Annotated in this window: 52 protein-coding genes and 4 tRNA genes (2 of these 56 running past the window's edge); 26 read left to right on the top strand and 30 right to left on the bottom strand. The window is 70.8% G+C overall.

Annotated elements, in window-relative coordinates; genetic code table 11:
• From NUG20_RS09280 to NUG20_RS09245, 8 genes are all read left to right on the top strand, one after another.
• Window positions 1-491, top strand: partial view of a PTS fructose transporter subunit IIC gene (locus tag NUG20_RS09280; RefSeq protein WP_263398046.1) — the end only. It extends 1,237 nt beyond the left edge of the window; 491 of the gene's 1,728 nt are visible here — the last part of the coding sequence; its start codon lies off the left edge, out of view; it ends in the stop codon at window positions 489-491.
• A gap of 91 nt (window positions 492-582) precedes the next feature.
• The gene (locus NUG20_RS09275) at window positions 583-1,848 is read left to right on the top strand and encodes a carbohydrate porin (protein ID WP_263398045.1); all 1,266 of its coding nucleotides are present in this window, start codon (window positions 583-585) and stop codon (window positions 1,846-1,848) included.
• A gap of 889 nt (window positions 1,849-2,737) precedes the next feature.
• On the top strand, window positions 2,738-3,445 hold the full coding sequence (locus NUG20_RS09270) for a response regulator (protein ID WP_263398044.1): 708 nt from the start codon (window positions 2,738-2,740) through the stop codon (window positions 3,443-3,445).
• Window positions 3,442-4,866, top strand: coding sequence for a sensor histidine kinase (locus tag NUG20_RS09265; RefSeq protein ID WP_263398043.1), 1,425 nt, complete (start codon window positions 3,442-3,444; stop codon window positions 4,864-4,866). The genes NUG20_RS09270 and NUG20_RS09265 overlap by 4 nt, the downstream gene beginning before the upstream one ends.
• 220 nt (window positions 4,867-5,086) lie before the next feature.
• Window positions 5,087-5,914 (top strand): alpha/beta hydrolase, encoded by an 828-nt coding sequence (locus NUG20_RS09260; protein ID WP_263398042.1) that lies wholly within the window; start codon window positions 5,087-5,089, stop codon window positions 5,912-5,914.
• Window positions 5,914-6,276 (top strand): EamA family transporter, encoded by a 363-nt coding sequence (locus tag NUG20_RS09255; RefSeq protein WP_263398041.1) that lies wholly within the window; start codon window positions 5,914-5,916, stop codon window positions 6,274-6,276. Before NUG20_RS09260 ends, NUG20_RS09255 begins: the two co-directional genes overlap by 1 nt.
• A complete protein-coding gene (locus NUG20_RS09250; protein ID WP_263398040.1) occupies window positions 6,273-6,671 on the top strand; it encodes a DMT family transporter in 399 nt (132 codons plus the stop codon). The genes NUG20_RS09255 and NUG20_RS09250 overlap by 4 nt, the downstream gene beginning before the upstream one ends.
• Window positions 6,661-7,866: a DegT/DnrJ/EryC1/StrS family aminotransferase gene (locus tag NUG20_RS09245; RefSeq protein WP_263398039.1), complete on the top strand. Its 1,206-nt coding sequence runs from the start codon at window positions 6,661-6,663 to the stop codon at window positions 7,864-7,866. The genes NUG20_RS09250 and NUG20_RS09245 overlap by 11 nt, the downstream gene beginning before the upstream one ends.
• Window positions 7,867-8,002: 136 nt before the next feature.
• Here NUG20_RS09245 and NUG20_RS09240 read toward each other — a convergent pair whose 3' ends face one another.
• Both NUG20_RS09240 and NUG20_RS09235 read right to left on the bottom strand, forming a co-directional pair.
• Complete coding sequence (locus NUG20_RS09240; protein WP_263398038.1) at window positions 8,003-8,884, bottom strand: arginase family protein; 882 nt, start codon at window positions 8,882-8,884, stop codon at window positions 8,003-8,005.
• Between the two features lies 1 nt (window position 8,885).
• Window positions 8,886-9,956 carry a peptidogalycan biosysnthesis protein gene (locus NUG20_RS09235; RefSeq protein ID WP_263398037.1) on the bottom strand — a complete coding sequence of 357 codons (1,071 nt, stop codon included), beginning with the start codon at window positions 9,954-9,956 and terminating at the stop codon, window positions 8,886-8,888.
• 113 nt (window positions 9,957-10,069) lie between these two features.
• Here NUG20_RS09235 and NUG20_RS09230 point away from each other — a divergent pair, with 113 nt between their 5' ends.
• Both NUG20_RS09230 and NUG20_RS09225 read left to right on the top strand, forming a co-directional pair.
• Window positions 10,070-10,345 carry an acyl carrier protein gene (locus NUG20_RS09230; RefSeq protein WP_263398036.1) on the top strand — a complete coding sequence of 92 codons (276 nt, stop codon included), beginning with the start codon at window positions 10,070-10,072 and terminating at the stop codon, window positions 10,343-10,345.
• 6 nt (window positions 10,346-10,351) lie between these two features.
• Window positions 10,352-11,587: a beta-ketoacyl-[acyl-carrier-protein] synthase family protein gene (locus tag NUG20_RS09225; RefSeq protein WP_263398035.1), complete on the top strand. Its 1,236-nt coding sequence runs from the start codon at window positions 10,352-10,354 to the stop codon at window positions 11,585-11,587.
• Between the two features lie 61 nt (window positions 11,588-11,648).
• Here NUG20_RS09225 and NUG20_RS09220 read toward each other — a convergent pair whose 3' ends face one another.
• Window positions 11,649-13,166 carry an aspartate aminotransferase family protein gene (locus NUG20_RS09220; RefSeq protein WP_263398034.1) on the bottom strand — a complete coding sequence of 506 codons (1,518 nt, stop codon included), beginning with the start codon at window positions 13,164-13,166 and terminating at the stop codon, window positions 11,649-11,651.
• A gap of 5 nt (window positions 13,167-13,171) precedes the next feature.
• Window positions 13,172-13,864 (bottom strand): MtnX-like HAD-IB family phosphatase, encoded by a 693-nt coding sequence (locus tag NUG20_RS09215; protein WP_317852747.1) that lies wholly within the window; start codon window positions 13,862-13,864, stop codon window positions 13,172-13,174.
• 162 nt (window positions 13,865-14,026) lie between these two features.
• On the opposite strand from NUG20_RS09215, the gene NUG20_RS09210 reads away from it, so the two are divergent.
• Window positions 14,027-14,113, top strand: a tRNA-Leu gene (locus tag NUG20_RS09210).
• A gap of 177 nt (window positions 14,114-14,290) precedes the next feature.
• Here NUG20_RS09210 and hemN read toward each other — a convergent pair.
• Complete coding sequence (hemN, locus tag NUG20_RS09205) at window positions 14,291-15,688, bottom strand: oxygen-independent coproporphyrinogen III oxidase (RefSeq protein ID WP_263398032.1); 1,398 nt, start codon at window positions 15,686-15,688, stop codon at window positions 14,291-14,293.
• 45 nt (window positions 15,689-15,733) lie between these two features.
• Window positions 15,734-16,168: a group III truncated hemoglobin gene (locus NUG20_RS09200; protein WP_263398031.1), complete on the bottom strand. Its 435-nt coding sequence runs from the start codon at window positions 16,166-16,168 to the stop codon at window positions 15,734-15,736.
• A gap of 228 nt (window positions 16,169-16,396) precedes the next feature.
• On the opposite strand from NUG20_RS09200, the gene NUG20_RS09195 reads away from it, so the two are divergent.
• The 5 genes from NUG20_RS09195 to NUG20_RS09175 all read left to right on the top strand — a co-directional run bounded on the left by NUG20_RS09195 (window position 16,397) and on the right by NUG20_RS09175 (window position 20,412).
• Window positions 16,397-16,717 carry a hypothetical protein gene (locus tag NUG20_RS09195; protein WP_263398030.1) on the top strand — a complete coding sequence of 107 codons (321 nt, stop codon included), beginning with the start codon at window positions 16,397-16,399 and terminating at the stop codon, window positions 16,715-16,717.
• Between the two features lie 80 nt (window positions 16,718-16,797).
• Window positions 16,798-17,859, top strand: a complete 1,062-nt coding sequence (locus tag NUG20_RS09190; RefSeq protein WP_263398435.1) for a 4Fe-4S dicluster domain-containing protein — start codon at window positions 16,798-16,800, stop codon at window positions 17,857-17,859.
• Window positions 17,860-18,032: 173 nt separating this feature from the next.
• Window positions 18,033-18,108: transfer RNA gene (locus NUG20_RS09185), tRNA-Gly, on the top strand.
• Between the two features lie 78 nt (window positions 18,109-18,186).
• Window positions 18,187-18,260: transfer RNA gene (locus NUG20_RS09180), tRNA-Cys, on the top strand.
• 622 nt (window positions 18,261-18,882) lie between these two features.
• Window positions 18,883-20,412 carry an FAD-dependent oxidoreductase gene (locus NUG20_RS09175; RefSeq protein ID WP_263398029.1) on the top strand — a complete coding sequence of 510 codons (1,530 nt, stop codon included), beginning with the start codon at window positions 18,883-18,885 and terminating at the stop codon, window positions 20,410-20,412.
• 11 nt (window positions 20,413-20,423) lie between these two features.
• Here the strand turns inward: NUG20_RS09175 and NUG20_RS09170 are convergent, their stop codons facing one another.
• Entirely contained in the window at window positions 20,424-20,843 is a 420-nt protein-coding gene (locus tag NUG20_RS09170) for a hypothetical protein (protein ID WP_263398028.1), read from the bottom strand.
• Between the two features lie 72 nt (window positions 20,844-20,915).
• On the opposite strand from NUG20_RS09170, the gene NUG20_RS09165 reads away from it, so the two are divergent.
• Together NUG20_RS09165 and NUG20_RS09160 are read left to right on the top strand one after the other, a co-directional pair.
• Window positions 20,916-22,205, top strand: coding sequence for an SDR family oxidoreductase (locus NUG20_RS09165; RefSeq protein WP_263398027.1), 1,290 nt, complete (start codon window positions 20,916-20,918; stop codon window positions 22,203-22,205).
• A complete protein-coding gene (locus NUG20_RS09160) occupies window positions 22,186-22,656 on the top strand; it encodes a DUF2269 family protein (protein ID WP_263398026.1) in 471 nt (156 codons plus the stop codon). Before NUG20_RS09165 ends, NUG20_RS09160 begins: the two co-directional genes overlap by 20 nt.
• 226 nt (window positions 22,657-22,882) lie before the next feature.
• On the opposite strand, the gene NUG20_RS09155 is transcribed toward NUG20_RS09160, so the two are convergent.
• The 12 genes from NUG20_RS09155 to NUG20_RS09100 form a co-directional block, all read right to left on the bottom strand.
• Window positions 22,883-23,707 carry a glycoside hydrolase family 18 protein gene (locus tag NUG20_RS09155; RefSeq protein WP_263398025.1) on the bottom strand — a complete coding sequence of 275 codons (825 nt, stop codon included), beginning with the start codon at window positions 23,705-23,707 and terminating at the stop codon, window positions 22,883-22,885.
• A 736-nt stretch (window positions 23,708-24,443) separates the two neighbouring features.
• Window positions 24,444-24,519 (bottom strand) — tRNA-Gly (locus tag NUG20_RS09150).
• Window positions 24,520-24,555: 36 nt separating this feature from the next.
• Entirely contained in the window at window positions 24,556-25,191 is a 636-nt protein-coding gene (gene pgsA / locus NUG20_RS09145; protein WP_003472804.1) for a CDP-diacylglycerol--glycerol-3-phosphate 3-phosphatidyltransferase, read from the bottom strand.
• 9 nt (window positions 25,192-25,200) lie between these two features.
• The gene (uvrC, locus tag NUG20_RS09140) at window positions 25,201-27,057 is read right to left on the bottom strand and encodes an excinuclease ABC subunit UvrC (protein ID WP_263398024.1); all 1,857 of its coding nucleotides are present in this window, start codon (window positions 27,055-27,057) and stop codon (window positions 25,201-25,203) included.
• Window positions 27,054-28,475 (bottom strand): hypothetical protein, encoded by a 1,422-nt coding sequence (locus tag NUG20_RS09135; RefSeq protein ID WP_263398023.1) that lies wholly within the window; start codon window positions 28,473-28,475, stop codon window positions 27,054-27,056. The genes uvrC and NUG20_RS09135 overlap by 4 nt, the downstream gene beginning before the upstream one ends.
• Window positions 28,472-28,960, bottom strand: coding sequence for a low molecular weight protein-tyrosine-phosphatase (locus tag NUG20_RS09130; RefSeq protein ID WP_263398022.1), 489 nt, complete (start codon window positions 28,958-28,960; stop codon window positions 28,472-28,474). Before NUG20_RS09130 ends, NUG20_RS09135 begins: the two co-directional genes overlap by 4 nt.
• Window positions 28,957-29,745, bottom strand: a complete 789-nt coding sequence (kdsB, locus tag NUG20_RS09125; RefSeq protein ID WP_263398021.1) for a 3-deoxy-manno-octulosonate cytidylyltransferase — start codon at window positions 29,743-29,745, stop codon at window positions 28,957-28,959. Before kdsB ends, NUG20_RS09130 begins: the two co-directional genes overlap by 4 nt.
• Window positions 29,746-30,273: 528 nt before the next feature.
• Complete coding sequence (lpxK, locus tag NUG20_RS09120; protein WP_263398020.1) at window positions 30,274-31,308, bottom strand: tetraacyldisaccharide 4'-kinase; 1,035 nt, start codon at window positions 31,306-31,308, stop codon at window positions 30,274-30,276.
• Window positions 31,308-33,044, bottom strand: a complete 1,737-nt coding sequence (gene msbA / locus NUG20_RS09115; protein ID WP_263398434.1) for a lipid A export permease/ATP-binding protein MsbA — start codon at window positions 33,042-33,044, stop codon at window positions 31,308-31,310. The genes lpxK and msbA overlap by 1 nt, the downstream gene beginning before the upstream one ends.
• A gap of 8 nt (window positions 33,045-33,052) precedes the next feature.
• A complete protein-coding gene (locus NUG20_RS09110; RefSeq protein ID WP_263398019.1) occupies window positions 33,053-33,475 on the bottom strand; it encodes an ExbD/TolR family protein in 423 nt (140 codons plus the stop codon).
• Window positions 33,476-33,479: 4 nt separating this feature from the next.
• On the bottom strand, window positions 33,480-34,157 hold the full coding sequence (locus NUG20_RS09105) for a MotA/TolQ/ExbB proton channel family protein (protein WP_263398433.1): 678 nt from the start codon (window positions 34,155-34,157) through the stop codon (window positions 33,480-33,482).
• Complete coding sequence (locus tag NUG20_RS09100) at window positions 34,051-36,603, bottom strand: DNA internalization-related competence protein ComEC/Rec2 (protein ID WP_263398018.1); 2,553 nt, start codon at window positions 36,601-36,603, stop codon at window positions 34,051-34,053. Before NUG20_RS09100 ends, NUG20_RS09105 begins: the two co-directional genes overlap by 107 nt.
• A gap of 39 nt (window positions 36,604-36,642) precedes the next feature.
• On the opposite strand from NUG20_RS09100, the gene NUG20_RS09095 reads away from it, so the two are divergent.
• Both NUG20_RS09095 and NUG20_RS09090 read left to right on the top strand, forming a co-directional pair.
• The gene (locus NUG20_RS09095) at window positions 36,643-36,825 is read left to right on the top strand and encodes a hypothetical protein (protein ID WP_263398017.1); all 183 of its coding nucleotides are present in this window, start codon (window positions 36,643-36,645) and stop codon (window positions 36,823-36,825) included.
• A 108-nt stretch (window positions 36,826-36,933) separates the two neighbouring features.
• A complete protein-coding gene (locus NUG20_RS09090; protein WP_263398016.1) occupies window positions 36,934-37,998 on the top strand; it encodes an SDR family oxidoreductase in 1,065 nt (354 codons plus the stop codon).
• A 1,236-nt stretch (window positions 37,999-39,234) separates the two neighbouring features.
• On the opposite strand, the gene lolD is transcribed toward NUG20_RS09090, so the two are convergent.
• From lolD to NUG20_RS09045, 9 genes are all read right to left on the bottom strand, one after another.
• Window positions 39,235-39,972: a lipoprotein-releasing ABC transporter ATP-binding protein LolD gene (gene lolD / locus NUG20_RS09085; protein ID WP_263398432.1), complete on the bottom strand. Its 738-nt coding sequence runs from the start codon at window positions 39,970-39,972 to the stop codon at window positions 39,235-39,237.
• A gap of 10 nt (window positions 39,973-39,982) precedes the next feature.
• A complete protein-coding gene (locus tag NUG20_RS09080) occupies window positions 39,983-41,227 on the bottom strand; it encodes a lipoprotein-releasing ABC transporter permease subunit (protein WP_263398015.1) in 1,245 nt (414 codons plus the stop codon).
• Window positions 41,228-41,250: 23 nt separating this feature from the next.
• Entirely contained in the window at window positions 41,251-41,706 is a 456-nt protein-coding gene (locus tag NUG20_RS09075) for a hypothetical protein (RefSeq protein WP_263398014.1), read from the bottom strand.
• Window positions 41,657-41,905, bottom strand: coding sequence for an FAD assembly factor SdhE (locus tag NUG20_RS09070; protein ID WP_191824597.1), 249 nt, complete (start codon window positions 41,903-41,905; stop codon window positions 41,657-41,659). The genes NUG20_RS09075 and NUG20_RS09070 overlap by 50 nt, the downstream gene beginning before the upstream one ends.
• A gap of 128 nt (window positions 41,906-42,033) precedes the next feature.
• Window positions 42,034-42,816 carry a succinate dehydrogenase iron-sulfur subunit gene (locus tag NUG20_RS09065; protein ID WP_179564023.1) on the bottom strand — a complete coding sequence of 261 codons (783 nt, stop codon included), beginning with the start codon at window positions 42,814-42,816 and terminating at the stop codon, window positions 42,034-42,036.
• A 105-nt stretch (window positions 42,817-42,921) separates the two neighbouring features.
• Window positions 42,922-44,712, bottom strand: coding sequence for a succinate dehydrogenase flavoprotein subunit (sdhA, locus tag NUG20_RS09060; RefSeq protein ID WP_263398013.1), 1,791 nt, complete (start codon window positions 44,710-44,712; stop codon window positions 42,922-42,924).
• A 34-nt stretch (window positions 44,713-44,746) separates the two neighbouring features.
• Entirely contained in the window at window positions 44,747-45,133 is a 387-nt protein-coding gene (sdhD, locus tag NUG20_RS09055; RefSeq protein WP_184411015.1) for a succinate dehydrogenase, hydrophobic membrane anchor protein, read from the bottom strand.
• Complete coding sequence (sdhC, locus tag NUG20_RS09050; RefSeq protein WP_263398012.1) at window positions 45,130-45,522, bottom strand: succinate dehydrogenase, cytochrome b556 subunit; 393 nt, start codon at window positions 45,520-45,522, stop codon at window positions 45,130-45,132. The genes sdhD and sdhC overlap by 4 nt, the downstream gene beginning before the upstream one ends.
• Before the next feature lie 61 nt (window positions 45,523-45,583).
• Complete coding sequence (locus tag NUG20_RS09045; protein ID WP_263398011.1) at window positions 45,584-45,754, bottom strand: DUF1674 domain-containing protein; 171 nt, start codon at window positions 45,752-45,754, stop codon at window positions 45,584-45,586.
• A 38-nt stretch (window positions 45,755-45,792) separates the two neighbouring features.
• Between NUG20_RS09045 and NUG20_RS09040 the strand changes: the two genes are divergently transcribed.
• Complete coding sequence (locus NUG20_RS09040) at window positions 45,793-46,659, top strand: CAF17-like 4Fe-4S cluster assembly/insertion protein YgfZ (protein ID WP_263398010.1); 867 nt, start codon at window positions 45,793-45,795, stop codon at window positions 46,657-46,659.
• Between the two features lie 32 nt (window positions 46,660-46,691).
• Here the strand turns inward: NUG20_RS09040 and ugpC are convergent, their stop codons facing one another.
• A complete protein-coding gene (gene ugpC / locus NUG20_RS09035) occupies window positions 46,692-47,816 on the bottom strand; it encodes an ABC transporter ATP-binding protein (RefSeq protein ID WP_263398009.1) in 1,125 nt (374 codons plus the stop codon).
• Window positions 47,817-48,250: 434 nt separating this feature from the next.
• Here ugpC and zwf point away from each other — a divergent pair, with 434 nt between their 5' ends.
• The 5 genes from zwf to NUG20_RS09010 all read left to right on the top strand — a co-directional run bounded on the left by zwf (window position 48,251) and on the right by NUG20_RS09010 (window position 54,208).
• Window positions 48,251-49,687 carry a glucose-6-phosphate dehydrogenase gene (gene zwf / locus NUG20_RS09030; protein ID WP_263398008.1) on the top strand — a complete coding sequence of 479 codons (1,437 nt, stop codon included), beginning with the start codon at window positions 48,251-48,253 and terminating at the stop codon, window positions 49,685-49,687.
• Window positions 49,684-50,691 carry a glucokinase gene (gene glk / locus NUG20_RS09025; protein WP_263398007.1) on the top strand — a complete coding sequence of 336 codons (1,008 nt, stop codon included), beginning with the start codon at window positions 49,684-49,686 and terminating at the stop codon, window positions 50,689-50,691. The genes zwf and glk overlap by 4 nt, the downstream gene beginning before the upstream one ends.
• The gene (gene pgl / locus NUG20_RS09020; RefSeq protein WP_263398006.1) at window positions 50,688-51,407 is read left to right on the top strand and encodes a 6-phosphogluconolactonase; all 720 of its coding nucleotides are present in this window, start codon (window positions 50,688-50,690) and stop codon (window positions 51,405-51,407) included. Before glk ends, pgl begins: the two co-directional genes overlap by 4 nt.
• Before the next feature lie 127 nt (window positions 51,408-51,534).
• On the top strand, window positions 51,535-53,451 hold the full coding sequence (gene edd, locus NUG20_RS09015) for a phosphogluconate dehydratase (protein WP_263398005.1): 1,917 nt from the start codon (window positions 51,535-51,537) through the stop codon (window positions 53,449-53,451).
• Between the two features lie 97 nt (window positions 53,452-53,548).
• Window positions 53,549-54,208, top strand: a complete 660-nt coding sequence (locus NUG20_RS09010) for a bifunctional 4-hydroxy-2-oxoglutarate aldolase/2-dehydro-3-deoxy-phosphogluconate aldolase (RefSeq protein WP_263398004.1) — start codon at window positions 53,549-53,551, stop codon at window positions 54,206-54,208.
• Between the two features lie 235 nt (window positions 54,209-54,443).
• Here the strand turns inward: NUG20_RS09010 and NUG20_RS09005 are convergent, their stop codons facing one another.
• On the bottom strand, window positions 54,444-55,288 hold the end of the coding sequence (locus tag NUG20_RS09005; protein ID WP_263398003.1) for a discoidin domain-containing protein. The gene runs 2,299 nt beyond the window's last position; only the last 845 of its 3,144 coding nucleotides appear in the window; the start codon falls outside the window, past its right edge; its stop codon occupies window positions 54,444-54,446.

Genomic DNA, 55,288 nt, shown 5'->3' with positions numbered 1-55,288 from the left:
GCCTGCTGCTGGGCGCGATGATGGCCTTCGACATGGGCGGACCGGTCAACAAGGCCGCCTACGCGTTCTCCACCGGCCTGATCGCCAGCCAGGTGTACACGCCGATGGCCGCGGCGATGGTCGCCGGCATGACCCCGCCGCTGGGCATCGCGCTGGCGACCTGGGTGTTCCGCAACCGCTTCACCCGCGAGGAACGCGGCACCAGCGCCGCCACCGGCGTGCTCGGCCTGGCCTTCGTCACCGAAGGTGCGATCCCGTATGCGGCGCGCGACCCGCTGCGCACCATCCCGGCGCTGATGCTGGGTTCGGCGCTGGCCGGCGCGATCTCGATGGCCGCCGGCGCCGAACTGAAGGTGCCGCACGGCGGCGTGTTCGTGCTGCCGATCCCCAACGCGGCGACCCATCTGGGCATGTACCTGATCGCCCTGCTCGCCGGCACCGTACTGACCGCGCTGGCGCTGCGCGTGCTGAAGAAGCCGGTCGCCGAATAAGCCCCGCGCCGGCGCGCCGCCGGGGGCGACTCCCCTCCCCCGTCGCCCACGGCGACGCGCCGGCCTCCCCATGCCCCCAGGAGTCTCCCCCATGTCCCTCTCCCTCACCCGGCGCCTGGCGCTCACCGCCCTGGCGCTCGCCGTCGCGCCGCTGGCCCATGCCCAGGACGGCAGCGACGCGTTCAAGCTCAAGCTCGCCTACACCGGCGAGGCCGCGGTCTCGCTGGACGGCGGCAAGGAACAGGGCAGCGCCTACGCCGGCCAGCTGATGTTCGGCACCGACGTCGACCTGCAGCGCTTGCTGGGCTGGAACGGCGCCACGCTGAAGGTCTACGCGATCAACCGCCACGGCACCAACCTGGCCAACAGCGACATCGGCAACAGCACCTCGGTGCAGGAAATCTACGGCGGCCAGGGCACGCGCCTGGCCAACTTCACCCTGCAGCAGAAACTGTTCGACGACCGCCTGGAACTGGAGGCCGGACGCAGCGTGGCCAACATCCACTTCCTCGGCTCGGAGCTGTGCGGCTATTTCCAGGGCAACTCGGCCTGCGGCAATCCGACCTACGTGTTCCGCACCAGCAACTTCACCTGGTGGCCGGTGTCCAGCTGGGCCGCGCACGCCAAGGCCTGGGTGACCCCGCAGGTGTACGTGCACGTCGGCGCCTACGAGGTCAACCCGACCCAGGCCGAGGACGGCGAGCACGGGCTGAACTGGAGCAGCCGCGACCGCACCGGGGTGATCGTGCCGTACGCGGTCGGCTACAAGACCGAGGCGGCCAGCGTGCGCTTGCCGGCCATGTACGAACTGGGCGGCTGGCAGGACAACTCCGACTACAGCGATCCGCTCAACGACCGCAACGGCAACCCGGCGCGGCTCAGCGGCCTGGACCATGCCACCGGCAACGGCCGCTCCGGCGCGTTCTTCCGCTTCGAGCAGCAGGTCACCCGCCCCGACCCGGACAGCGCGCGCGGGCTGGTGCTGTTCGGCTCGGTGCTCAAGGGCACCTCCGGGCAGCTGATCGAGGACCACTTCCTGGAGCTGGGCCTGGTCCAGCGCGGCACATTCGCCAGCCGCCCGCAGGACAACATCGCTTTCGTCGTCACGCAGCAGCACTACAGCGACGACGCGCTGGAAGACCTGCGCCTGGCGCGCGCCGCGGCCGGCGGCAGCGGCACCCCGCACAGCGCGCAGACCATGATGGAACTGAGCTACGGCATCCAGGTCACCCCGCAGTTGCGCATCGCGCCGAACCTGCACTACATCGTGCACCCGGACCAGTTCAACGAACCGGCACGCACCCGCGAACTGCCGAATGCGTTGGTGGCGGGGATGCGGGTGGATTGGGCGTTGTGAGTATTGTTCGGGACTGGGGACTCGGGACTCGGTGCAGGCGGCGGCTGTGTGAGCGCTGGCGGTAACCTCGTCGGCGTTTTTATCGATAGAGATGCAGCGGCCTGCAGTAGATGACGGGCCGCGCGGCCGAAGTCGGGAGTCAATCTCACCGCTGCCAATTCCGGTCCGAGCGCGCAGCAGCGGTACCGGCAATCCAGTTGATCCCTATCGACGGGTCGGAAGGTGGCGAGGCGAGGCGCGCCATGGCGACTGGAGCGGGCACGCGTTGACCCTTCGCCATGGTCCCGACCGTTGCTGGCCGACGACCCGTCCGCCGATTCCCACGTCGGCGGGATCGGCGATCCGCAGCACGGCAGCACGGTTGCAGGCGCGCAACCAGAACCCAACCTAAAACGCACGACGCCCCGGCATGCCGGGGCGTCGTGCGTTCCGTCCGTGTCACTCCGTTCGCATGCGCGCGCGCCGGTCCGTCGGCGCATGCGGGAACGAAATCAGGTGGCCGGCGAATCGAGATCCGTTCGATTCCGTGCAAGTGCGCATCCCTGGCGCGGGAGCGATGACGTTGCCGACACGCACAGGATGCCCGCCGTCGCGCGCCGGCGCGATCGGCCGACACCGCGCCGTGCTGTCAGAATTTCCCGACATGCGCCGACCGCCGATGAGGGCCTAGCGCTACGCGCTGCAAGTTGCCGCGCATAGCGCCATTGCAGCGGTCAGGCGCCGCAGGCAGGCGCGCGCCGCGGCGCGCTCCTTCCCGCCTCGTCCGGCGCCGGCCGCGCCGCACTGCCGCGCAACGGTCACCGGCACTAGATAAACGGAACCCATCGCGATCGCCTGGCCAGCGCCGATTACGACGGTTTTCCAACATCGCCGTTGCAAGCATCGCGGCATGCGCATTCTGGTTGCCGAAGACGACACGTCCATTGCCATCGCCCTGCGCGACTCGCTGGCCGAGTGCGGGCACGTGGTGGACCACGTCAACGATGGCGCCGCCGCCGAGCGCGCGCTCAGCGCCGAGTCCTACCACCTGTTGGTGCTGGACCTGGGCCTGCCGCGGCGCGACGGCCTGCAGGTGCTGCAGCGCGTGCGCGAACGCCGCGACGAGGTCGCGGTGCTGGTGGTGACCGCGCGCGACGGCGTGGAGGACAGGATCCGCGCCCTCGACCAGGGCGCCGACGACTACCTGATCAAGCCGTTCGAACTGTCCGAGTTTTTGGCCCGCACCCGCGCCCTGCTGCGTCGGCGCAGCAGCGGCGGCATCCCGGAAATGGCCCTGGGCCAACTGCGGATCAACCTGGCCGGGCGCCGGGTGTGGCTGCAGGACCAGCCGCTGGAGCTGACCGCGCGCGAGTTCGCGCTGCTGGAGACGCTGCTGCTGCGCAGCGGGCGCGTGGTCAGCCGCGGCCAGCTCACCGATGCGCTGTGCGACTGGCAGCACGAGATCACCGACAACGGCCTGGACATCTCCATGCACCGCCTGCGCCGCAAGCTGCACGGCTCCGGGGTCGGCATCCGCACCATCCGCGGCCTGGGCTACCTGCTGGAAGAATCCCGCGACGCCGACGCCGACGCCGCCCACGCCCCGCACGCGTCGTGAGCGCGGCCGCGGCAGCCGCGGCGGCGGGCGCGGTTCCCGCCCATCCCAGCCTGCGCCGGCGCCTGCTGGCGTTCCTGCTGATCCCGACCCTGCTGCTGATGCTGGTGGTCTCGGCGCTGTTCTACCTGCTGATGCTCACCTACTCCAACCACGTCCACGACATGGACCTGAAGGAGGACACGCTGGGCCTGGCCAAGGCGGTCAACGACGCCGGCGCCAGCCTGCCGCTGCCGCTGCAGGCGCGGCGCCTGCTCGAATACAGCAGCGACGGCCGGGTGTTCTTCGAGGTGCGCAGCCGCGACCACGGCGTGATCAGCAACAGCGCGCAGCCGATCCCGGCGCATGCCGCCCCCGCCACGCTCGGCCGGGTCGCACTGCGCGACGAACGCATGGCCGACGGCACCCCCGTGCGCGTGGCCAGCCTGATCGTGCCGTCGGCGTGGGAGACCCGCGACCGGCTGACGATCTCGGTGGCCGAGACCCTGGACGACCGCCACCGCCGCGCGCGCGAGATCCTGATGCTGATGCTGCCGATCGAACTGCTGCTGACCTGCTCGTTGCTGGCGCTGGTCTGGCATGGCGTGCGCGTGGGCCTGCGCCTGCTGCAGCCGGCGGTGCGCCGGCTCGACGACAGCCAGCGCGATCTCAGCCCGGTGTCCGGCCCGGACATCCCGATCGAGGTGCTGCCGCTGACCCAGGCCATCGACGGCCTGCTCGGCCGGCTCAAGCAGTTGATGGCCTTGCAGGAGCGCTTCGTCGCCGACGCCGCGCACCAGCTGCGCACGCCGCTGGCCGGACTCAGCATGCACGTGCAGCGCGCCCAGGCCAGCACCCGCGCGCAGGACACCGCGCAGGCGCTGCAGCACATCCGCCAACTGACCGACCGCGCGATCCGCAGTTCCACCCAGCTGCTGGCGCTGACCCGCGCGCAGGCGCCGCGCGAGAGCATCCGCCCGCTGCTGCCGCTGGACCTGGCCGTGTGGCTGCCGCAGGCGCTGGCCGAACGCATTCCCGACGCGCTGCTGGCCGGGGTCGACCTCGGCTACGACGACGCCGGCAGCGAACCGGCCTGGGTCGAGGCGGATGCCTGGTCGCTGCGCGAACTGCTCGACAACCTGCTCGACAACGCCTTCAAGCACGCCGCCGGCAGCATGGTCACGGTGAGCCTGCGGCGCATGCCGCGGCAGCTGCGACTGGCGATCGACGATGCCGGCCCGGGGCTGGACGACGCGCTGCTGCCGCGCCTGGGCGAACGCTTCTTCCGCGCCCCGGACGCGCCCGAAGGCGGCACCGGCCTGGGCCTGGCGATCGTCGCCAACATCGCCGCGCGCCACCACGCCACCCTGCGCTACCAGCGCTCGGCGCTGGGCGGCCTGCGCGTGGAACTGGACCTGCCGGGCAGTGCGGCGCCGCCGGCATGAGCCGGCGCAGTTGCACGACGCCGCCGACGGCAACGGCAACGGCAACGACCGAGCGTGGCCTGCGTGCTGGCGTTCCGGCAGCCGTCGGCGCTGCGCCTGGGCCAGCGCGTGCTGGGTGCGCTTCCGCAACCCGGCCGCGGCGCCACGCTGACCGGAAAGGCTGCTGAAACGCATCCGCGCCACGCTGCGCGCGATCCCCAGTCCCCCGCACCGTGACGCCATGATCCGATCCGCCGAATTCCACTTCCAGGGCGGCCGCCACGGCGTGCTGCTGATCCACGGCCTGACCGGCACTCCCAGCGAGATGCGCCTGCTCGGCAAGTGCCTGCACCGCGAGGGCTTCAGCGTGCACGGCGTGCAACTGGCCGGGCATTGCGGCGACGAGGACGACCTGCTCGCGACCGGCTGGCGCGACTGGTCCGCCAGCGTCGAACAGGCCGCGGCGCGGATGCGTCCGCAGGTGGACAAACTGTTCGTGGCCGGGCTGTCGATGGGTGCGCTGCTGGCGCTGCAACTGGCCGAAGAGCGGCCGGAGTGGATCGACGGCGTCGGCGTACTCGGCGCCACCTTCCGCTACGACGGCTGGAACATCCCGCGGCGCGCGCGGCTGGCGTTCCTGCTGCCGTGGTTCAAGCGGCTGGGCATCGGCCGCCGCCGCATGTTCCTGGAAGAACCGCCGTACGGCCTGCGCGACGAGCGCATCCGCGCGCAGATCAGCGGCGCGATGCTCGGCGGCGACAGCAGCGCCGCCGGCCTGCCCGGCAATCCGTGGCACGCGCTGGCCGAGATGCACCTGCTGTCGCGGCGGGTACGGCGCAACCTGGCCAAGGTGACCGCGCCGTGCCTGGTCGCGCACGCGGCCGAGGACGACATCGCGCATCTGCGCAACGCGCAGCTGGTGGTGGCCGGCGTGTCCGGGCCGGTGGAACTGCTGCTGCTGCACGACAGCTACCACATGATCACACTGGACCGCGAACGCCGCCTGCTCGGCGCGCGCCTGGCGCAGTTCTTCGCCGCGCAGGCCGCGGCGCCGCGCCAGGCCGCCTGATGGCGCTGCAGGCGCCGGCGGTCGGCGTGTGGCTGGCGACGGTGGCGCTGGACACGGTAGGCCAACTGGCCTTCAAGCACGTCGCCAGCGACCCGCTGGCGAGCGGCGCGGCGCGCTGGCGGCGCATGGCGCGGCAGCCGTGGCTGTGGCTGGGCATGGGCTGCTACGCGTTCGAATTCCTGGCCTGGACCGCGTTCCTGTCGCTGGTGCCGCTGGGTCGCGGCGTGCTGCTGGGCTCGATCAACATCGTGGCGATCATGCTCGCCGGGCGCTGGCTGTTCGGCGAACGGCTGGGACGCATGCAGGTGGCCGGGATCTGCCTGGTCAGCGCCGGCGTGGCCGTGGTCGGGCTCGGCACATGAGCCGGCCGCCGCTGCAGCGCTACGCCATCGGTTTCGCCCTGTTGCTGGGTTTCGACACCCTGGCCCAGATCGGCTTCAAGCTCGGCGGCGCGCACGCGTTGCCGCCGCAGGCCGAGTGGGCCTGGCTGCTGCGTCTGCTCGCCAGCCCCTGGCTGTACGCCGCGCTGCTGGGCTATGTCGGCGCGTTCTTCACCTGGATGAAACTGCTCGAGCACGCGCCGATCGGGCCGGCGTTCGCCGCCTCGCACCTGGAAGTGGTCAGCGTACTGCTGCTGTCGGCGTGGTGGTTCGGCGAACCGATCGGCATGGTGCAGGTGCTCGGCGCGGTGCTGATCGTGGCCGGCATCGCCTGCCTCGCGCTCGGCGAGCGCACCGCCCCGGCCGATGCGCACTGAGGTTCCGCCCACCGCCGGCCTGCCGCTGCGCTGGCGCGACCTGTGGCCGGCGCGCGCACCGCAACGGCTGGCCGCGCAACTCGGCCTGCCCGACGCGCTGCTGACCTGCTCCGGCACCGCCGCGCTGGTCGTCGCGCTGCGCACCCTGGCCGCGAGCAGCCGCCGCCGGCAGGTGCTGGTGGCCGCCTACACCTGTCCGCTGGTGGCGCTGGCGGTGGCCCACTGCGGCCTGCAGCTGGTGCTGTGCGATCTATTGCCCGATGCGATCGAACCGGACCCGGCGCAGCTGGCGCAGCGGTGCGGCAACGACACCCTGGCGATCGTCGCCACCCACCTGGGCGGCCGCCTGACCGACCTGGCCCCGCTGCGCGCCGCCGCCGCGGCCTGCGGCGCGATGCTGATCGAGGACGCCGCGCAGGCGCTGGGCGGCGTGCATGCCGATGGCACCCCGGCCGGCCTGGGCGGCGACATCGGCTTCTGCAGCCTGGCGGTGGGCAAGGGCCCGACCCTGTACGAAGGCGGCCTGCTGCTGTCGCGCCATGCACCGTTGCGGCGCAGCCTGGCCGCCACCGCAGCACGCCTGGGCCAGCCGGACTGGCGCCGGGAACTGCAGCGCAGCCTGCAGTTGCTGGGCTATGCCGCGCTGTACCGGCCGCGCGCCTTGCGCTGGGCCTACGGCATGCCGCTGCGCCGCGCGCTGCGCCGCGGCGACCGTGTGGCCGCGGCCGGCGACCAGTTCGATGCGGCGATCCCGCAACACGCGGTCGGCGCCTGGCGCGAAGCCGTCGGTGCGCGGGCCAGTGCGCGCTGGCCGGCGTTCCTGGCGCAGGCGCGCGCGCAGGGCCTGCGCCGCGCCGCGCGCCTGGCCGCGATCGCCGGGCTGCGCGTCGTCGCCGACAGCCCCGGTGCGCAGGGCAGCTGGCCGGCGCTGCTGGTGCTGCTGCCGGACGCGGCCGCACGCGAACGCGCGCTGGCGCGGCTGTGGCCGCGTGGGCTCGGCGTCGGCCTGCTGTTCGTGCACGCCCTGCCCGACTACGCCTACCTGCGCGACATCGTCGATGCCGCGCCGATGCCCAACGCGCGCGACTTCGCCGCGCGCTGCCTGAGCATCAGCAACAGCCCGTGGCTGGACGAAGATGGGTTCGAGGCGATCGTCGCTGTGCTGCGGCTGGTGTGTGCGGAGCGGATGGGCTGATGCAGCAAGAATGTCGCACCCTGCGCGATTCTGTAGGAGCGGCTTCAGCCGCGACAGGATCTATCGGTAAAGCCCGTCGCGGCTGAAGCCGCTCCTACAGGGCTCCGCTTTTGCGTAGACCAGCGTCGAGCATGCGCTACCGCGGCAACCCCGCCTCCGCCAGCGCCTCCAGCAGCCGCAGATTCACTTCGTGCTGCTGCGCCTGCCACGCCGGCAGCGCCTGCGGCGAAGGCGGCGGTTGCGCATCCAGCGCCGCCAGCCGCCGCTTCCACCATTGCGGATAGCGCGCTTCGGACACCTCGCCGGTGATGTCGCTGCCGAGCAGTTGCCCGTGCAGGTAAGCGATCGCGGTGAGCAGGTGCGGCACCCGCAGCTCGCCCTGGTCCCAGTTGGTGCGCGCGTCCTGCGGATCCAGCACGTCCTTGTCCAGCGACAGGTAGGTCGGCATCGGCGTACTGCGCAGGTGCTGCAGGAAGGCGTCGATCATCTCCATGCTCGAGCCGAAGCCGCGCACCGCGCGACCCAGTCCCAGCCGCCGCGCCCAGCCGACGTCGACGCCGCTGCACCAGTAGCGCAGCGTGCCGCGGTACAGCGGCCGCAGATGGTTCTCCCAGGCGTGCGCGGCGCCGACATCGCCCGAGGTGATGCCGACAACGTCCACTTGCGTCACCTGCGGCAGCGCCGCCACCCGCCACACCCACGAACCGCAATGCACCGCGAACGGGAAGCGCATGTTGTCCGGGTGGTTGTCGAACACCACCACCCGCAGCGGCGCCTGCGCCCGCCGCGCCAGCCGCGCGATCAGCGGCAGGCTCAGGTGGTGGAAATCGCCGCTGCCGAGCAGCACGGTGCCGTGCTGCGCCGGCAGCATGCCGTCGAGCGCAGTGCCGAAGCGGCGTAGCCGGCGCAACGAACAGGCGAAGCGCAGTCCGTCGCACCACGGCTGCAGCGGCAGCCGCAGCGCGCCCGGCAATGCGCCAAGCGATCCATCCAGGTCCAGCACCACCGGTGCGCTCATGTCATGGCGCCGCATCGTCGTCGGGCTCGGCGACAGCGACGGCGTCGGCTTCGAACAGCGGCCGCAGCCGCCGCAACGCGATGCGCAGCAGCGGATTGCGCAGGTACACCGCATGCCAGGTGTAGGTGAAGCTGGCGCCGAGTTGCGCCTTCACCTGCGGATCGGTCCAGCCGGCGACGTAGGCGCGCAGGCCATGGCGGCAGGCGTAGTCCAGGTTGTGCATCCAGCTCAGCGCGTACAGGTTGTGCGCGCGCGCGTCCGGATAGTGCAGGCCGATGTACTTGTCCAGCAGCCGCCCGGCGTGCACGTAGCACAGGTTCCAGCCGATCAACCGGCCCTGGTGCCGATAGGTGAATACCAGGCCGCCCGCGTCCGCATCGGTCAGCAGCGCATCGAAGAATGCGGCGGTCAGCAGGTCGAAGTGCACCTCGCTCTGCGCGTAGACCTGCAGGTACAGCGCATAGCACTGCGCGCGCAGCGCCGGATCGGCGAAGGCGGCGCCGGTCGGCAGCATCTGCACGTCCAGATCGGCGCGCGAGCGCAGCTTGCGGCGGATGTTGCGGCGGCGGCCGCGCGACAGCCGCGCCAGGTACTCGTCGGTGGAGGCGAAATCGATCGGCACCCAGGCCAGCGCCTGTCCGCGCAGCAGCACGTAGCCGCTGCGTTCGCAGGCCTGCAGGAACACGTGCGCCCAGGCGTTGTCGGTGGCGTCGAGCAGCGGCGAGCGCTGCGGGATGTCCTTGACGATCAGCAACGGCTGCCGTCGCCCCAGCTGCGCGCGCCACTGCCTGGGCAACTGCGCCGGATCGGCCGCACGCGGCAGCCAGGCGTATTCGCTGACGGTGCTGCCGACGAAGCTGGTGCGCGGCCGCAGCAGGCGCCGCCACAGCCGCTGCAGCGGCCAGCCGGCGACGCGCGCGCGCAACGCGGGGTCGGCGGTGGTGAGCAGGTCGAACTCGGCCTCGAACGCCGGCACGCCATGCTCCAGCGCGCGCGCCACGAAGGCCTGCGGCGGATGGGCCAGGAACTGCCGCAGCAGCGCCTGCGGTTCGAGTTGGCTTACGAAAGGCATCTGCAAGATTGGCCGGCTAGCGTGGAGGATGGACGCCGCAGCCATGGGCCGCGGCGTGCCTTCCACCGCCGGCACGCGCCGCACGGTGGCCTTTCATTTCGCGGAGGACTGCCATGACCCCGTCTATCGAGACCCAGATCCACAGCATCGTCGCCAATCACGCGGAGATCGATCCCGCCGGCCTGACCGCGGGCACCAAGCTGCAGGACCTGGGTGTGGATTCGCTGGAGGCGATCGAGATCCTGTTCGACATCGAAGAGCACTTCGACATCACCTTCCCGCAGCGCGACCCGAACCTGGACGACGGCTCGCTGGGCAAGCTGAGCGAGGCGGTGCGGCAGGCGCTGGCCGCCAAGGCCGCCGCCGCGTCGCTCGCCGCGGCGCACTGAGCCGGCATGGCGCGCTCGGCGCAGGGACGTCGCGTCGTCGTCACCGGGATGGGCGCGGTCAGCGCGCTCGGCCTGGGCGCCCATGCGCTGTGGCGCGGCATGTGCGAGGGCCGCAGCGGCATCGCCGCGCTGGCATCGCCCGATCCGCAGTCCGCGCTGAAGATGCGCGTGGCCGCCGCCGTGCCCGGTTTCGCGCCGCAAGCGGCGCAGCTGGGCGGCATCGCGCCGGGCCAGCTGGACCGCATGACGCAGATGGCGCTGGTCGCGGCCTGCGAGGCCATGGCCCAGTCCGGCCTGGCGCTGGACGGTGCAGGCGCCGCACGCGCGGCGGTGGTGATCGGCACCGGCGTCGGCGCCGAACTCAGCCGCGACGAACAATCGCGGCGGCTGTACCGCGAGCAGACCGAACGCCTGCATCCGCTGACCATCGTGCGCAGCATGAACAACGCTCCGGTGAGCCAGATCAGCATCGCCTTCGGCCTGCGCGGCCCGGCCTTCGCCGTGTCCAGCGCCTGCGCCTCGGCCAACCACGCGCTGGCGCAGGCGGCGCTGCTGATCCGCCACGGCCTGGCCGATGTCGCCATCGCCGGCGGCAGCGAAGCCTGCCTGAGCCTGCCGCTGATCCGCGCCTGGGAGGCGATGCGGGTGGTCAGCGACGACACCTGCCGGCCGTTCTGCGCGCAACGCAGCGGCCTGGTGCTGGGCGAAGGCGCCGGCATCTTCGTGCTGGAAAGCGCCGCGCACGCGGCTGCGCGCGGCGCGGTGGCGCTGGCGGAACTGGCCGGCGTCGGCCTGGGCGCCGATGCGCACGACATCGTCGCGCCCAGTGCCGACGGCGCCGCCGCGGCGATGCGCCTGGCGCTGCAGGACGCGGGGCTGCAACCGCAGCAGATCGACTACATCAACGCCCACGGCACCGGCACCCTTGCCAACGATCGCGGTGAGACGCAGGCGATCCGCCAGGTATTCGGCGCGCACGCCGATGCGCTGGCGGTGAGTTCGACCAAGGCGGTGCATGGCCACGCGCTCGGCGCCGCCGGCGCGCTGGAGCTGGTCGCGGCGATCGGCGCGCTGCGCGAGCAGACGGTGCCGCCGACCGCGAACTTCCTCGATGCCGATCCGGAGTGCGACCTGGACTACGTGCCCAACCACGCCCGCGCGCAGGCGGTGCGCGCGGTGCTCAGCAATTCCTTCGCCTTCGGCGGACTCAACGCGGTACTGGCGCTGCGCGCGGCGGACTGACGCGCGCGCCGCGGCGAAGAACGGGAGGCAACGCGGCGCCAACGCGCTGTCTCCCGCCATCTCATGCCACCCGCTTGGCGCGGGTCAGCAACTGGTCCAGCAGCGACAGTCCCAGGTCGATCTCGTCATGGCTGATGTGCAGCGACGGCGCCAGCGTGATCACGTTCTTGTGGTAGCCGCCCACGTCCAGCACCAGGCCGATGCGCTTGCCGTTGTGGCGCAGCTCGCCCTCCAGGCCCATGTCCACCATCGTGTCGAGCAGCTTGCGGTTCGGGGTGAAGCCGTCCGCCTGGCAGATCTCCGCGCGCAGCGCCAGGCCCAGGCCGTCGACGTCGCCGATTTCCGGATGGCGCTTCCGCAGGTCGCGCAGGCCGTCGAGGAAATGCGCGCCCTTGGCCATGACCATGGTTTCGTAGTCGGTCTCGGCCAGCATGCGCATGGTCTCCAGGCCCACCGCGGTGCCGAGCGGGTTGGAGGCGAAGGTGGAATGGGTCGAACCCGGCGGGAACACGGTCGGGTTGATCAGTTCCTCGCGCGCCCAGATCCCGGCCAACGGATTGAGGCCGTTGGTCAGCGCCTTGCCGAACACCAGCACGTCCGGGGTCACCCCGAAGTGCTCGATCGCCCACAGCTTGCCGGTGCGGAAGAAACCCATCTGGATCTCGTCGACCACCAGCAGGATGCCGTACTTGTCCAGCACCCGCTTCAGGCCGGTGAAGAAGTTCGGCGGCGGAATCACGTAGCCGCCGGTGCCCTGGATCGGCTCGACATAGAACGCGGCGTACTCGCACTGCCCGGCCTTGGGATCCCACACGCCGTTGTACTCGGTCTCGAACAGGCGTTCGAATCTGGCCACGCACTGCTCGCCGTATTCCTCCTTGGAAATGCCCTTGGGGCCACGGAAGTGGTACGGGAATTCGATGAACTGGGCGCGGTCGAAATGGCCGAAGCGGCGCCGATAGCGGTACGAGGAGGTGATCGCCGAAGCACCGAGAGTGCGGCCGTGATAGCCGCCCTCGAACGCGAACACCAGGCTCTTGCCGCCGCTGGCGTTGCGCACCAGCTTCAGCGAGTCCTCCACCGCCTGCGCGCCGCCGACGTTGAAATGCACCCTGCCCTTGCGCCCCCACTTGCGCTGCGCGTCCTGGGCGATGGTCCTGGCCAGCTCGATCTTGGTCGGGTGCAGGTACTGGCTGGCGACCTGCGGCAGGCTGTCGATCTGTCGCTTCAGCGCGCCGTTCAAGCGCGGATTGGCGTAGCCGAAGTTGACCGCCGAATACCACATCTGCAGGTCCAGGTACGGCACCTCCTCGGTGTCGTACAGATAGCTGCCGTCGCAGTGCGCGAAGATCCGCGGCGGTTCGCTGTAGTGCACGGTGTCGCCGAACGAGCAGTATTCGGCCTCGTCGGCCAGCAGTTGCGCATCGCCGAGGGCGGCGTGGTAGGCGGGGCCGGTACGCAGCAGCGCGTCGGGATCCGGCGCCGCCGGCTGCGGGCTGGCGTGCTCTGGAGCGTCGAGCGTGTCGAGATCGCCGTGGAGCGGCGCGAGCGCCGTGGGGAGCGGAACATTCCGATTCATGAGGATCAGGCTCGTTGGGGAACGGGGAGAGGGAGGCGCGCGGCCGCCGCGGCGGGCGCGGCGAGCTCGTGCAGCAGCGCGATCGCATCGTCGAAGCCGCCGATCGCGTGGTGGGCGATGCCGCTGGCGCGGCAATGCCGCAGCAGGCCGTCCTTGGCGAACACCAGATCGGCCTTGCCGGCCACGCAGAAATCGGAGCGACCGTCGCCGATCAGCAGCGTGGAGCGCGCCGGTTGCTGTTGCGCCATGACCGCGCACTTGCAGGTGCCGCTGGCGCAGTCCGGCCGCGCGTGCGGCGAGGCCAAGCGCCAATGCCCGGCCTCGGTGCGCAGCAGGCGGTTGGCGACGATCGGCAGCTGGTGCAGGCCGTGCCGCGCCAGGATCCGCGCGATCGGATAGTCCAGGCCGTCGCTGACGATGCTCAGCGGCATGCCGAGATCGCGCGCCAGGTCGACGAAGCGCACGAACGCCGGATCGATGCGCACGTCGTCGAGCACGCGGTGCAGCGCGTCCACGTCGCCATCGAGCAGCGCCACCTGGCCGCTCATGCACGCGCGCGCGCCGATGCGCCCGGCCACCCAATCGTCCTCCAGCGCGCGCCAGCCGGGGCGGCCGAGGCGCTCGAGCAAGGTATCGGTCACGTCCTGCAGCGACACGGTGCCGTCGAAATCGCAAAGAATCTTCCACTGGACGCGCAAGGCGGCTCTCCGGCTCATTCGCGCAGAGCCTAGGTGGGCTGTCTTTCGGGTTCCTTTCGGCAAGATCCACGCCAATCGGGGACGTTCACCCGCGCCATGTAGCGCGGCGACGACGTGCGCGGTTCACAATTCGGACGCAATCAGGCAGGCTAGCGGCACCAGGCCCGGATGGCGAAACTGGTAGACGCATCGGACTTAAAATCCGCCGGGGGCGACCCCATGCCGGTTCGATTCCGGCTCCGGGCACCATCCGCGTTTCGGCATGAGCAGCCGCAAATGCAGGCGTGCGCAGCGCTCACACGCCGCAGTCGACGGCCATACAGGCCGCCGCGGCGCCACAAGCGCCAAACAAAAGCCCCGACGCCGCCGCCACGACGGAACCGGGGATGCCAGTCGGCAAACGGTGAACCTGTCGGCGCGCGGCGTTCAGATCGCCTTCGAATAGCGTGCCGGCTGGCGCAGGTAGCGGTCGAAGCACATCGCGATCAGGCGCAGCAGCGGGCGCCCGCGCGCGGTGGCCTGGATCACGCCGTCGCGGTATTCGGCCAGGCCGTCGGCGCACAGCGGCGCCAGCGCCTGCAGTTCGTCGTGGAAATAGCGGTCGAAGTCGATGCCATGGCGCTGCGCCAGCGCGACGACGTCGGCGCGACCCTGGCACATCAGCTGCTGGATCAGCTCCGCGCGCAGCGCATCGTCGGCGCTGAGCTGCAGGCCGCGCAGCACCGGGCTGTCGCCGGCATCCACCGCCGCCTCCCAGGCCGGCAGCTCTCGCTGGTTCTGGCTGTAGCTGTCGCCGATACGGCTGATCGCGCTGACCCCCAGCCCGAGCAGGTCGGTTTCGGCATGCGTGGTGTAGCCCATGAAATTGCGGTGCAACCCGCCCTGGCGCTGCGCGCGCGCCAGGGCTTCGTGCGGCAGCGCGAAATGGTCCATGCCGATGTACTGGTAACCGGCCGCCGACAGCATGCGCACCGCCAGCCCGAGCAAGGCCAGCTTCTGCTCGGCGTCGGGCAGGTCCGCATCGGCGATGCGCCGCTGCGCCTTGAACAGTTGCGGCATGTGCGCATAGCCGTACACCGCCAGGCGGTCCGGACGCGCCGCGATCACCGTCTCCAGGGTGCGCTCGAACCCGGCCAACGTCTGCCGCGGCAGGCCGTAGATCAGGTCCACGTTGACCGAACGCATGCCCTGCACGCGGCAGGCGCGCAGGATGTCCAGCGTTTCCTGCACACCCTGGCGGCGGTTGATCGCCTCCTGCACCAGCGGATCGAAGTCCTGGATGCCCAGGCTGGCGCGGTTGAAGCCCAGCGCGGCCAGCGCGGCGATGTCCTGCGGCGTCACCGTGCGCGGATCCAGTTCGATGGAGATGTCGCGGTCCGGCGCGTCGCTGAAACGGAACAGCCCGCGCAGGCCGCGCAGCAGTTCGCCCAGCAGTTCCGGTGCCAGGAAATTGGGCGTACCGCCGCCCAGGTGCAGCTGCACCACTTCGCGCTCGGTATCGAAGCACGCGGCCATCATCGCCGCCTCGCGCAGCACCCGCTGCACGTAGGCGCGGCCCTTGCCGGCGTCGCGGGTGATGACCCGGTTGCAGCCGCAGTAGAAGCACGGGTTGCGGCAGAACGGCACATGCACGTACAGCGACAGCGGCCGCGCCGGATCGCTGGCCTGCACCGCCGCGAACAGCTGCGTCGGGCCGAAGCCGGCCTGGAAATGCGGCGCGGTCGGATACGAGGTGTAGCGCGGGCCGGGACGGTCGTAGCGGCGCAGCAGCTCGGCGTCGAAGGTCCAGGCGGCGGCGGGATCGGGAGCGGTGAGGATGTCCATGGACACGAGCTTGCGCGCGGCGGCGGCGGGCCGCCTTGACTTGGATCAATCGGCCGGCGGCAACGACGTGACCGGCTCGAACGGCCGCCAGCTCATCTGGTGGCGGCGCCAGAAGGTGTCGGCGATGCGCGCGGCGATGTCGTCGGCCAGCACGCGCATCGGCGCGTTGTCCAACTCGGCGGTGGTGGCGCGGAACAGGCTCAGCCAGCGCTGGAACAGCGCCGCGCTGAGTTCGCGCATGGCCATGTGCTTGGGCATCGGCGCGCCGCGGAAGCGCCGCGTGCCGCGCAGCATCGCCGACCAGAAGTCGCTCAGCTGCAGCAGGTGCGCGTCCCAGTCCTCGATGTGCGCGGCGAACACCGCGGCCAGTTCCGGGTCGGCGCGCACGCGGCGGTAGAACGCGTCCACCAGCGCGGTCACTTCGTCCTCGCTGCACAAGTCCGGCCCGGGCAACGGCAAGGCGGCGATGGGGTCATGCATGGCGGCGTTCCTGTTCGATGCGTCCAGTATCCGCATCGGTGCCGGCCCGGCCTTGATCAGGATCAATGTCGCCACGCGCCGCGCTGCCTAGTCTGCGTGGGCGGCATGCGCCTGCGCCGCCGTCGACGGGGGATCGGCGGCGCGGCCGCGTGCGAGGCGCGCCGGTCCGCACGCGGCACCACCCCGGCGCATGCCGCACCTCTCCCTTCCGCCATGGAGTCCGCCCGCATGACCCCCAGCGACGATCCCCTGCTCGACCCGCTGTTCGATCCCGCCGCGCCGCGGCCGCTGGTGCAGCGGCTGGGCGTGGTGCTGTGGCCCAGCTTCCTGGTCGCCGGCGCGATGAGCGTGCTGTTCTTCGCCGTGGTCGATCCGCTGGCGCTGCGCGACATCAGTTTCCCGGGCCGCCAGCTGAGCCGCGAGTTCGGCTACACGCTGGGCTTCTTCATGTTCTGGCTGGCGACGCTGGCGTCGAGCGGGTTGACCGGATTCCTGTCGCGACCGGCGCCGCGCGCCGGCGGCGACGATGCCGAGGAGCCGTTGCCGTGAGCGGCACGCCTACGCCCCGCGCCATTCCATCGCGCACGATCGCCACGCCCGCCGTGGCCGCCGCCCACACCGTGGCACCGCTGCGCAACCGCTACACGCGCGCGCGCGGCGGCGTGCTGTGGCTGCTGTTCGCCGCGTTCTACCTGCTGCCATGGCTGCGCTGGGACGGCCGCCAGGCTTTGCAGCTCGACCTGCCGGCGCGGCGCCTGCAGTTGTTCGGCTGGACCCTGTGGCCGCACGACATCGGCTGGCTGCTGCTGGCGCTGCTCGCCGCGATCGCCGCGCTGGCGGTGACGACCACGCTGGCCGGACGGGTGTGGTGCGGCTTCGCCTGCCCGCAGACGGTCTGGAGCCAGGCCTTCGCCTGGCTGGAACGGCGCTTCGCCGCCTGGCCGGCGGCCGCGCGCCACGTGGTCTGGGCGGCGCTGGCGCTGTGGACCGGGATCAGCTTCGTCGGCTATTTCGCGCCGATCGCCGAGCTGGTCGCGCGCGTGCGCCCGTTCGCCTGGAGCGGCTGGGAAACCTTCTGGGTGCTGTTCTACGCCCTGGCCACCTGGGGCAACGCCGGTTTCCTGCGCAGCCAGGCGTGCCGCTACCTGTGCCCCTACGCGCGGCTGCAGCCGCTGCTGTGCGACCGCGACACGCCGCTGATCGGCTACGACGCACGGCGCGGCGAACCGCGCGGTGCGCGCGCCTGCGGCCAGGGCAGCGTGGCCCAGCGCGGGCGACGCCTGCTCGACGCCGGCACCGCCCGCGACTACGCGCTGCGCGCCGGCATCGCCCGGCTCGCCGGCCAGGACGGCCGGCGCAGCGAGGCACTGGCCGCCTACGCCGGCATCCTGCCCAAGTTCAGCGACGCCCAGCTCGGCGACTGCGTGGACTGCAGCGCCTGCATCGACGCCTGCCCGGCACGCATCGACCTGCGCAACGGCCCGCACTACGCCTGCACCGCCTGCGGCGCCTGCGTGGACGCCTGCGACCGCAGCATGGACCGCCACGGCTTCGCGCACGGCCTGCTGCGCGTCGCCAGCGCCAACGCGGTGGACCGCCAGCCGCGGCGCTGGCTGCGCCGGCCGCGCTTGCTGGCCGGGCTTGCGCTGTTGCTGGCGACGTCGCTGGCGTGGTTGTTCGCTGCGCACTGAGCGGCGCTGGCCCGTGCCTCCCTGCCCACGATGACGGCGCGACCTGGCGGGACCGCCTGTTGCCAGATGCCGCCGTGCCGCCGGTGTTTTCCGGGCGGCGATCTGCGCGCCGGATTTTTTGCCGGGGAGGCTGGCGCAACGCCGGCGGGGGCTGTAGAATGCCGGGCTCCCAAGCGGGAATAGCTCAGTTGGTAGAGCGCAACCTTGCCAAGGTTGAGGTCGCGAGTTCGAGTCTCGTTTCCCGCTCCAGATTCAGATAGAGCCCCGTCAGCGGGGCTTTGTTTTGTCGGACCGCCGTTGGCGGTTTCGGCTAGAATCCAGTCCACCGGCCTGGTGGCAGAGTGGTTATGCAGCGGACTGCAAATCCGCGTACGCCGGTTCAATTCCGACCCAGGCCTCCATCTGCAGTTCCGACGCCCGGTAGATCCACGATCTACCGGGCGTTTTGCGTTTGCGGACGATGCCTCGATCCTCTGCGGACGCTCGCATGCAGCATGCCGCGCCGAGTAGGGCCAGCCGCTCGAACTGCGCCACCGCTGTTTCGAGGGAGAGCAACTACTCCGCGACGCCAAGCGGACTGGAATATCGCCTGCAGCGTTCGCCCATCGAGGTAGAGGGGTGTGCGGTGCGCGACCGCGACGCGTGCTGGGCCTCCATGCCAGGTACGATTCCAGCGCCAGCCTGCGCCCGTCTAGCGTTTCGAACATCGGCTTGCCGCGCCACGGTCGACCACGTCGCACCCAGCCACGCCTGCCGCCTGCTAGTGCGGCGGCGCCCATTTCCACTTCAGCGGCGCGCCCAGGTCCAACGCGAACGCAACGTTCGGATACGCCGTGACCGCGTACGTCGATCGCCGCCGGCACCAGCCCCGCCGTGAAGAATTTCAAGCGTTGCCCGCGGCGGCGCGACGTGCACAACGTGCAGGCGAACCCTGCATGCGTTGCCACGCACACGACGCTGCGGTGACATGGCGATCACCCGCGCTGCGTATCGTGGACCGGCAATTGGCCACGGAGTTTTCGCATGTCCAGCGCACGCACCCTGCCCGTCTGGTCGCTCGGCAGCGACCCCACCGCGCACTTCGCGCCGACACCGCCGAGCGAGGCTCAGGACGTGATCGTCGTCGGCGCCGGCGTGGCCGGGCTGACCACCGCGTTGCTGTGCGCGCAGCGCGGACGCCACGTGCTGGTGATCGACCGCGGTGGCATCGGCCAGGGCGAGTCGCTGCGCACCACCGCGCACCTGGCCTCGGCGCTGGACGACCGCTACTACGCGCTGGCCGACCTGCACGGCGAGCACGGCGCGCGCATGGCCGCCGCCAGCCACGCCGAGGCGATCGACTGGATCGAGGATTTCGTCGCCGCCAGCGCCGACCGCTGCGGGTTCCGCCGCGTGCCCGGCTACCTGTTCGCGCACGACGGCGACCCCGAGCGCCTGCGCAAGGAAGCCGACGCCGCGGCCGCCGCGGGGCTGGGCACCGAATTTCTCGACGGCGGCATTCCCGGCCTGCCGCAGCTCGGCGCCGCGGTCCGCTTCGACGACCAGGCGCGCATCGACATGGGCCGCTTCCTGGACGCGCTGGCCGCCGCGGCGCACGCCCAGGGCGTGCGCTTCTGCCTGGGCGAGGCGACCGCGGTGGACGGCGGCGCGCAGACCCGGGTCACGCTGGCGTCGGGCCAGGTGCTGCACGCCAACACCACGGTGATCGCCAGCAACGTGCCGTTCCACGAGCGCGTGGCGATCCACACCAAGCAGGCGCCGTACCGCAGCTATGTCGTGGCCGGGCCGATCGCCGCCGATGCGCTGCCGGACGCGCTGATCTGGGACGATGGCGACCCGTACCACTACGTGCGCCTGACCGAGGACCGCGAGCACGGCGGCATGCTCGCCATCATCGGCGGCGAGGACCACAAGACCGGGCAGAGCGACGACCCGCAGGCCTATGTGCGCCTGCAGCACTGGACCGACACGCTGCTGCCCGGTGTCACCCGCTACACGCATGGCTGGTCCGGGCAGATCCTGGAACCGAGCGACGGACTGGCCTACATCGGCGCCGATCCGGGCGGCGAGGACAACGTATATGTCGTCACCGGCGATTCCGGCAACGGCGTCACCCACGGCGTCGTCGCCGGGCTGCTGCTCTCCGATCTGCTCGAAGGCCGCGACAATCCCTGGCACGCGCTTTACGACCCGCGCCGCAAATCGCTGCGCGGCGGCAGCGAATGGCTGCGCGAGAACGCCAACGTCGCCGTGCAGTACCGTGACTGGATCGCCCCCGGCCAGGCCTCCGGCGTGGCCGAACTGGCCCGCGGCGAAGGCGCGGTGCTGCGTCGCGGCCTGCACCGGGTCGCGGTGTACCGCAACGGCGAAGGCGCGCTGCATGCGTTCAACGCGCGTTGCCCGCACATGGGCTGTGCGGTGCGCTGGAGCCCGCAGGAGAAGTCGTGGGACTGCCCCTGCCATGGCTCGCGTTTCGCCGCCGACAGCGGCGCGGTGCTCAACGGTCCAGCCAGCACCGCGCTGGCGCCGTTCCCCTGGCCGCAGGACGAATGAGCCGCGCGCGCTCAGCGCCGCGGCGCGCGCCGGCTGCCGGTGTGCAGCAGCCAGTGCGCCGCGGCCAGCCCGGCGGCGAAGGCCGCGTACGTCGCGACCATGCCCGGCGCCGACAGATGCCGGTCGAAGCCGGGGGTGAGCCGCCGCGGCACCACGTGATAGTCCACCGCATAGGCCGCCGTGGCGACCGCCGCCGCGGTGGCGGCGACCCGCGCCGGCGCGTGGCTGGCGCGGGTGGCGCGGTCGAACACGCCGGCCCACAGCAGCGAACTGGCGTGGTGGATCGCGTAACCGACCGCGGTGTAGCGCGCGCTCGGCGCGTGCCGGCGCTTGGCGCGTTCGCCCCACAGCCAGTGGCTGGTCGCATTGGCTCCGCTGCTGAGCGCGCCGGTGCGGCGCCGCGCCAGCGCCGCCACGACCACGGTGGACACGATGCTGGCGGCTGAGCCGGTCAGCAGGATGCGTTTGCAGTGCGGCCACCACCGCCGCGTTGCGGAGGCGCCGTGCGCATCCTGCTGACCGGGGCCAGCGGCATGATCGGCAGTGCGTTGGTCGACAGGCTGGCGCATCGGGGGCATGAGCTGGTCCTCGCGGTTCGCGACGAGCGGGACGCGCGCCAGCGTTGGCCGGCGGCCCGGATCGTACGGGCTGGATTCGGTGCGGCCGAGCCGCCACCGTGGTCCGACTACCTGCGCGGCGTGGACGTGGTGATCAACGCGGTCGGGATCTTTCGCGAACAAGCAGGCCAGAGTTTCGATGCAGTGCATGTGAACGGCCCGCTGCAGCTGTTCCGCGCCGCCTGCGACGTCGGCGTGCGCCAGGTGGTGCAGATTTCCGCACTGGGCGCGCATCCGTCCAAGACTGCGCCGTATCTGGCCTCGAAAGGCCGTGCCGATGCGGCGCTGGCGGCGTTGCCGATCCGCTCCACCATCGTGCAGCCGTCGCTGGTGTTCGCGCCCGACGGCGCCAGCAGCCAGTGGTTCGCGGCGCTGGCGGTGCTGCCGCTGACGCCGCTGCCTGGCGACGGCAAGCAGCGCATCCAGCCGCTACACCTGGACGACCTGTGCGAGGCGATCGTCGGCCTGCTGGAGCGTCCGGATCCGCCGCCGCGGCTGCGCGCGGTCGGCCCGGCCGCGCTGACCCTGCGCCGCTACCTGGCGCTGCTCAAGCACGGCCTCGGCGCGATCGGCGGCTGCCTGCCGATCCCGCTGGCGCCGCTGCGCCTGGCCGGGCGCCTGCTGGGCCCGCGCAGCGGCTGGCTGGCGCCGGACGCACTGGACATGCTGCAGGCCGGCTCGACCGCACCGCCGGACGACATGCACGCCGCGCTCGGGCGCGCGCCGCGCGCGCCGGAGCACTTCGTGCACGCCGGCAACCGCGCGCGCCTGCGCCAGGCGGCGCTGCTGCAATGGCTGCTGCCGGCACTGCGCTGGTCGATCGCGCTGATGTGGATCGTCACCGGCTATGTCTCGGCATTCGCCTACCCGGTCGCCGACAGCCTCGCCCTGCTCGCGCGTACCGGCCTGCACGGCGGCCTGGCCGTGGCCGCGCTATACGCCGCGGCGGCGCTGGATGCGGCGCTGGGCCTGGCGCTGCTGTGCCTGCCGCGCTGGCGGCGCCACGTCTACGCGGCGCAACTGCTGCTGATCGGCGCGTACACCGTGCTGATCAGCGCCTTCCTGCCCGAATACTGGCTGCACCCGTACGGGCCGATCCTGAAGAACCTGCCGCTGCTGGCCGCGATCGCGCTGGCCAGCGCACTGGAGCCGTCGCATGGACCTCATCGTCGTTAAGTACCTGCACGTGCTGTCGTCCACGTTCCTGTTCGGCACCGGCGTGGGCACCGCGTTCTACCTGTTCTTCGTCAGCCGCACCCGCGACGCGCGCGTGGTGGCGGTGGTGGCGCGCTACGTGGTGATCGCCGACTGGCTGTTCACCGCCACCACCATCGTGTTCCAGCCGCTCAGCGGCCTGTACCTGGCGCACAGGATGGGCTATTCGCTGCACAGCGCGTGGCTGTACTGGTCGATCGTGCTGTTCGTGATCGCCGCGCTGTGCTGGCTGCCGGTGGTGTGGCTGCAGATGCGCCTGCGCGACATCGCCGCGGCCGCCGCGGCGGACGGCCGCGAACTGCCGCTGGACTACGCGCGCCATCTCGGCTACTGGACCGCGCTCGGGGTGCCGGCCTTGTTCAGTTTCCTGGCGATCTTCTACCTGATGGTGGCGCGCCCGCCGGTGCTGTAGCGCCGCTCGCCTGCTCGCCGCCGCAGATCGTGCAGCTTGTGCGCGTGCGGGCGCAGCAGTGGCGATGCGCAAGACCATGGCGCGCCCCGCCACGCCGCGATCATCGCCGTGACGCGTGCCAGTCCCATCGCCGGCGTGGTCCGAGGCACGGCGAATCCGCCGCAACGCGTCCGCGGCGACGGGATACCCGGGCGCTGCACGCTCGCGCCGCCCGCGACGTCGGCGGCTAACCGGCCGCCGCCGCGCCGCCGCCGGCCGCGTACACCGTGTCGTAGATGGTCTTGGCGCCGGTGAAGGTCGGATCCACGTCTTCTTCCTGGCCGTCCTGCCCGTGGTCGTTGTCGAGCCTCCAGCTGAACATGCCGCGCAAGCCGTTCTGCAGCGCGTAGTTGGTCCAGGCCGCGGTGTCTTCGAGCGAGGTCTGCACGTTGCCGTTCTCGGTGGCCACTCCGCCCATCAGGATGTCGGCGCGCACCCCGGCCTGGATCCACGCCTGCGCATCCTGCGGCGTGCCGGAGGACGAATAGTCCTGCAACTCGGCGGCATCCACGTACTGGTTGAACGCCGCCACCGCGCCGTCGCCGTAAAGGGCGACAGGGCCACCTGCGGGCCACGGCACCGACACCGCGATGCCGAGTCCGGCCGCCTTGAAGCTCGGGCTGAGCTGCGTCACCAGCTCCACGACCGAGGACATGCCGTCGCCTTCGGAATCGATGCTGATGCCGTTGAGGCCTTTCTGCTGCAGATAGGCCACGATGTTGGCGGTGGAGCGATTGGCGTTGTCGCGATTGTCCGTCACCGTCGCCACCAAGCCGGTGTCGCCGACCCCGGCATAGATCAGCGCGCCGGGCGCCTGCGCCTTGATCTGGGCGAGATTCTGCGCAGCGAATTGCGCATTGAGGTCCACGGTATAGCCGTTGCCGGACTCGACGAAGATGCCGAAGGCCAGGTTGTAGCGGCTGGCATATCCGAGCGGCACCTTGCCCTGCGCAAGATTGTCGGCACCCGTGCCGTTCCATGTGTCGTACCAGGTCGCGATCTCGAAGTTCATGGTGGCTCCTGCAGTGGTGGATGGATGTGCGTCGAGGGCGACCGGCATCCGCGCATGCGCTCGGCGCCGCGACCGCTTCGGTCCCGACGCAAACGCCTGTCGTGTCTTGCTCGTGCCGGTCGCTGCGACCGCAACGCCGCCGCCTCCGCCTCCGCCAGTCTGCACGCGATGCAATGCCCCTGGCCGAACCTAGCGCAGATCGCGGCGCGCGCGGTCGACACTGCGCGGCTTCGGAACAGCCATCCCAGTCGCGATGCCAGCGCGCGTGCGGGCCAGCATCGCCAGCGTCGGTGGCCGACGCTCACAACCCTGGCTAACGCTGCAAATTCATCGCCGATCTGGGCGCGGTGAACGCACGCAGCGGGACAAGCTTGCCCGTCGAACAACGTCCACGCCGTGGGATGCGCTCTTCTTCGTCGTGCCGGTGGCGCCCACCACCTCGCCTCCTGCTATGTGCTCGGCGACGTGCAGCAATCGGGTGGACTGGACCATTTCCGGCAACTGCGGGAAGCCGTGCCGGTGCGGCGTATCGACTCGACGGCGGCGTCGATGCCGTAGCGGAACGCCTGCGCCGGCGAAGCGCCGCCGGCCGACGCGACATGCCCGATACGGCATAGCGCCGATCTCCGCAGTGGCACCCTAGCGAACGCATCGCACTTGCGCCAAAACGAAAAAAGGACCCGAAGGTCCTGATTTCATCGTTCTGCAGGTATCCGCTGGATGCCTGCGAACCGTCTGGAGCGGGAAACGAGACTCGAACTCGCGACCTCAACCTTGGCAAGGTTGCGCTCTACCAACTGAGCTATTCCCGCTTGAGGCCGCGAATTTTACCGGGAACCGGCAGGCTGTCAACCGTTGCCTTCGATTTTCTTCGCATTCTTGTCCGCCACCGCGGCGCGCTCGTCGGCGCGCAGGCTCGGCCAGGCCGCATGCAGGTACTGGATGCCGGACAACAGGGTCAGGATCGAGGCGATCGCCAGCGTCCAGTCGCCGATGTGGAAAATGAACAGGCCCATCCACACGCTTTCCGGCGGCGAGCCGTCGGGCATCACCGAGTACAGCAGGCACAGCAGCGCGACCATCTGCGCGGTGGTCTTGACCTTGCCGATCATCGCCACCCGCACCTTGGCGCGCTGGCCGATCTCGGCCATCCACTCGCGCAGCGCCGACACCGCGATCTCGCGGCCGACGATCACCGCCGCCCAGAACGCCATCCACGGCGTCGGGTGGCCCTGCACGATCAGGAACAGTGCCACCGCAACCATCAGCTTGTCAGCCACCGGGTCCAGGAACGCGCCGAACGCGGAATACTGGTGGTAGCGCCGCGCCACCCAGCCGTCCAGCCAGTCGGTGAACGCGGCCAGGCCGAAGATCGCCGCCGAGGCGAAGTTCGTCCACGTGTACGGGAGGTAGAACACCAGCACCAGCACCGGAATCATCACGATCCGCAGCAGCGTCAGCCAGGTGGGGATGGTCAACTTCATTGCGCTGCTCTACTCGCCTGCCGGATCGGGCACCGGCAGTCCGTGCAGGTTAGCGTAGATTCGCGCAGCGAGTGCGTCGTTGATGCCTTCCACGCGCGCGATCTCCGCTTCGCCGGCGGCCTTGAGCCCGGCCAGCCCGCCGAAATGCTTCAACAGGCTTGCGCGGCGGCGCGGACCGATGCCGGGGATGTCTTCCAGCTTGCTGGTCATGCGCGCTTTCTGGCGGCGCCCGCGGTGGCCGGTGATGGCGAAACGGTGCGCCTCGTCACGTACCTGCTGAATGAACTGCAGCGCCGGCGACGCCGCGCCGGGGCGCAGTTCGCGCCCGTCCGGCATCACCAGGGTCTCGTGGCCGGCGCGGCGTTCGGCGCCCTTGGCCACGCCGATCACCAGGATGCCTTCCACGCCCAGGTCGGCGAGCGCGGCGTTGGCCTGCGCCAGCTGGCCGGCGCCGCCGTCGATCAGCAGCACGTCGGGCAGCACCACGTCGGCCTTGTCGCCCTCCGCAGCGCGGCGGAAGCGGCGTTCGATCGCCTGGCGCATCGCCGCGTAGTCGTCGCCCGGCTCGATGCCGCTGATGTTGTAGCGCCGGTACTGGCTGCGCACCGGGCCGCTGGCATCGAACACCACGCACGAGGCCACGGTGGCCTCGCCCATGGTGTGGCTGATGTCGAAGCACTCCGCGCGCCTGACCGGCTCGGCCAGCCCCAGCATCTCGCGCAGCGCCTCGCTGCGCGCGTGCTGCGCGTTGCGGCTGGTCAGTTCGGTGGCCAGCGTGGCCTGCGCGTTGCGGCTGGCCAGCTCCAGGTAGCCGGCGCGCTCGCCGCGCACGTTCCATTTCAACTGCACCTTGCGCTCGGCGGCCGAGCCCAGCGCCGCTTCGATCAGCTCGGCATCGGGGATCTCGCGGTCCAGCAGCACCTCGCGCGGCGGCGGCTGTTCGGCGTAGTACTGCGACACGAACGCGCCGAGCACTTCGGCGGCGCTGTCCTCGCCGTTGGTCTTGGGGAAGAACGCGCGGGTGCCGAGATTGCGGCCGTCGCGGAACGCCAGCAGCAGCACGCAGGCGTTGGCGCCCTGCATCGCGCAGGCGAGCACGTCCAGGTCGGCGGCGCGGCCGTCCACGTACTGCCGGCTCTGCATGCTGCGCAGCGAGCCGAGCAGGTCGCGCAGGCGCGCGGCGCGCTCGAACTCCAGCTGTTCGCTGGCGGCCTGCATCGCCTGCACCAGTTCCTCGCCGAGCTGGTCGCTGCGTCCGTCCAGGAACATGCTCGCGCGGCGCACCGACTCGGCGTAGTCGTCGGCCGGCACCAGCGCCACGCACGGCGCGCTGCAGCGGCCGATCTGGTATTGCAGGCACGGCCGCGAGCGGTTGCGGAACACGCTGTCCTCGCAGCTGCGCAGCTTGAACAGCTTGTGCATCAGGTTCAGCGTCTCGCGCACCGCGGTCACGCCCGGATACGGGCCGAAGTAGCGCCCGGGCACCGCGCGCGGGCCGCGGTGCAGCGCGATCCGCGGCCACTCCTCGCGGGTCAGCAGCACGAAGGGATAGCTCTTGTCGTCGCGCAGCGACACGTTGTAGCGCGGCGACAGCGACTTGATCAGCTGGTTTTCCAGCAGCAGCGCCTCGCCTTCGCTGCGGGTCACGGTCACGTCCATGCGCGCGACCTGGGCCAGCATCGCCATGGTCCGCGCGTTCTTCGGCGAGGCGCTGAAATAACTGGACACGCGCTTGCGCAGCGCGCCGGCCTTGCCGACGTACAGCAAGGTGTCGTCGGCCGCGTACATGCGGTAGACGCCGGGCGCGGTGCTGAGGTTGGCGGCGAAGGCCTTGCCGTCGAACGGGGGCTGCAAGGACGCGGTCATTCGCTGATCGGCACGTCGCTCAGTTCGCCGCTGGCGATGTCGTAGCGCAGCACGGCGTGGGCGTCGGTCTCGGCGATCCACACCGTGCCCGCGGTCACCGCCAGCCCGGCCGGGCCGTGCAAGCGCCGCGGCAACGCAGTGGTGGACAGTTCGCCGCCGCCCAGGCGCAGGCTGCGCAGGCTGCCGTTGCCGCTGTCGGCGATCCACAGCAGCGGCGCGTCCGGGCTCAGCGCGATCGCCTGCGGGAACTGCAGGCGCGCGCGGCTGCGCGGGCCGTCCTCGTTGCCGAAATCCCACGGACCCTGCCCGCCGAGCAGGGTCTGCACCAGGTCGCCGCGCAACTGCAGCGAACGCACCGCCGAGCCCAGCGCGTCGCACACATACAGCGCCTGCTGCACCGCGGCCAGGCCGCACGGCTGCGCGAACGCGGCCAGGTGGCCGCTGCCGTCGCGCAGTTCCAGCACGCCCGAGCCGGCGCGCCAGCGCAGGCTGCGGTTGCCGAGTTCGTAGCTCCAGATGCGGTTGTCGCCGGCCATCGCGATATGCACCTGGTTGTCGGCCACCACCACGTCCTGCGGGTGGTTCAGCGGCGCTTGCTGCGCCTGCTGCACCGGTCCTTCGACCGGCTCGCCGGCGCGGCCGTTGCCGCACAGGGTGTCGACCTGGCCGTTGAGCAGGTTGATCCGGCGCAGCGCGTGGTTGCCGGTGTCGGCGACGTACAGCACGCCGCGCTCCAGCGCCAGGCCGCGCGGCCGGTGGAACGCCGCCTCGCCGAGCCCGCCGTCGATGAAATCGGCGGTGCCCAGCCCGAACTGGCGCAGGACGCGGCCGCCGGTGGTGCATTCGAGGATGCGGTGGTGGCCGCTGTCGGCGATGTACAGGCGATCGTCGGCGACCGCCAGGCCGACCGGGAAGCGCAGCGGCAGGCGCGGCTCGGGCTGGGTCTCGCGCGGCTGCCGCAGTTCGTCGTCCAGCGGCAGCGATTGCCCGGCGCATAGCGCGTTGAGCGCCTTCTCCAGGTCGGCGCCGCCGATCCCGACCAGGCGCTCGCGCTCATAGCCGCCGGCGTCGAGCAGCACCAGCGTCGGCCATGCCTGCACGTCGAAACGCTGCCAGGCGGCCCAGTCGGCATCGAGCAGGATCGGCGCCGACACGCCCTGGCTGCGCAGCAGCTTCAGCGCCCGCTGCGGCTCGCGCTCGCTGTCGAAGCGCGGCACCTGCACCACGATCAGCTGCAGGCGCCCCGGATTGCGCGCCTGCCACTGGCTGAGCTCAGCCAGGCGCTGCGCGCACCACGCCGAGGCGGCGTTGACGAAGGCCAGCACCAGCGCCCGGCCCTGCTGCTCGCGCAGCGTGGTCGGCGCGGCATTGAGCCAGGTGCCGGGCTGCGGCAGTTCCAGGGCGGCGATCGAGTTCATCGGCCGATTATGCCGGAGCCGCCGTCGACAGACAGTCGCGCCACGCTGCCGGCGGCGGCTTCGTCTACCAGGCGCCAGACGTCCTCGAAGTGGTCGCTGCCGCCGGTGTAGGGGTCGGGGATCTCGCGGCGGCCCTCCAGCCCGGCCCAGGGCAGCCACAGCGCCACCCGCTCCCGCGCCGCGACCGGAGCGCGCTGGCGCACGTCGCGCAGGTTGGCCGCGTCGGCGCACAGGATCCAGTCGAACGCGGCGAAATCGATGTCTTGCAGCTGCCGCGCACGCAGCCCGGCGATGTCCACCCCGTGGCCGCGGGCGCAGGCAATCGCGCGCCGGTCCGGCGGCTCGCCGCTGTGCCAGTCGCCGGTGCCGGCCGAATCCACCTGCACGCGCCCAGCCAGCGGCGAGCGCTGCAGGTGATGGCGCAGCGCGCCTTCGGCCATCGGCGAGCGGCAGATGTTGCCCAGGCAGACCAGCAGCAGCTTCATGCCAGGCTCCGCAGATGCGCCTCGGCGCGGGCCAGGTCCTCGGGCGTGTCGACCCCGGGCGGGAACGGCGCCGGCGACAGCGCCACCGCGATGCGGAAACCGGCTTCCAGCACCCGCAACTGCTCCAGCGCCTCCACCTGTTCCAGCCCGCCCGGCGGCATCGCCGCGAACCGGCGCAGGAACCCGGCACGATAGGCGTAGATGCCGATGTGGCGCAGCCACGGACCCGGCGGCAGGCGTTCGCGCGAGGCGGCGAACGCGTCGCGGTGCCACGGGATCGGCGCACGGCTGAAATACAGCGCATCGCCGCGCGCGCTGCGCACCAGCTTGACCACGTTCGAGTCGAACAGGCTCTCGGCCGACTCGACCGGCGTGCCCAGCGTCGCCATCTCCGCGCCGCTGGCGGCCAGCGCCTGCGCCACCGCGACGATTCCCGCGGCCGGCGCGAACGGCTCGTCGCCCTGCAGGTTGACCACCACGGTGGCGTCGTCCCAGCCGGCGATGTCGGCGCATTCGGCCAGGCGATCGGTGCCGGAGGCGTGCGCCGCGGACGTCAGCGCAACGTGCACCCCTTCCAGGTCGGCCACCGCCGCGGCGATGCGCGGATCGTCCGCGGCCACCCACACCTGCTGTGCGCCGGCGCCGAGCGCGCGGCGCGCCACGTGCCGGACCAGCGGTTCGCCGCCGAGCGCGCGCAGCGGCTTGCCCGGCAGGCGCGAGGCGGCGTAGCGCGCCGGGATGGCGACCACGAACGGCGGCGGGGTCAGGTCGCGTCCGGCGCTCATGCGCGGCGAGCGCCGGCAGCGGCGGAATGCTGGAATACGCGGAAGCCAAACATGGATGATCTTCTCCGTTGTCGATTCGGGGGCAACGCGTCTTCGCCAAGGCGCGGCGGCGGCAGGCGTTCGCTGCAGCGAGGCATGCCAGCCGCCGCGCGCGCGTGGCAGCCGCCTTCCCTGCCATTCTATAGGCCCTGCCGATCGCAGCTCTGCACACGCTCCGGTGCGCGAAAGCGTCTGCAGCGTCAGCGACGGCTATGGCAGGCCCGCCGTGGGAGCAGCAGCGCACGCAACGCTTCCCGTGCCGGACGACGGTGTTTCGACGGCGGCACTTCAGCCGGCGCAGGACCTTGTGGGAGCGACTTCAGTCGCGACGGGCTTTACCGGTAACGCCCTGTCGCGACTGAAGTCGCTCCCACAGGATTCGCCGCTGCCATGCTTCGTCGCTGCAAACGTCACGGATGCGCCCTGTGCGCATGCTCCAGCTGCTTCACTCGATGCCAAGCCCGTGCGACGGCACGAGCGCACGCGCCGCTATTCGCTGGCGTCGCCGCTGCGCCCGCGCAGCTTGTCCAGCCGGTCGAGCAGGCCGATCCAGAACGCGGCCGGCAACTCCGCCACCAGCGGCACGCTGAAGCACCAGTCGTCGACCAGCGACGCGCACTTGACCGCGTCCTTCTCGGTCATCAGCACCGGCAGTTCGCTGCCGAACGACAGATCGGCGGCGCGGTAGCGGTGGTGGTCGGGAAACGCATGCGGCACCACGCCGATGCCGTGCGCGCGCAGCATGTCGAAGAAGCGCTGCGGATGGGCGATGCCGGCGACAGCGTGCACGCGCTGCCCGGCGAAGCTGCGCAGGGGCCGCGCGCGGCCGCCCTGCAGCGGTTGCGCGCTGTCGATGCGCAGGCGCATCGCCCACTCGCCGAAGCCGGCCTGGACCTCGCCGGCATCGCTGGCCTGGCCCAGGTTGATGACCCGGAAGTCGCATTCGCGGCCGCGCGCCACCGGCTCGCGCAGCGGCCCGGCCGGCAGCAGGCGGCCGTTGCCGTAGCGGCGGTGGCCGTCGACCACTTCGATCTCGATGTCGCGCTGCAGCCGGTAGTGCTGCAGGCCGTCGTCGCAAACCACGATGTCGCAGCCGGCCTGCAGCAGCGCGCGCGCGGCGGCGACGCGGTCGCGGTCCACCCGCACCGGCGCGCCGGTCTTGTGCGCGATCAGCACCGGCTCGTCGCCGCCCAGTTCGGGCGTGGTGCCCGGCTCGATCCAGCGCGCGACCTGGTCCTGGCTGCGGCCGTAGCCGCGGGTGGCGACGCCGGGCTTCCAGCCGGCCTCCTGCAGCTTGCGCACCAGGGCGATGGTCAGCGGGGTCTTGCCGGTGCCGCCGGCGGTGAGGTTGCCGACCACGACCACCGGCACCGCGACGCTGTAGCGCTTGCGCCAGCCGCGCCGGTACAGCGCGCGGCGCAGGCCGATTGCCGCCGCGTACACCGGGGTCAGCAGGCGCGCGTACAGCGGCGGCGTGCCCTGACCGTACCAATAGCCGGGCGTGTGGGGACCACGACCGCTCATCAGGCCTGCCTTTCGCGGAACTGCATGCTGTGCAGGTGGGCGTACAGGCCGCCCTGGGCGAGCAGCGCGTGGTGGGTGCCGCGCTCGACGATGCGGCCATGGTCCATCACCAGCACCTGGTCGGCGTGCTCGATGGTGGACAGGCGGTGCGCGATGACCAGCGTGGTGCGCTCGGGCATCAGCCGATGCAGCGCGTCCTGCACCAGCCGCTCGGACTCGTTATCCAGCGCGGCGGTGGCTTCGTCGAGGATCAGGATCGGCGCGTCGCGCAGGATCGCGCGGGCGATCGCCAGGCGCTGGCGCTGGCCGCCGGACAGCAGCGCGCCGTTCTCGCCGACCGGGGTGCGCAGCTGCAACGGCAGGCGCTCGATGAACTCCCAGGCGTTGGCGGCCTCGGCCGCGGCACGGATCTGCGCGTCGCTGGCCTCGGTGCCGTAGGCGATGTTGGCGGCGATGGTGTCGTCGAACAGCATCACCCGCTGCCCGACCAGCGCGATCTGCCGGCGCAGGTCGTGCAGGCGGTAGTCGTGCAGCGGCACCCCGTCCAGGGTGATGCGGCCGCCGCTGGGCTCGTAGAAGCGCGGCACCAGCCGCACCAGGCTGGTCTTGCCGCTGCCGGAGCGGCCGACGATGGCGGTGACCGTGCCTGGCCTGGCGCTGAAGCTGATGTCGTCCAGCGCCAGCCCGGCGTCGTCGCGGTAGCGCAGCATCACCCGGTCGAATTCCAGTTCGCCGCGCACGCGCTGCACCGACACGCTGCCGCTGTCGCGCTCCTCCGGCGTGTCCAGGATCGAGAACAGCCGCTCGGCCGCGGCCACGCCGCGCGAGATCGAGGTCTGCACGCTGGTCAGCCGGCGCAGCGACGGGATGATCGCCATCATCGAGGTCATCAGCGCGATGAACTGGCCCGGGTTCAGGCGCCCGGCCAGCGCCTCGCGGGTGGAGACCCAGACGATCGCCGCCAGTGCCACCGCGGCCAGGAACTGGACCATGCTCGAGGCCAGCGCGCGGGTGGTCTCGACCTTCATGTTCAGGCCCAGCATGCGGTTGGCCAGCGCCGCGTAGTGGCTGATCTCCAGGGCCTGGGTGCCGTGCACCTTCACTTCCTGCTGCGCGCCCAGCGACTGCTCGGCGCGTTGCGCCATCGAGCCCATGCCGTCCTGGATGCCGCGGCTGATCTTGCGGTAGCGCTTGCCGACGTAGGACACGATGACCCCGATCAGCGGCGCCACCACCAGCAGCGCCAGGGTCACCTTGACGCTCATCTGCAGCATCACCACCAGCATGCCGACGATGGTCAGGGTATCGGCCACCAGCGTCTTCAGCGCATCGGAGGCGGCCTGGGTGACCTGTTCGGTATCGAAGTTCAGCCGGCTGACCATCACCGGCGTGGCCTCCACGTCGAAGTGCGAGGACGGCAGGTGCAGGTACTTGGCCAGCACCTGCTCGCGCAGGTCGCGCACCACGCTGCGCCCGGTGCGCGCCATGCAGTAGTCGCCGACGAAGGTGGCGACGCTGCGCATCAGGAACAGGCCCAGGATCGCCAGCGGCAGCAGCACCGCCATGCGTGCCTCGGGATTGACGAAGCCGCGGTTGACCAGCGGATCCATCAGCCGGGTGAAGCAGTAGCCGGCGGTGGCCTCGACCACCATCGCTACCACCGCCGCGGTCAGCATCACCCAGTAGGCGCGGGTATAGCCGAGCAGCCGACGGTAGATCGGCCAGACCGGGGTCATCTTGCCGCTCACGGTTTGACTTCCGGCGCGGTGGCGATGGCGATGCGGCGGAAACCGAGCTGGCCCAGCGCGTCCTGCGCGGTGACCACGGCCTGGTAGGGGGTGCGCGCATCGGCCCGCAGCAGCACCGGCTGCTCGCGGTCGTCGCCGGCGACCTGGGCGATGCTGCGCTTGACCGACTCCACGTCGGTGCGCAGCACTTCCTGGTCGTTGATGAAATAGTGCCCGTCGGCATTGACCAGCACGCTCAGCGCGCGCGGCGGCGCCGGGTTGTGCTGGTCGCTGGCGTTGGGCAGCTGCAGTTGCAGGGTGGAACGGGCGTCGAAGGTGGTGGTCACAACGAAGAAGATGATCAGCACAAGGATGACGTCGATCAGGGGCACCAGGTCGATCTGCGGCTCGTCCTGGCCGCGGTCGTCGCGGATCCGCACCGGCTCAGCCCTTGGCCGGCGCAGCGGCGCCCGGGCGCGAGGCCGTGCGCGGCGTGCCCGGTGCCGGCGCGCCAGGGCGGCCGTGACCGTCGAGGACATCGCTCAAGGCGGTGGCCTCCTGCTCCATCTCGATGACGTAGCCGGCGATGCGGCCCTTGAAATAGCGGTGGAAGACCAGCGCCGGCACCGCGATGATCATGCCGGTGGCGGTGCACACCAGCGCCTTGCCGATGCCGCCGGCGAGCTGGTTCACGTCGCCGACGCCGTGGTCGAGGATGCCCAGGAACATCTGGATCATGCCGACCACGGTGCCGAGCAGGCCGAGCAGCGGCCCGGCCGAGGCCACCGTGCCCAACGCGTTCAGGAACCGCTCCATGCGATGCACGACGTGGCGGCCGGTGTCCTCGATCCGCTCGCGGACGATCTCGCGCGGGCGGTTGCGCACGTCCAGCCCCGCGGCGAGCAGCGCGCCCAGCGGCGAATTGTGCCGCAGCGACTCGATGTGGGTCTGGTCCAGCTTGCCGCGCGTGGCCCAGTTGCGCACTTCCTGGCCCAGCCCCGGCGGCAGCACTTCGCTACGGCGCAGGCTCCAGAACCGCTCCAGGACGATCGCCAGCGCGACCACGCCCAACAGCAGCAACGGCACCATCGGCCAGCCACCGGCCTTGACCAGTTCCCACACGTCGCAACCCTCCGGCACGTTCGGCCGTTCGTTCACTGGCCGATAGGATAGCAGCCGCCCGCGCCCGCTCCGCGGCATCCCACAGCCGCGCCCGCCACGGCCGCCGTTCGCGCAGCTGCAGCCCCGCCTGCCCCAGCCACACCCGCAGCGCGCCGCCCTGCGGGGTGGTCGCGACTTCGGCGCCGGACGCCTGCCAGCGCGCCACCACCGCCGGCCGCGGATGGCCGAAGCGGTTGCCGTCGCCGGCCGAGACCAGCGCCAGCCGCGCGCCGGTGGCGGCGACGAAGGCCGGCTGCGAGGAATGCGCGCTGCCGTGATGTGGCGCCAGCACCACGTCGGCGCGCAGGTCCTGCGGCCTCTGGCGCAGCAGGCGACTCTCGACGACCTCGCCGATGTCGCCGGTCAGCAGCATCGCGCCGTGCGCGCTTTCCACCCGCAGCACGCAGCTCGACTCGTTGCCGAGGTAGGGAAACCCGGGCGTGGGATGCAGGAAGCGGAAGCGCACCCCGTCCCACTCCCAGGCCGTCCCGGCCTGGCACGGGCGGTCCACCCGCACCGGCGCGCCGGCCGGCGCCTCGGCCAGGGCCACCGGCAGCGCTGCGCGGACCGCATCGAAGCCGCCGGCGTGGTCGTTGTCGCCATGGCTGATCACCGCCCGGTCCAGCCACGCCACGCCGAGCGCGTGCAGCGCCGGCACCACCGCGCGCTCGCCGGCGTCGTAGCCGTCCTTGATCGCCGGCCCGGCGTCGTACAGCAACTGGTGCCGTGCGGTGCGCACCAGCACCGACAGGCCCTGGCCGACGTCGATCATCACCAGTTCCACCTCGCCCGGCGCCGGCCGCTCCAGCGGCGGCCAGAACAGCGGCAGCCACAGCAGGGCCGCCAGCGGCTTGCCCGGGACCGCGCGCGGCAGCAACAGCCAGAACGCGCCCAGCAGCGCCAGCGGCAGCGCCCAGTCGCGCGCCTCGGGCAACCACCACAGCGCGAAGCGGCTTTCGCCCAGGGTGCTGAACAGCGGCCAGGACAGGTCGAAGCACGCCGCCGCCGCGCGCCATGCCCAACTCCCGGCACCGGCATGCAGCGCTTCCAGCGCGGTGCCGAGCAGCGCCAGCGGCACCACCACCAGGCTCCACCAGGGAATCGCCAGCAGGTTGGCCAGCGGCCCGGCCGCCGAGGCCTGCCCGAACAGCATCGTGCTCAGCGGCAGCAGTCCCACGGTGGCCACGCCCTGCGCCGACAGGAACTCGCGCAGCTTGTCGCGCCAGCCGCTGCCGGCGACCGGCATGCACCAGGCCAGCCAGGCCACGCCGAGGAAGCTCAGCCAGAACCCCGCCGACAGCACCGCCAGCGGGTCGAAGACCAGCATGACGATCGCTGCCAGCGCCAGGCCATCGACCACCCGCACCGGGCGCCGCCACAGGCGCGCGACCACCACCACTGCGATCATCAGCAAGGTGCGCACGGTCGGCAGCGCCATTCCCGACAGCACGGTGTAGCCACCGGCGCCGAGCACCGCCAGCAACGCCGCCGCCTGGCGTCGCGGCCAATGCCGTCCCAGCCGCGGCCACAGCCGCCACAGGCCGCCGCCGAGCAGCGCGAACGCACCGGCGACCAGGCCGACATGGAAACCGGAGATCGCGATCAGATGGGTCAGGCCGGCGGCGCGCAGGATGCGCCAGTCGCGGTCGTCCAGCATCCGCGTATCGCCGAGCGCCAGCGCCTGCACATAACGCGCGGAGGCCCGCGGCACCGCGGCCGCGATCCGCGCCGACACGCGCTCGCGCCAGGCATCGATGCCGCGCCCGGGCGCCAGTTCGGCGGCCTCGCGCGGCGCCGCCACGTAGCCGCTGGCGCTGATCCGCTGCGCCAGCGCATACGCCTCGGCGTCGAAGCCGCCGGGGTTGCTGAGCCCGCGAGGCGCGCGCAGGCGCACGCTCAGGCGCCAGCGCGCGCCGGCATGCAGCGCGGTACGTGGACCTGGCGCCTGCGCGCCGAAATCGTCGTACCAGGCCAGTTGCAGCAGGCGCCCGCGCAACGGCGCCGGCTGCGCGGGGTCGGCATCCACCGGGAACAGGAATCGCGTGCGCCGTACCTCTGCCTGCGGCAACTCCACCACCTGCCCGCTCAGCGTGGCCACGCGCTTTTCCAGGTTCGCCGGCAGTTGCCGCGCCAGCACCATGCCGGCGACCAGCCCCAACCATCCGCAGCCCACCGCGAACGCACCCAGCCAACGCCAGCGCGGCAGGCCCACGAACAGCGCGATGCCGCCCAGCAGCAGCGCCAGCGACAGCGGCCACGGCGCCAGCCGCGGCAGCCACAAGGTCGCCAGCACGCCGGCGGTCAGAGCGGCGGCGACGGCGATGCCGAACGGCGCGATCGCGCTGCCGTGCGAAGGCGCCGATACGCGGACGGCGTGGCCGTCGGCAGGTGCCGAGCATTGCCGCATGCGATCGCCTCCTTGGCATGGACGGGTGAAGGTGCACGAGTGGCCGCAGCCATCGCGCCGGACGACGGCGACCGCGTCGGGCGACATCGAGGTCAGCAGACGACCCGGGGCCGCCGCTACCTGTCGCGGTCTTTCGTGGTCATCGTCATCGCGCTGGCTGCATCGACAGGCTCTCGCGCCGTGCCGATGCGCGCTATCGGCCAAGCCCTGCAGGCCGCGTAGGAATTCGCCGCACGCGCCTTGCGTCGTCACGTGCAGCGCACGGTCGCTTTCGCCGCATGTTCATCGGCGTCTCGCTAGCGTGCCGGTTTGGCTGATGAGGATCCGCGCATGCGCAAGGGCACCGCACTGGTGGTCGGGGTCACCGGCATTTCCGGCTACAACCTGGCCAGGGTCCTGGTCGCGGAAGGCTGGACCGTCTATGGCCTGGCGCGCCGCCCGGTCCCGCAGGAAGGCGTGATCGCGGTCGCCGCCGACCTGCTCGATCGCGAGGCGACCATGGCCGCGCTGCGCGGGCTGCCGATTACCCACGTGTTCTTCTGCACATGGACACGGCGCGCCACCGAGAAGGAAAACGTCGCCGCCAACGGCGCGATGCTGCGCCATCTGCGCGAAGGCCTGGACGGCGCCACGCTGCAGCACATGGCGCTGGTCACCGGCACCAAGCATTACGTGGGTTCGTTCGAACACTACGGCAGCGGCAAGGCGGAGACGCCATTCCGCGAGAGCGAGCCGCGCCAGCCCGGCGAGAACTTCTACTACACGCTGGAAGACCTGCTGTTCGACGCCGCCGCACGCCACAGTTTCGGCTGGAGCGTGCACCGCTCGCACACCATGATCGGCCAGGCCAACGGCAGCAATGCGATGAACATGGGCGTGACCCTGGCGGTGTACGCGACGCTGTGCAAGCACAGTGGGCAGCCGTTCGTGTTCCCCGGCTCGCGCGCGCAGTGGGACAGCCTCACCGACCTCACCGACGCCGGCCTGCTCGGCCGCCAGCTGGCCTGGGCCGCGACCAGCCCGGCCGCGCGCAACCAGGCGTTCAACACGGTCAACGGCGACGTGTTCCGCTGGCGCTGGATGTGGGGCGAGATCGCCGCGTTCTTCGGCCTGGAGGCCGCGCCGTATCCAGAGGCGCCGATGCCGCTGGAGCCGCGCCTGAAGGACAGCGCGCCGGCACAATGGCGCCAGATCGCCGAGGGGCACGCGCTGGTGCAGGCGGACGTGAATCAGCTGGCGTCGTGGTGGCATACCGATGCCGACCTCGGCCGCGAAATCGAGTGCGTCAACGACATGACCAAGAGCCGCGATCTCGGCTTCCTCGGCTACTACGACAGCCGCGCGTCGTTCCTGGAACTGTTCACCAGGCTGCGCGCGCAGCGGATGATTCCCTGACGGTCGCAGAATCGCAGCATCGGCGGGTTGGCTGCTGCCGCTGTGAGAGCGGCGATGAGGGATTGTCGAATTGACAGGATCTGAGGGTCTTCGTCCGGTGGGTCTGGAGCGACTTCGGTCGCGACGAGCGAAGCATTGGAGGTGCCGCGACCGAAACGCGTCGGGACTGAAGTCCCTCCCACAGTGCACCCAGCGAGCGGGCCACAAGTCCCTTGTGGGAGCGACTTCGGTCGCGACGAGCGAAGCGGTGGAGATGCCGCGACCGGACCGCGTCGGGACTGAAGTCCTCCCACAGTGCACCCAGCGAGCAGGCCACGAATCCTTTGTGGGAGCGACTTCAGTCGCGACGAGCGAAGCATTGGAGGTGCCGCGACCGGACCGCGTCGGGACTGAAGTCCCTCCCACAGTGCACCAGGCGAGCAGGCCACAAGTCCCTGTGGGAGCGACTTCAGTCGCGACGAGCGAAGCGGTGGAGATGCCGCGACCGAACCGCGTCGGGACTGAAGTCCCTCCCACAGTGCACCCAGCGAGCAGGCCACAAGTCCCTTGTGGGAGCGACTTCAGTCGCGACGAGCGAAGCGGTGGAGATGCCGCGACCGGACCGCGCCGGGACTGAAGTCCTCCCACAGTGCACCCAGCGAGCAGGCCAAAAGTCTCTTGTAGGAGCGACTTCAGTCGCGACGAGCGAAGCGGTGGAGATGCCGCGACCGGACCGCGTCCGGACTGAAGTCCTCCCACAGTGCACCCAGCGAGCAGGCCACGAGTCCCTTGTAGGAGCGACTTCAGTCGCGACGAGCGAAGCGGTGGAGATGCCGCGACCGGACCGCGCCGGGACTGAAGTCCCTCCCACAGTGCACCCAGCGAGCAGGCCACAAGTCCCTTGTGGGAGCGACTTCAGTCGCGACGAGCGAAGCGGTGGAGATGCCGCGACCGGACCGCGCCGGGACTGAAGTCCTCCCACAGTGCACCCAACGAGCAGGCCACAAGTCCCCTGTGGGAGCGACTCCGCGTGGCTTCGGCCCATCGGGCCACCGGGTGTTCCATGACCGGAAAAACTCCGGCTTCGTTCGTCGCGGCTGAAGCCGCTCCTACAGGGGGCGTGGCCGGCGGCTGGGTGCACTGTAGGAGCGGCTTCAGCCGCGACCGATCGCCGGAACCGCCATTGTTCCGAAATGCATTCGTCGCAGCCGCCGGGTCGCGACCATGCCGGCGCATTCCACGCCGACACACGCGCCGCTACACGTCGGCAGGCGCCAGTTCGCGCAGCTTGCCCTGGTGCAGTTCCAGCACACGGTCGAGCTTGCGCGCCAGGCTGCGGTCATGGGTGACCAGAGCCAGGCTGGTGCCGTGCGCGCGGTTGAGGTCGAGCATCAGCGCGAACACGTTGGCCGCGGTCTTGTCGTCGAGGTTGCCGGTCGGCTCGTCGCCGAGCACGCAGGCCGGGCGGTTGACCAGCGCACGCGCCACCGCCGCGCGCTGGCGCTCGCCGCCGGACAGTTCGCCCGGCTTGTGCTCCAGGCGATGGCCCAGGCCCACCGATTCCAGCAAGGCGCGCGCGCGCGCCTCGGCGTCCTTGACCGCGGCGCCGCCGAGCAGCACCGGCATCATCACGTTCTCCAGCGCGGTGAATTCCGGCAGCAGGTGATGGAACTGGTAGACGAAGCCCAGCGAGCGGTTGCGCAGTTGCCCGCGCGCCGCGTCCGACAGCGCCGACATGCGCTGCCCGGCCACGTACACCTCGCCGGCGGTGGGCACGTCGAGGCCGCCGAGCAGGTGCAGCAGCGTGCTCTTGCCGGCGCCGGACGCGCCGACGATGGCCACGGTCTCGCCCGGCGCCACGGCCAGGTCCAGCCCGTCGAACACCGGCGTGCGCATCTTGCCTTCGGCGTAGGTCTTGCCGAGGCCTTCGGCGCGGATCGCCGCATCGGCACGCTGTGGCTTTTGCACTTCCGAGTCCCGAGTCCCGAGTCCCATGTCCCGATGCTCATTCATAACGCAGCGCCTCCGCCGGTTGCGTACGCGCCGCGCGCCAGGCCGGGTACAGCGTGGCCAGGAAGCTCATCAGCAGCGCGACAAGGGTGATCACCACCACGTCGTGCGGCTGCATGTCGGTGGGCAGGCCGGTGATGTAGTACACGTCCTCGGGCAGCAGCTTGATGTTGAACAGCGCTTCGATGCCGGCCAGGATCCGCTCCAGGTTCAGGGTCAGCACGATGCCGCCGATCACCCCGGCGACGGTGCCGATCACGCCGATCAGCGTGCCCTGCACCATGAACACCTGCATCACCCCGCCCGGGCTCAGCCCCAGCGTGCGCAGGATGGCGATGTCGGCCTGCTTGTCGGTGACCAGCATCACCTGCGAGGACACCAGGTTGAACGCGCCCATCGCGATGATCAGCGACAGCAGGATGCCCATCACCGTCTTTTCCATCTTCAGCGACTGGTAGAGGTTGGCGTTCTCGCGGGTCCAGTCGCTGACCATGTACGGGCCGTGCAGGTTCAGCGCCAGGTCGCGGGCCACGTTCCAGGCCAGGTCCATGTTGTGCAGCTTCAGGCGCACGCCGGTGACGCCGTCGCCCATGCGCAGCACGCGTTGCATGTCCGCCATGCTGGTCACCGCCAGGCCGCGGTCGATCTCGTTGTAGCCGGCCTCGAAGATGCCGCTGACGGTGAAGCGCTTGTAGCGCGGCACCATGCCCATCGGGCTGGCCTGCGGTTCGCCGAGCATCACCACCACCTTGTCGCCGACGCCCACGCCCAGCCACAGCGCCAGTTCCTGGCCGAGCAGGATGTTGTAGGAGCCGGGGGTCAGGCTGTCGATCGAGCCCTGCTTCATCTTCTGCGCCAGCACCGAGACCTTGGCCTCCTCGCCGGGCAGGATGCCGCGCACGATCGCCGGCTGGTTGCGCTGCCCGGTGAGCAGCGCCTCTTCCTCGACGTACGGCGCGGCGCCGGCCACGCGCGGATCGCGGGTGGCCACGTCCACCGCGTGCTGCCAGTCCTGCATCGGCGCGCCCTGCGCGCTGACCGTGGCATGCGCGGCCATCTGCAGCAGGCGGTCGCGGATCTCCTTCTGGAAACCGCTCATCACCGCCAGCGTGGTGATCAGCACGGTCACGCCCAGGGCGATGCCGAGGATCGAGGCCATCGAAATGAAAGAGATGAAGTTGTTGCGGCGCTTGGCGCGCAGGTAGCGCAGGCCGATGGCCACGGGTAAGGGTTTGAACATGCGCAGCCACCGTCCAGGGAGCGCTATGGTGCCATCTGCGGGGGCGCAGACGAAGCGGCACGGGCCTGAGCGGCCAGACGCAGTTCACGTCGCGCCGGCGCCGGCAGCGTGTCCGGCCACCAGGCCAGGCGCCCTACCCGTCCGTGCGCGTCGCGCCAGCGCACGAACGCCAGCGGCCCGCGCCAGTCCACCTGCAGCGCCGCCACCGGCTGGCCATCGACGCTCGCCGCCACGCTGCCCTGCGGTGGAATCAGCAGCGCGCGCGGCGCGCGGCGGGCTTCGCGGCGCAGCAGCAGCGCCGCGTACAGCGCGGCCAACGCCGCTGCCGGCCAGGCCCAGGGCCGCGGCATGTCCGAGCCCAGGATCGACAGCGGCGCCAGCACGCTCAGCAGCGCCAGTGCCGCCAGCAGCCAGCGCGATGGGCGCCACTCAAGCCGGCATGGCGCGGATGGTGGCGATGAGATCGGCGGCGCGCGCATCGGGACAAGCCTCGTAGCCCATGAACCAGCGCCACAACTTATCGTCCTCGCAATCGAGCAGGTATAGGAAAACCCCGCGCTCGGCCTCGGAGGCTTGCGCCCAGCGCCGGTCCAGGTAGCGCCCGAACAGCTGGTCCAGCTCGCGCATGCCGCGCCGGCAGCGCCAGCGCAGCTTCTTCAGTTCGGTGGCTTCGTCCATCGCATCGCACCCATGTCTTTGTGGACGGACGCCTGCTGCGGCGACCGCCGGAAACGCGCGCGGCACCGAACCCGAGAGCCGGTGCCGCGCAGTGGACGGGCACGCCCGCCATGTGTGGAGCTAACCGATCAGGCGCGGCGCGCCATCATCAGCTTCTTGATCTCGGCGATCGCCAGCGCCGGGTTCAGCCCCTTCGGACAGGTCCGCGCGCAGTTCATGATGGTGTGGCAGCGGTACAGCTTGAACGGATCTTCCAGGTCGTCCAGGCGCGCACCGGTGTCCTCGTCGCGCGAGTCGATGATCCAGCGGTAGGCTTGCAGCAGGATCGCCGGGCCCAGGTAGCGCTCGCCGTTCCACCAGTAGCTCGGGCAGCTGGTCGAGCAGCACGCGCACAGGATGCACTCGTACAGGCCGTCGAGCTTCTTGCGGTCTTCCGGCGACTGCAGCCGCTCGCGGTCCGGCGGCGGCGGGGTCTGGGTGCGGATCCATGGCTTGATCGACGCGTACTGCGCGTAGAAGTGGGTCAGGTCCGGCACCAGATCCTTGATCACGCTCATGTGCGGCAGCGGATAGATCGGCACTTCGGCCTTGTCGCAGTCGGCGATCGCCTTGGTGCAGGCCAGCGTGTTGGTGCCGTCGATGTTCATCGCGCACGACCCGCAGATGCCCTCGCGGCAGGAACGGCGGAAGGTCAGGGTCGGATCGATCTCGTTCTTGATCTTGATCAGCGCGTCCAGAACCATCGGGCCGCACGCGTCCAGATCCACCTCGTAGGTGTCGGTACGCGGGTTGCTGTCGTCGTCCGGATTCCAACGGTAGACCTTGAAGGTGCGTGCATTCTTCGCGCCGGTGGCGGGAAAGTGCTTGCCCTTGCCGATCTTGGAATTCTTGGGGAGGGTGAACTCTGCCATGGCTTTTAAAATCCGGGATTGGGGATTAGGGATTGGGGGGTGCGTTGGGCGCAGGAAACGAAGTGCTTCGAATCCCGAATCACCAATCCCCAATCCCGGCTTTGGTCAGTACACGCGCGGCTTCGGCGGCACCACGTCAACGTCCTTGCTGAGCGTATACATGTGCACCGGGCGGTAGTCGAAGCTGCACTGGCCCTTGTCGTCGACGGTGACCAGGGTGTGCTTCTGCCAGTTGACGTCGTCGCGGTCGGGGAAATCCTCGTGCGCATGCGCGCCGCGGCTTTCCTTGCGCTGCTCGGCCGAGTTGATCGTCGCCACCGCGTTGAGCAGCAGGTTGTTCAGTTCGTAGGTCTCGATCAGGTCCGAATTCCACACCAGCGAGCGGTCGGAGACCTTCACGTCCTGGAACGTGGCGAAGATCTCGGCCATCTTGTCCACGCCTTCCTGCAGCGTCTTGCTGGTGCGGAACACCGCCGCGTCGGACTGCATGGTGCGCTGCATCTTGTCGCGGATCACCGACGTCGGGGTGCCGCCGTTGGAGTTGCGCAGCTTGTCGAGCAGGCCCAGCGCCTTGTCGCAGGAATCGCTGGGCAGGGTCTTGTGCGGCGCGCCGGACTTGATCGTCTCGGCGCAACGGATGGCCACCGCGCGGCCGAACACCACCAGGTCCAACAGCGAGTTGGAGCCCAGGCGGTTGGCGCCGTGCACCGACACGCAGGCCGCCTCGCCGATCGCGTACAGGCCGGGCACCACCGAATCCGGGTTGTCGCCGTCCTTGCGCACCACTTCGCCGTGGTAGTTGGTCGGGATGCCGCCCATGTTGTAGTGCACGGTCGGGATCACCGGGATCGGCTGCTTGGCCACGTCGACGCCGGCGAAGATGTGCGCGCTCTCGGCGATGCCGGGCAGCTTGTCGTTGATCACTTCCGGGCCGAGATGGGTCAGATCGAGCAGGATGTGGTCCTTGTGCTCGCCGACGCCGCGGCCTTCGCGGATCTCGATGGTCATCGAACGCGACACCACGTCGCGCGAGGCCAGATCCTTGTAGTGCGGGGCGTAGCGCTCCATGAAGCGCTCGCCGTTGCTGTTGCGCAGGATGCCGCCTTCGCCGCGCACGCCCTCGGTGATCAGGCAGCCGGCGCCGTAGATGCCGGTGGGATGGAACTGCACGAACTCCATGTCCTGCATCGGCAGGCCGGCGCGCATCACCAGGCCGCCGCCGTCGCCGGTGCAGGTGTGGGCGGAGGTGGCGCTGAAGTAGGCGCGGCCGTAGCCACCGGTGGCCAGCACCACGCCATGGGCGCGGAACAGGTGCAGCGAGCCTTCGGCCATGTCCAGCGCGAGCACGCCGCGGCACACGCCTTCCTCGTCGAAGATCAAGTCCAGCGCGAAGTACTCGATCATGAAGCGCGCGTTGTGCGCCAGCGACTGCTGGTACAGCGTGTGCAGCATGGCGTGGCCGGTGCGGTCGGCGGCGGCGCAGGTGCGCTGCGCGGACGGGCCTTCGCCGTACTTGGTGGTCATGCCGCCGAACGGACGCTGGTAGATCTTGCCGTCCTCGGTGCGCGAGAACGGCACGCCGTAGTGTTCCAGCTCGATGATCGCCGGGATCGCCTCGCGGCACATGTACTCGATCGCGTCCTGGTCGCCCAGCCAGTCCGAGCCCTTGATGGTGTCGTAGAAGTGGTAGCGCCAGTCGTCCTCGCCCATGTTGCCGAGCGCGGCGGAGATGCCGCCCTGCGCAGCCACGGTGTGCGAACGGGTCGGGAAGACCTTGGTCAGGCAGACCGTCTGCAGGCCCTTCTGGGCCAGGCCGAAGGTGGCGCGCAGGCCGGCGCCGCCGGCGCCGACCACGACCATGTCGTACTTGTGTTCGGTGATCTTGTAAGCGGACATCGAAATGGGGGTTCCTAGAAGGGTCGCCGGCGGATCAGGCAATGCCTAGCGCGATGCGCGCCACGGCGAAGATGCTGACGATGGCGCCGAGCACGGCGACGAAACGCACGATGGTCTGCGCCGCGAGGGCCAGCAGCGAGGTGTGCACGTAGTCTTCCAGCACCACCTGCATGCCCAGCTGCGCATGCCAGAACGCGGCGATGAGGAAGCCGACCAGCAGGATCGCATTCCACGGCTTGGCCACCGCCTCGGTGGCGGCGACGTAGTCCGAACCCATCAGGCCCAGCACGAAGATCAGGAACCAGATCGACAGCGGCACCAGCGCGGTGGCGGTCAACCGCTGCACCACGAAATGCTCGGTGCCGGTCTTGGCCGCGCCCAGGCCGCGCACGTTCTTCAGCGGAGTACGGTAACGGTTCATGCGCCAGCTCCCAGCAACACGTAGGCCCACACGGCGCCGGTCAGCACGAAGCTGAGGATCACCGACAGCCAGCCGATGGTGACGAAGGCGCGCACCGCGTAGCCCTGGCCGAAGTCCTGCAGGATGTGGCGCAGGCCGCCGAACAGATGGAAGGCGAAGCACCAGGTCCAGCCGAACAGGAACACCTGTCCGTACCAGGCGCCGGCGATATCGCGGAAGAGGTTCCAGGAGGACGGACCGAGCATCAGCGCCAGCAAACCGGCGGCGATGACCAGGGCGCCGATCGAGAGCACGATGCCGGTGGCTCGATTCAGGATCGAGGTCACCATCTGGATCTGCCAACGATAGACCTGCAGGTGGGGGGAAAGAGGACGTTCGCGGGTCGCCATTCGCTGGGCTCGTTGTCTCGGCTGGGCGGCGTGCTTAAGGCCGCGTTGGCTCAAAGCTGGATCAGAAATCGATGCAGCGTCCGTTTTTCTCCCAGTCGCCGTAGCGCGTCGGCTCGAGGCCGCCGCGACCGCCGATTTCCCGCGGCGCAGGCGTCGCTTCCGGAGTCGTCTCCTCGGCGGGTCGCTGCGTTTCGGGATCGGACTCGGGTGTGGGGGTTGGTTGGCCTATCATGCGGGTCTCACAACAGCGTAATTTTAGTCCTCCCCCTCGTGCCTGACAACCTGAATCTCACTTTCGACCGTTTTTCCGCGCTGCCAGACCTGCAATACGTAGGCTTGAGCGGCGTGGATGCAGTGGCTTTCGCCCAGGCGCAGTTCGCCAACGACGTGCAGGCGCTGCGCAACGGCCACTGGCAGTGGAATGCCTGGCTGACCGCGAAAGGCCGGGTGATCGCGCTGTTCGCGCTGCTGCGGCGCGCCGACGACGAACTGCTGGTGCTGCTGCCAGACGGCGGCGCAGCGGAACTGGCGACGGCGCTGAACCGCTTCGTATTCCGGCGCAAGGTGCGCATCGCGGTGCGTGAGGATCTGCATGGCTTCGGGCGCCTGAGCATGCCCGAACAGGCCCGGGGCGCAGCGTCTGCGCCGGGTGACCACGGCGTGATCGAGCTGGACATGGGCGGCGGCGCGATGCCGCGCACGCTGCTGCTGGCGCCGGCCGCCGATGCCGGCGTGGCCGATCCCGCATTCGCCGCGGCATGGCGCCGGACCGATCTGGCGCTGGGCCTGGCCCGGCTCGACGCCGGCCAGCGCGAACAATGGACCCCGCAGCAGCTGGCGCTGGACCGGCTGCACGCCTTCAGCGTGAAGAAAGGCTGCTATCCGGGCCAGGAGATCGTCGCCCGCACCCATTTCCTGGGCAAGGCCAAGCGCGCGCTGCAGTTGCTGGCGGTGGACGGCGTGGCCGAGGTCGGCGCGCAGGTGCTGCGCGACGGACAGGCGCTGGGCAGTGTGGTCAGCATCGCCGGCGAGCTGGCGCTGGCGGTACTGCCGCTGGAGGACGCGCCGCCGACCGGTCTGTCCATCGGTGCGCAGGCCGCGCAATGGCAGCCGCTGCACGAAGGCCTCGCGCGCTGAACCCGGCAGCGGCCGGGAACGCCCACCTTGGCTTATTGCGGTTGCGAGTCCCGAGTCCCGAGTCCCGAGTCCCGAGCCTCCAAACGCTCGCCGCTCTCCGGATCGAAGAAATGCAGCGCCTCGCCGCGCACCGCCACGCGCAGGCTCTCGCCCAGGCCCGGCAGCGCGCGCGGCGCCACCCGCATCACCAGCGGCTGGCTGCCGTAGCTGAGGTTGACGAAGATCTCGTTGCCGACCGGCTCGATCACCTCGATGGTGGCCGCGAACCCGCCCTGCCCGTCCGCGCTGGGCTGCAGGTGCTCGGGCCGCACGCCGATCGCGATCGGCCGGCCCAGCCACTGCGGCGCGACATGCGCGCCGTGCAGCGGCACGCGGCTGCCGTCGGCCAGCTGCAGGTGCACGCCGTCTTCCTCGACCAGCTGGCCCTGCAGCACGTTCATCGCCGGGCTGCCGAGGAACCCGGCCACGAACAGGTTGGCGGGGCGTTCGTACAGCGCCATCGGCGTGTCGATCTGCTGGATCAGCCCGTCCTTGAGCACCACGATGCGCTGGCCCAGGGTCATCGCCTCGACCTGGTCGTGGGTCACGTAGATCATCGTGGTGCCGAGCTTGCGGTGCAGCTGCGCGATCTCGGTGCGCACCGAATGGCGCAGCTTGGCGTCGAGGTTCGACAGCGGCTCGTCGAGCAGGAACACCGCCGGCTCGCGCACCAGCGCGCGACCCAGCGCCACGCGCTGGCGCTGGCCGCCGGACATCGCCCGCGGCAGCTTGCCGAGCATCGGGGTCAGGCCCAGCGTCTCGGCAGCGGCGGCGACACGGCGCTCGATGACGTCCTTGGGTTCGCCGCGCAGCTTCAGCCCGAACGCCAGGTTCTCGGCCACGGTCATGTGCGGGTACAGCGCGTAGCTCTGGAACACCATCGCGATGTCGCGATCCTTCGGCGCCACGTCGTTGACCACGTTCTCGCCGATACGCAGCTCGCCGCCGCTGATCTCTTCAAGCCCGGCGATCATCCGCAGCAGGGTGGACTTGCCGCAGCCGGACGGCCCGACCAGCACCATCAGCTCGCCGTCGGCCACTTCGAAGCTGGCCCCGTGCACGGCGACCTGGCCGTTGTCGTAGACCTTGCGGATGTTGTCCAGTTGTACTTTCGCCATGGTGCGGTATCCGGTTTCCGGCTGGGAGAGACGGGCTGCCGCCGGTCCCTCCCGATGGCAGTGCATACGAATGCGGTTCGCATCGTGCCAGCGACACAGGCAACAATGGGAGCGCAATGCGGTATTCTGCCATGTAACCGTTTTCACGGGGCAACATCGACGCCTGCGAGGGCCTGCGATGCGATCCGCCAACCTGCCGCCGTCCCGGCGCGCGCACGAGCAACGGCCTGATGCTTGAGGCATTAGACAGGTATGCTCAGAGGTCTGGCAGTCGTATTCATCTCCAGGATCGTGCGTCCCGCTGGCGGTCACCGCTATGCCCGCACGAGCCGCAGGACGGATACAGGCCGGTCCCGCCGCTTGCTTACCAACGCCACGTCACTTCTAGCCCCCAGGTGATCGACGAAATGTCACCCGAAACCGAAAACCGGTCGATGCACGATACCTTCCTGCTGTTTGGCGCCACCGGCGATCTGGCCCAGCGCTACCTGTTCCCCTCGCTGCTGCGCATGCTCGACGACGGCTTCCTGCCGGAAGACTTCCGCATCCGCGCGCTGGCGCTGTCGCCGCACGACACCGCCAAGTTCCACGAGATCCTCAAGCCGCGCCTGCAGGCGGCGATGCCGCAGGTCAGCGAGGCGGTCATCCAATCGTTGCTGGACCGCACCGACTACCGCTCGGTGGACCTGCGCAACGCCGAGTCGGTGGCCGATGCGGTGCGCGAGCTGGCCGCGCGCAAGTGCGTCAGCTACCTGGCGATCCCGCCGGGGCTGTACATCAGCACCTGCCAGGGCCTGGCTCTGGGCGGCGCGCTGGCCGCGCCGAACCGGCTGATGCTGGAGAAGCCGATCGGCCACGACTCGGCCAGCGCGCGCGAGATCCTGCAGGCGATCGGCGCGCTGATCGACGAGGACCGCGTGTTCCGCCTGGACCACTACCTGGGCAAGGCCGCGGTGCAGAACCTGATCGCGCTGCGCTTCGGCAACACGCTGCTGGAAGCGGTGTGGAACCGCAACTACATCGAGTCGGTGGAGATCCTGGTCGCCGAGAGCGAAGGCGTGGACGGCCGTGACGCCTACTACGCGCGTTCCGGCGCGCTGCGCGACATGGTCCAGAGCCACATCCTGCAGTTGCTGTGCCTGGTGGCGATGGAGCCGCCGGCGTCGCTGGAAGCGGACCGCATCCGCGACGAGAAGGTCAAGGTGCTGCGCGCGCTGCGTCCGCTGCAGGCCGCGCACGCCGCGCGCGACAGCGTGCGCGGGCGCTACACCGCCGGCACCATCAACGGCCAGCCGGCGCAGGCCTACCAGCCGCCGGAAGGCAGCGACGTGGAGACCTTCGTCGGCGTCACCGCCTACATCGACAACTGGCGCTGGGCCGGCGTGCCGTTCCGGCTGTGCACCGGCAAGCGCCTGGCCGAACGCACCACGCGCATCGTGGTCACGCTCAAGCCGGTCACCCACTGGCTGTTCGAGCGGCCCGACGCGACCCACGTGGCGCCGAACCGGCTGACCTTCCAGCTGCAGCCGCAGGAAAACATCGAGCTGGGCCTGATGAGCAGCCTGGCCGGTCCGGAATGGGGCGCGCTGGAACTGCAGCCGCTGGAGCTGGAGCTGTCGGTGCCGACCGGCCTGCACCGCCGCATCGCCTACGAGCGGCTGATGCTCGACGCGCTCAACGGCAACCACGCGCTGTTCGTGCGCGACGACGAAGTGCGCGCGGCCTGGGCCTGGATCGACAGCGTCAGCGACGCCTGGGCGCAGGCGCAGTCGCCGCTGCTGCCCTACCCGGCCGGCAGCTGGGGGCCGCAGGAAGCCGAACGCTACGTCTCCGCCGACGACGCCAGCGCCGTGCAGCGGGACACGCCATGACCGCGCCGCTGCGGCCGGTGCTGGTCGCCGACATCGGCGGCACCAACGCGCGCTTCGCGCTCGCCGACCTCGGCGCGTCGGCGCCGCTGCTCGACGACAGCACCCAGACCTTCGCGGTGGTGGACTTCCCGTCGCTGGGCGATGCCGCGCGCTACTACCTGCAGCAGACCGGAGTGGACGCGCGCAGCGGCGTGTTCGCCGTGGCCGGGCGCGTGGACGGCGACGAGGCGCGGATCACCAACCATCCGTGGGTGATCTCGCGCTCGCGCACCCGCGCCATGCTCGGCTTCGAGGAACTGCACCTGATCAACGACTTCGCCGCGCAGGCGATGGCGATCAGCCTGCTGCAGCCGCAGGACGTGATCCAGGTCGGCGGCGCGGTCTGGCAGCCGTCGCCGATCGCGCAGCCGCGCAACTACGCGGTGATCGGCCCGGGCACCGGCCTGGGCGTGGGCGGCCTGCTGATCCGCGGCGGCCGCTGCTATCCGCTGGAGACCGAGGGCGGCCACGTCAGCTTCCCGCCCGGCACGCCCGAGGAGATCCGCATCCTGGAATTGCTGTCGCAACAGTTCGGCCGCGTCTCCAACGAGCGCCTGATCTGCGGTCCCGGCCTGGTCAACATCCATCGCGCGCTCAGCGAGATCGCCGGCGACGACCCGGGCCCGCTGCAGCCGGCCGACATCACCGCGCGCGCCGCGCAGGGCGACTACCGCGCGATGCGCACGATCGACGTGTTCTGTGCGGTGTTCGGCGCCATCGCCGGCGACCTGGTGCTGATGCACGGCGCCTGGGACGGCGTGTTCCTGACCGGCGGCCTGGTACCGAAGATGCTCGATGCGCTCCAGCATTCCGGCTTCCGCCAGCGCTTCGAGCACAAGGGCCGCTTTTCGTCGATCATGGCACGGGTGCCGTCGCTGGCGGTGATCCATCCGCGTCCCGGCCTGCTCGGCGCCGCTGCCTACGCGGTCGATGCCGAGCGCGAATCCCCAGGAGTCGTCGCATGAACCCCACGTTGTCCGATCGCATCACCCTGATCCGTTACGACGATCCAGACGAATGGATCGACGCGGCGGCGGCCGAGATCGGCGACGCGCTGCGCGAGGAGATCCAACGGCGCGGCGGCGCGCGGCTGCTGCTGTCCGGCGGCACCACCCCGGCGCCGGTGTACCAGGCGCTGGCCGAGCTGCCGCTGGACTGGTCGAAGCTGGACGTGGGCCTGGTCGACGAGCGCTGGCTGTCGCCGCAGGACAGCGACAGCAACGCCTACTTGGTCCGGCAGAGCTTCCTGGAGCGTGCCGAAGGCGCGCGCTTCGAGCCGCTGGTGCGGGTCGGCAAGCCGCTGCAGGACTGTGTGCATGCCGCCAACCTGCATGCGCAGCACGCGCCGGCCGCGTGCCTGGCGGTGCTGGGCATGGGCGGCGACGGCCACACCGCGTCGCTGTTCCCCGGCGCCACCGACCTGAGCAAGGCGCTGGCCAATCCGCTGCCCTACGCCGCGCTCGACGCCACCGGCTGCCCCGGCGCCAATACCTGGCCGCTGCGCATCACCCTGACCCCGGCCGGCCTGGCGCCGATCGGCCGGCGCATGCTGCTGTTGCGCGGCAAGCAGAAGCTCGACGTGCTCGAACGCGCGCTGGCCGGCACCGATCCGCACGAATTCCCGATCCGCGTCGCCTTCGATACGCCTGGTGCGCGCTTGCGCGTGCTTTGGTGCGAATGAAGCCGGGACCGGGGACTCGGGACTCGGGACTCGTAACAGCCCAGGGCTGCCGCATTCCCGCTCTTTCGAGTCCCGAGTCCCCCGTCCCGAGTCCCGACATCCCCACACTTCATAGCCACTTCAGCCAATGAGCCTGCATCCGAAAATCCATGCGATCACCGAACGCATCCGCGAGCGCAGTGCGCCGTCGCGGCGCGCCTACCTGGCCGGCATCGACGCCGCGTTGCGCGATGGCCCGTTCCGCGCGCGGCTGAGCTGCGGCAACCTGGCGCACGGCTTCGCCGCCTGCGGCCCGACCGACAAGAGCCGGCTGGAAGGCGGGATCACGCCGAACCTGGGCATCGTCACCGCGTACAACGACATGCTGTCGGCGCACCAGCCGTTCGAGCACTATCCGGAGATGATCCGCAGCACCGCGCGCGCGCTCGGCGCCACCGCGCAGGTCGCCGGCGGCGTGCCGGCGATGTGCGACGGCGTGACCCAGGGCCGCCCCGGCATGGAGCTGTCGCTGTTCTCGCGCGACGTGATCGCCCAGGCCACCGCGATCGGCCTCAGCCACGACATGTTCGACACCACCATCTACCTGGGCGTGTGCGACAAGATCGTGCCCGGCCTGCTGATCGGCGCGCTGGCCTTCGGCCACCTGCCGGCGGTGTTCGTGCCGGCCGGGCCGATGACCCCGGGCATCCCCAACAAGCAGAAGGCCGAGGTGCGCGAGCGCTACGCCGCCGGCCAGGCCACCCGCGACGAACTGCTGGCCGCCGAATCGGCGTCCTACCACGCGCCCGGCACCTGCACCTTCTACGGCACCGCCAACTCCAACCAGGTGTTGCTGGAGGCGATGGGCGTGCAGTTGCCAGGCGCCTCGTTCGTCAACCCCGGCACGCCGCTGCGCGACGCGCTGACCCAGCAGGCAACCGAACGCGCGCTGCGCATCACCGCGCTGGGCAGCGACTTCCGCCCGCTCGGCCGGCTGATCGACGAGCGCGCGATCGTCAATGCCGCGGTCGCGCTGATGGCCACCGGCGGCTCCACCAACCACACCATCCACTGGGTGGCGGTGGCGCGCGCGGCCGGCATCGTGCTGACCTGGGACGACCTGGACGAGCTGTCGCAGATCGTGCCGCTGCTGACCCGGGTGTATCCCAACGGCGAGGCCGACGTGAACCATTTCGCCGCGGCCGGCGGCATCGGCTTCGTGTTCCGCGAACTGATGGACGCGGGGCTGATGCACGACGACCTGGCCACCATCGTGCCCGGCGGCATGCGCGCCTACGGCGACGAGCCGTGCGTGCAGAACGGCGCGCTGGCCTACGTGCCGACTCCGGCCAAGAGCGCCGACGAGACGGTGGTGCGCCCGGCGTCCAACCCGTTCGAGGCGCAGGGCGGGCTACGCCTGCTGCGCGGCAATATCGGCCGCTCGCTGATCAAGCTGTCGGCGGTGAAGCCGGAGTTCCGCACCATCGAGGCGCCGGCGGTGGTCATCGACGCGCCGCAGGTCCTGAACAAGCTGCATGCCGCCGGCGTGCTGCCGCACGACTTCGTGGTGGTGCTGCGCTACCAGGGACCGCGCGCCAACGGCATGCCGGAACTGCATTCGCTGGCGCCGCTGCTGGGCCTGCTGCAGAACCAGGGCCGGCGCGTGGCGCTGGTCACCGACGGGCGCCTGTCCGGCGCCTCGGGCAAGTTCCCGGCGGCGATCCACGTGACCCCGGAAGCGGCGCGCGGCGGCCCGATCGCCCGGGTGCGCGAAGGCGACATCGTGCGCCTGGACGGCGAGGCCGGCACCCTGGAAGTGCTGGTGGATGCGGTCGAATGGGCCTCGCGCGCGCTGGCGCCGAACACCGCGCCGGCCGCGCACGACATCGGCCGCAACCTGTTCGCGATCAATCGCCGCGTGGTCGGCCCCGCCGACCAGGGCGCGATGTCGATCTCCTGCGGCCCGCCGGCCGCCGACGGCGACGTGTGGGACTACGACGCCGAGTACGACCTGGGCCGCAGCGCCGAGGCCGCCGCCGCGCCGCACGAGGAAAAGGACGCCTGAGCCCGCGGCCCGGCAGGCGCCGCGCGCGCCTGCCCTCCCCTGCGCCGGCCGCATGCGGCCAACGAACCCCTGCCATCATCGCCAACACGAGACTGTCATGACGATTGCCGAATACCAGAACACAGCCGAAGCGCTGCTGCGCGACGCCGGCATCCTGCCGGTTGTCACCGTCCACACCCTGGACGAGGCGCGCCGCGTGTCCGCCGCCCTGCTCGAAGGCGGCCTGCCCGCGATCGAGCTGACCCTGCGCACGCCGGTGGCGATGGACGCGCTGGCGATGCTCAAGCGCGAGCTGCCGGACATCAAGATCGGTGCCGGCACCGTGCTCAGCGAGACCCAGTTGCAGCAGGCGATCGACGCCGGCGCCGATTTCATCGTCACCCCGGGCACGCCGCCGGCGCTGGCCGACGCGCTGGCGCGGGCGCCGCTGCCGGTGGTGCCGGGCGCGGCCACCCCGACCGAACTGCTGGCGCTGATGGCGCGCGGCTTCCGCGTGTGCAAGCTGTTCCCGGCCTCGGCGGTCGGCGGCCTGGCGATGCTCAAGGGCCTGGCCGGCCCGCTGGCCGACCTGAAGCTGTGCCCCACCGGCGGCATCGGCGAAAGCACCGCCGCCGAGTACCTGGCGCAACCGAACGTGGTCTGCATCGGCGGCTCGTGGATGGTGCCCAAGGACTGGCTGGCCAACGGCGAGTGGGACAAGGTGCGGGAGAGCGCGGCGAAGGCGGCCGGGATCGTGCGGTCTGTCAGGGCTGGGTGAGGCCGGGACCGGGGACCGGGGACCGGGGACCGGGGACCCGGAAAATCAAAAGCAAAAGAAAAGCGCCGGCATGCCGGCGCTTTTTGTTTGGCTGTTGCTGTCGCGTTTGCCGTTCCGGGTCCCCGGTTCCTGGTCCCGGCTGTTGCTGTCGCATCTGCCGTTCCGGGTCCCCGGTCCCCGGTCCCTGGTCCCGGCTCCACCGAGTCCCCAGTCCCGAGTCCCGAGTCCCGACGCCTCACCTCACCTCAATCTGCACATCCGCCGGCAACGAACGGATCCGCAGTTCGCCGTTTTCCCACTGCGCCGCTTCGCCGTTGATCTGGGTGCGGCCGGGCTCGCCCGGGTACGGCCACGGCAGCACCAGGCCGCCGCTGGGCACGCGCAGGCCGCCGGAGATGCCCAAGGTCAGGCGATTCTTCTGCCGGCGCAACTGGTAGCTCAGTTCGCCTTGCGGGGTGCGCAGGTCCTGGATGGCGATGCCCTTGCCGTCGAACCACGCCGCCGGCACGCCGGCCGCCAGCACCAGGCTGTCGTCGACGTCGCGCGCGTAGGCGAACATGTCCAGCACCGAGCGCACGAAGTCCGAGCCGACCCAGGCATGCGGCAGATCGCCGACGAAGAACGGCTTGCGCGGCGTGCGCGAGACCACTTCGGCCCACTGGTTCCAGGGTTGCGGCGCGCGGTCCTTGAAGAAGAACTGGGTCGCGTCCCAGGCGCGCTCGCGCCAGCCCAGGCGCACGAACGCGGCGACGTTGCGCCATTCGTACGGCGTGTAGTCCTTCCATTCGCGCTTGCCGTCGCGGCGGCTGGCGAACTCGCCCCAGTAGCGCTCGAAGGTGTTGCCCAGCAGTTGCGGCGGCAACCGTCCCTGCTCGCCGCCCGGCGCCAGCGCGATGGTCGTGGAGGTGGGATCGAAATCGCCCAGCTCGGCCGAACCCGGCAGGAAATCGATGTGGTGCTGCTGCGTGGCGCTCTCCAGCGAGGCGTACAGGTCTTGGCGGAATTCGTCGCGCGCGGCAGCGAAGCGTGCCGCATCGTCGATCCGGCCCAGTTCGGCGGCGATCTCCACCGCGTCCTTGT

It is taken from the genome of Xanthomonas sp. CFBP 8443 (assembly GCF_025666195.1).
Taxonomy (GTDB): Bacteria; Pseudomonadota; Gammaproteobacteria; order Xanthomonadales; family Xanthomonadaceae; genus Xanthomonas_A.
The sequence above is the reverse complement of the archived record's forward strand: the minus strand, read 5'-3'. Positions and strand labels throughout refer to the sequence as shown.

Bases quoted from the DNA above. Each gene is read 5' to 3' on its own strand.
- NUG20_RS09250 (WP_263398040.1), top strand. From the start codon at position 6,273: ATGAGCCGGCCGCCGCTGCAGCGCTACGCCATCGGTTTCGCCCTGTTG.
- NUG20_RS09010 (WP_263398004.1), top strand. From the start codon at position 53,549: ATGACGATTGCCGAATACCAGAACACAGCCGAAGCGCTGCTGCGCGAC.
- uvrC (WP_263398024.1), bottom strand. From the start codon at position 27,057: ATGACCGCGTCCTTGCAGCCCCCGTTCGACGGCAAGGCCTTCGCCGCC.
- NUG20_RS09065 (WP_179564023.1), bottom strand. From the start codon at position 42,816: ATGGCAGAGTTCACCCTCCCCAAGAATTCCAAGATCGGCAAGGGCAAG.
- NUG20_RS09230 (WP_263398036.1), top strand. From the start codon at position 10,070: ATGACCCCGTCTATCGAGACCCAGATCCACAGCATCGTCGCCAATCAC.
- NUG20_RS09255 (WP_263398041.1), top strand. From the start codon at position 5,914: ATGGCGCTGCAGGCGCCGGCGGTCGGCGTGTGGCTGGCGACGGTGGCG.
- NUG20_RS09225 (WP_263398035.1), top strand. From the start codon at position 10,352: ATGGCGCGCTCGGCGCAGGGACGTCGCGTCGTCGTCACCGGGATGGGC.
- NUG20_RS09135 (WP_263398023.1), bottom strand. From the start codon at position 28,475: ATGAACTCGATCGCCGCCCTGGAACTGCCGCAGCCCGGCACCTGGCTC.
- kdsB (WP_263398021.1), bottom strand. From the start codon at position 29,745: ATGAGCGCCGGACGCGACCTGACCCCGCCGCCGTTCGTGGTCGCCATC.
- NUG20_RS09070 (WP_191824597.1), bottom strand. From the start codon at position 41,905: ATGGACGAAGCCACCGAACTGAAGAAGCTGCGCTGGCGCTGCCGGCGC.
- NUG20_RS09175 (WP_263398029.1), top strand. From the start codon at position 18,883: ATGTCCAGCGCACGCACCCTGCCCGTCTGGTCGCTCGGCAGCGACCCC.
- NUG20_RS09235 (WP_263398037.1), bottom strand. From the start codon at position 9,956: ATGCCTTTCGTAAGCCAACTCGAACCGCAGGCGCTGCTGCGGCAGTTC.
- NUG20_RS09090 (WP_263398016.1), top strand. From the start codon at position 36,934: ATGCGCAAGGGCACCGCACTGGTGGTCGGGGTCACCGGCATTTCCGGC.
- msbA (WP_263398434.1), bottom strand. From the start codon at position 33,044: ATGACCCCGGTCTGGCCGATCTACCGTCGGCTGCTCGGCTATACCCGC.
- pgl (WP_263398006.1), top strand. From the start codon at position 50,688: ATGAACCCCACGTTGTCCGATCGCATCACCCTGATCCGTTACGACGAT.
- NUG20_RS09195 (WP_263398030.1), top strand. From the start codon at position 16,397: ATGACCCCCAGCGACGATCCCCTGCTCGACCCGCTGTTCGATCCCGCC.
- lpxK (WP_263398020.1), bottom strand. From the start codon at position 31,308: ATGAGCGGTCGTGGTCCCCACACGCCCGGCTATTGGTACGGTCAGGGC.
- NUG20_RS09130 (WP_263398022.1), bottom strand. From the start codon at position 28,960: ATGAAGCTGCTGCTGGTCTGCCTGGGCAACATCTGCCGCTCGCCGATG.
- NUG20_RS09080 (WP_263398015.1), bottom strand. From the start codon at position 41,227: ATGTTCAAACCCTTACCCGTGGCCATCGGCCTGCGCTACCTGCGCGCC.
- NUG20_RS09260 (WP_263398042.1), top strand. From the start codon at position 5,087: ATGATCCGATCCGCCGAATTCCACTTCCAGGGCGGCCGCCACGGCGTG.
- sdhA (WP_263398013.1), bottom strand. From the start codon at position 44,712: ATGTCCGCTTACAAGATCACCGAACACAAGTACGACATGGTCGTGGTC.
- zwf (WP_263398008.1), top strand. From the start codon at position 48,251: ATGCACGATACCTTCCTGCTGTTTGGCGCCACCGGCGATCTGGCCCAG.
- NUG20_RS09275 (WP_263398045.1), top strand. From the start codon at position 583: ATGTCCCTCTCCCTCACCCGGCGCCTGGCGCTCACCGCCCTGGCGCTC.
- ugpC (WP_263398009.1), bottom strand. From the start codon at position 47,816: ATGGCGAAAGTACAACTGGACAACATCCGCAAGGTCTACGACAACGGC.
- NUG20_RS09200 (WP_263398031.1), bottom strand. From the start codon at position 16,168: ATGCATGACCCCATCGCCGCCTTGCCGTTGCCCGGGCCGGACTTGTGC.
- NUG20_RS09245 (WP_263398039.1), top strand. From the start codon at position 6,661: ATGCGCACTGAGGTTCCGCCCACCGCCGGCCTGCCGCTGCGCTGGCGC.
- glk (WP_263398007.1), top strand. From the start codon at position 49,684: ATGACCGCGCCGCTGCGGCCGGTGCTGGTCGCCGACATCGGCGGCACC.
- NUG20_RS09240 (WP_263398038.1), bottom strand. From the start codon at position 8,884: ATGAGCGCACCGGTGGTGCTGGACCTGGATGGATCGCTTGGCGCATTG.
- NUG20_RS09270 (WP_263398044.1), top strand. From the start codon at position 2,738: ATGCGCATTCTGGTTGCCGAAGACGACACGTCCATTGCCATCGCCCTG.
- NUG20_RS09075 (WP_263398014.1), bottom strand. From the start codon at position 41,706: ATGCGCGCGCCGCCGATCTCATCGCCACCATCCGCGCCATGCCGGCTT.
- NUG20_RS09160 (WP_263398026.1), top strand. From the start codon at position 22,186: ATGGACCTCATCGTCGTTAAGTACCTGCACGTGCTGTCGTCCACGTTC.
- hemN (WP_263398032.1), bottom strand. From the start codon at position 15,688: ATGGACATCCTCACCGCTCCCGATCCCGCCGCCGCCTGGACCTTCGAC.
- NUG20_RS09220 (WP_263398034.1), bottom strand. From the start codon at position 13,166: ATGAATCGGAATGTTCCGCTCCCCACGGCGCTCGCGCCGCTCCACGGC.
- NUG20_RS09045 (WP_263398011.1), bottom strand. From the start codon at position 45,754: ATGATAGGCCAACCAACCCCCACACCCGAGTCCGATCCCGAAACGCAG.
- lolD (WP_263398432.1), bottom strand. From the start codon at position 39,972: ATGGGACTCGGGACTCGGGACTCGGAAGTGCAAAAGCCACAGCGTGCC.
- edd (WP_263398005.1), top strand. From the start codon at position 51,535: ATGAGCCTGCATCCGAAAATCCATGCGATCACCGAACGCATCCGCGAG.
- sdhD (WP_184411015.1), bottom strand. From the start codon at position 45,133: ATGAACCGTTACCGTACTCCGCTGAAGAACGTGCGCGGCCTGGGCGCG.
- NUG20_RS09100 (WP_263398018.1), bottom strand. From the start codon at position 36,603: ATGCGGCAATGCTCGGCACCTGCCGACGGCCACGCCGTCCGCGTATCG.
- NUG20_RS09155 (WP_263398025.1), bottom strand. From the start codon at position 23,707: ATGAACTTCGAGATCGCGACCTGGTACGACACATGGAACGGCACGGGT.
- sdhC (WP_263398012.1), bottom strand. From the start codon at position 45,522: ATGGCGACCCGCGAACGTCCTCTTTCCCCCCACCTGCAGGTCTATCGT.
- pgsA (WP_003472804.1), bottom strand. From the start codon at position 25,191: ATGAAGTTGACCATCCCCACCTGGCTGACGCTGCTGCGGATCGTGATG.